The 43,155-nt window shown below is 44.9% G+C and carries 39 protein-coding genes and 3 pseudogenes (1 of these 42 cut by a window edge); 26 read left to right on the top strand and 16 right to left on the bottom strand.

Annotated features, from left to right (window positions below):
• From CH376_RS03830 to CH376_RS03820, 3 genes and pseudogenes are all read right to left on the bottom strand, one after another.
• Positions 1-715, bottom strand: a pseudogene (locus CH376_RS03830) (oxidoreductase); the annotation flags it as partial.
• 6 nt (positions 716-721) lie between these two features.
• Entirely contained in the window at positions 722-1,003 is a 282-nt protein-coding gene (locus CH376_RS03825; RefSeq protein WP_004459036.1) for a hypothetical protein, read from the bottom strand.
• 115 nt (positions 1,004-1,118) lie between these two features.
• Complete coding sequence (locus CH376_RS03820; protein ID WP_100785033.1) at positions 1,119-2,582, bottom strand: cellulose synthase family protein; 1,464 nt, start codon at positions 2,580-2,582, stop codon at positions 1,119-1,121.
• Positions 2,583-2,591: 9 nt separating this feature from the next.
• Here CH376_RS03820 and CH376_RS24405 point away from each other — a divergent pair.
• The 3 genes and pseudogenes from CH376_RS24405 to eat all read left to right on the top strand — a co-directional run bounded on the left by CH376_RS24405 (position 2,592) and on the right by eat (position 5,888).
• Positions 2,592-2,773: pseudogene (locus CH376_RS24405) on the top strand (hypothetical protein).
• Positions 2,774-3,338: 565 nt separating this feature from the next.
• A complete protein-coding gene (locus CH376_RS03810; RefSeq protein WP_100784843.1) occupies positions 3,339-4,073 on the top strand; it encodes a motility protein A in 735 nt (244 codons plus the stop codon).
• A 459-nt stretch (positions 4,074-4,532) separates the two neighbouring features.
• Positions 4,533-5,888 carry an ethanolamine permease gene (gene eat / locus CH376_RS03805; protein WP_100785032.1) on the top strand — a complete coding sequence of 452 codons (1,356 nt, stop codon included), beginning with the start codon at positions 4,533-4,535 and terminating at the stop codon, positions 5,886-5,888.
• Between the two features lie 180 nt (positions 5,889-6,068).
• On the opposite strand, the gene CH376_RS03800 is transcribed toward eat, so the two are convergent.
• The 5 genes from CH376_RS03800 to CH376_RS03780 are packed head-to-tail and all read right to left on the bottom strand — an operon-like array spanning position 6,069 to position 9,147.
• On the bottom strand, positions 6,069-6,404 hold the full coding sequence (locus CH376_RS03800; protein ID WP_100784842.1) for a DUF1292 domain-containing protein: 336 nt from the start codon (positions 6,402-6,404) through the stop codon (positions 6,069-6,071).
• Between the two features lie 11 nt (positions 6,405-6,415).
• The gene (locus CH376_RS03795; RefSeq protein WP_100784841.1) at positions 6,416-6,700 is read right to left on the bottom strand and encodes an HNH endonuclease; all 285 of its coding nucleotides are present in this window, start codon (positions 6,698-6,700) and stop codon (positions 6,416-6,418) included.
• A 9-nt stretch (positions 6,701-6,709) separates the two neighbouring features.
• A complete protein-coding gene (locus CH376_RS03790; protein WP_100784840.1) occupies positions 6,710-7,702 on the bottom strand; it encodes a type I phosphomannose isomerase catalytic subunit in 993 nt (330 codons plus the stop codon).
• 5 nt (positions 7,703-7,707) lie between these two features.
• The gene (locus tag CH376_RS03785; protein WP_100784839.1) at positions 7,708-8,436 is read right to left on the bottom strand and encodes a J domain-containing protein; all 729 of its coding nucleotides are present in this window, start codon (positions 8,434-8,436) and stop codon (positions 7,708-7,710) included.
• Positions 8,437-8,445: 9 nt separating this feature from the next.
• Positions 8,446-9,147 carry an LIC_12936 family protein gene (locus tag CH376_RS03780; RefSeq protein WP_100784838.1) on the bottom strand — a complete coding sequence of 234 codons (702 nt, stop codon included), beginning with the start codon at positions 9,145-9,147 and terminating at the stop codon, positions 8,446-8,448.
• 120 nt (positions 9,148-9,267) lie between these two features.
• Between CH376_RS03780 and CH376_RS03775 the strand changes: the two genes are divergently transcribed.
• Positions 9,268-9,600: an STAS domain-containing protein gene (locus tag CH376_RS03775; protein ID WP_100784837.1), complete on the top strand. Its 333-nt coding sequence runs from the start codon at positions 9,268-9,270 to the stop codon at positions 9,598-9,600.
• Between the two features lie 143 nt (positions 9,601-9,743).
• Here CH376_RS03775 and CH376_RS24720 read toward each other — a convergent pair whose 3' ends face one another.
• Positions 9,744-9,875 carry a hypothetical protein gene (locus CH376_RS24720; protein ID WP_276328257.1) on the bottom strand — a complete coding sequence of 44 codons (132 nt, stop codon included), beginning with the start codon at positions 9,873-9,875 and terminating at the stop codon, positions 9,744-9,746.
• Positions 9,876-9,981: 106 nt separating this feature from the next.
• Complete coding sequence (locus CH376_RS03770; protein WP_100784835.1) at positions 9,982-10,587, bottom strand: LIC10729 family protein; 606 nt, start codon at positions 10,585-10,587, stop codon at positions 9,982-9,984.
• Positions 10,588-10,619: 32 nt separating this feature from the next.
• On the opposite strand from CH376_RS03770, the gene CH376_RS03760 reads away from it, so the two are divergent.
• Positions 10,620-11,576: a bifunctional riboflavin kinase/FAD synthetase gene (locus tag CH376_RS03760; protein ID WP_100784834.1), complete on the top strand. Its 957-nt coding sequence runs from the start codon at positions 10,620-10,622 to the stop codon at positions 11,574-11,576.
• Between the two features lie 300 nt (positions 11,577-11,876).
• Here CH376_RS03760 and CH376_RS03750 read toward each other — a convergent pair whose 3' ends face one another.
• Positions 11,877-12,296, bottom strand: a complete 420-nt coding sequence (locus CH376_RS03750; RefSeq protein ID WP_100785031.1) for a globin — start codon at positions 12,294-12,296, stop codon at positions 11,877-11,879.
• Between the two features lie 447 nt (positions 12,297-12,743).
• Between CH376_RS03750 and CH376_RS03740 the strand changes: the two genes are divergently transcribed.
• From CH376_RS03740 to CH376_RS03730, 3 genes are all read left to right on the top strand, one after another.
• On the top strand, positions 12,744-14,168 hold the full coding sequence (locus CH376_RS03740; protein WP_100784831.1) for an OmpP1/FadL family transporter: 1,425 nt from the start codon (positions 12,744-12,746) through the stop codon (positions 14,166-14,168).
• 587 nt (positions 14,169-14,755) lie between these two features.
• Positions 14,756-16,495: a SpoIIE family protein phosphatase gene (locus CH376_RS03735; RefSeq protein WP_100785030.1), complete on the top strand. Its 1,740-nt coding sequence runs from the start codon at positions 14,756-14,758 to the stop codon at positions 16,493-16,495.
• Between the two features lie 4 nt (positions 16,496-16,499).
• On the top strand, positions 16,500-18,296 hold the full coding sequence (locus CH376_RS03730) for a SpoIIE family protein phosphatase (RefSeq protein WP_100784830.1): 1,797 nt from the start codon (positions 16,500-16,502) through the stop codon (positions 18,294-18,296).
• Positions 18,297-18,475: 179 nt separating this feature from the next.
• Here the strand turns inward: CH376_RS03730 and CH376_RS03725 are convergent, their stop codons facing one another.
• Positions 18,476-19,432: a hypothetical protein gene (locus CH376_RS03725; protein ID WP_100784829.1), complete on the bottom strand. Its 957-nt coding sequence runs from the start codon at positions 19,430-19,432 to the stop codon at positions 18,476-18,478.
• A gap of 18 nt (positions 19,433-19,450) precedes the next feature.
• A complete protein-coding gene (gene fliD, locus CH376_RS03720; RefSeq protein WP_100787926.1) occupies positions 19,451-21,370 on the bottom strand; it encodes a flagellar filament capping protein FliD in 1,920 nt (639 codons plus the stop codon).
• Positions 21,371-21,502: 132 nt separating this feature from the next.
• Between fliD and CH376_RS03715 the strand changes: the two genes are divergently transcribed.
• From CH376_RS03715 to CH376_RS24525, 4 genes and pseudogenes are all read left to right on the top strand, one after another.
• Positions 21,503-22,219 carry an MIP/aquaporin family protein gene (locus CH376_RS03715; protein WP_100785029.1) on the top strand — a complete coding sequence of 239 codons (717 nt, stop codon included), beginning with the start codon at positions 21,503-21,505 and terminating at the stop codon, positions 22,217-22,219.
• A 94-nt stretch (positions 22,220-22,313) separates the two neighbouring features.
• Positions 22,314-22,796, top strand: coding sequence for a GyrI-like domain-containing protein (locus CH376_RS03710; protein WP_100784827.1), 483 nt, complete (start codon positions 22,314-22,316; stop codon positions 22,794-22,796).
• 233 nt (positions 22,797-23,029) lie between these two features.
• Positions 23,030-23,431, top strand: a complete 402-nt coding sequence (locus CH376_RS03700) for a DUF1801 domain-containing protein (RefSeq protein ID WP_100784825.1) — start codon at positions 23,030-23,032, stop codon at positions 23,429-23,431.
• A gap of 97 nt (positions 23,432-23,528) precedes the next feature.
• Positions 23,529-23,912, top strand: a pseudogene (locus CH376_RS24525) (M23 family metallopeptidase); the annotation flags it as partial.
• 222 nt (positions 23,913-24,134) lie between these two features.
• Here CH376_RS24525 and CH376_RS03685 read toward each other — a convergent pair.
• Entirely contained in the window at positions 24,135-24,782 is a 648-nt protein-coding gene (locus CH376_RS03685; protein ID WP_100784823.1) for a nitroreductase family protein, read from the bottom strand.
• Positions 24,783-24,900: 118 nt separating this feature from the next.
• On the bottom strand, positions 24,901-25,344 hold the full coding sequence (locus CH376_RS03680; RefSeq protein WP_100784822.1) for an Rrf2 family transcriptional regulator: 444 nt from the start codon (positions 25,342-25,344) through the stop codon (positions 24,901-24,903).
• A 607-nt stretch (positions 25,345-25,951) separates the two neighbouring features.
• On the opposite strand from CH376_RS03680, the gene ppk1 reads away from it, so the two are divergent.
• The 9 genes from ppk1 to CH376_RS03625 all read left to right on the top strand — a co-directional run bounded on the left by ppk1 (position 25,952) and on the right by CH376_RS03625 (position 39,283).
• Positions 25,952-28,090 carry a polyphosphate kinase 1 gene (ppk1, locus tag CH376_RS03670; protein ID WP_100784820.1) on the top strand — a complete coding sequence of 713 codons (2,139 nt, stop codon included), beginning with the start codon at positions 25,952-25,954 and terminating at the stop codon, positions 28,088-28,090.
• 31 nt (positions 28,091-28,121) lie between these two features.
• Positions 28,122-29,540: an FAD-binding oxidoreductase gene (locus CH376_RS03665; protein WP_100784819.1), complete on the top strand. Its 1,419-nt coding sequence runs from the start codon at positions 28,122-28,124 to the stop codon at positions 29,538-29,540.
• Positions 29,540-31,123 carry a bifunctional GNAT family N-acetyltransferase/carbon-nitrogen hydrolase family protein gene (locus tag CH376_RS03660; protein WP_100784818.1) on the top strand — a complete coding sequence of 528 codons (1,584 nt, stop codon included), beginning with the start codon at positions 29,540-29,542 and terminating at the stop codon, positions 31,121-31,123. Before CH376_RS03665 ends, CH376_RS03660 begins: the two co-directional genes overlap by 1 nt.
• Positions 31,105-31,467, top strand: a complete 363-nt coding sequence (locus CH376_RS03655; RefSeq protein WP_100784817.1) for a transmembrane 220 family protein — start codon at positions 31,105-31,107, stop codon at positions 31,465-31,467. The genes CH376_RS03660 and CH376_RS03655 overlap by 19 nt, the downstream gene beginning before the upstream one ends.
• Positions 31,448-32,077, top strand: coding sequence for a VTT domain-containing protein (locus CH376_RS03650; protein ID WP_100784816.1), 630 nt, complete (start codon positions 31,448-31,450; stop codon positions 32,075-32,077). The genes CH376_RS03655 and CH376_RS03650 overlap by 20 nt, the downstream gene beginning before the upstream one ends.
• Before the next feature lie 356 nt (positions 32,078-32,433).
• Positions 32,434-34,884, top strand: coding sequence for a TonB-dependent receptor family protein (locus tag CH376_RS03645; RefSeq protein ID WP_100784815.1), 2,451 nt, complete (start codon positions 32,434-32,436; stop codon positions 34,882-34,884).
• A gap of 312 nt (positions 34,885-35,196) precedes the next feature.
• Positions 35,197-36,513 (top strand): imelysin LruB, encoded by a 1,317-nt coding sequence (gene lruB / locus CH376_RS03635; protein WP_100784813.1) that lies wholly within the window; start codon positions 35,197-35,199, stop codon positions 36,511-36,513.
• A 35-nt stretch (positions 36,514-36,548) separates the two neighbouring features.
• On the top strand, positions 36,549-38,066 hold the full coding sequence (locus CH376_RS03630; protein ID WP_100784812.1) for a di-heme oxidoreductase family protein: 1,518 nt from the start codon (positions 36,549-36,551) through the stop codon (positions 38,064-38,066).
• On the top strand, positions 38,063-39,283 hold the full coding sequence (locus CH376_RS03625; protein ID WP_100784811.1) for an imelysin family protein: 1,221 nt from the start codon (positions 38,063-38,065) through the stop codon (positions 39,281-39,283). Before CH376_RS03630 ends, CH376_RS03625 begins: the two co-directional genes overlap by 4 nt.
• Positions 39,284-39,370: 87 nt before the next feature.
• On the opposite strand, the gene CH376_RS03620 is transcribed toward CH376_RS03625, so the two are convergent.
• Positions 39,371-40,537 (bottom strand): WD40/YVTN/BNR-like repeat-containing protein, encoded by a 1,167-nt coding sequence (locus tag CH376_RS03620; protein ID WP_243398237.1) that lies wholly within the window; start codon positions 40,535-40,537, stop codon positions 39,371-39,373.
• Positions 40,538-40,809: 272 nt separating this feature from the next.
• On the opposite strand from CH376_RS03620, the gene CH376_RS03615 reads away from it, so the two are divergent.
• The 5 genes from CH376_RS03615 to CH376_RS03595 all read left to right on the top strand — a co-directional run.
• Positions 40,810-41,358: a hypothetical protein gene (locus tag CH376_RS03615; RefSeq protein ID WP_100784810.1), complete on the top strand. Its 549-nt coding sequence runs from the start codon at positions 40,810-40,812 to the stop codon at positions 41,356-41,358.
• Between the two features lie 235 nt (positions 41,359-41,593).
• Entirely contained in the window at positions 41,594-42,016 is a 423-nt protein-coding gene (locus CH376_RS03610; protein WP_100784809.1) for an MAPEG family protein, read from the top strand.
• A gap of 50 nt (positions 42,017-42,066) precedes the next feature.
• Positions 42,067-42,516: a hypothetical protein gene (locus CH376_RS03605; RefSeq protein WP_100784808.1), complete on the top strand. Its 450-nt coding sequence runs from the start codon at positions 42,067-42,069 to the stop codon at positions 42,514-42,516.
• Positions 42,500-42,934, top strand: coding sequence for a PRC-barrel domain-containing protein (locus tag CH376_RS03600; protein ID WP_100784807.1), 435 nt, complete (start codon positions 42,500-42,502; stop codon positions 42,932-42,934). The genes CH376_RS03605 and CH376_RS03600 overlap by 17 nt, the downstream gene beginning before the upstream one ends.
• Positions 42,935-43,043: 109 nt before the next feature.
• Positions 43,044-43,155 carry the 5' end (the start) of a phosphate signaling complex PhoU family protein gene (locus tag CH376_RS03595; protein ID WP_100784806.1) on the top strand. Its footprint extends 602 nt past the window's final position, so 112 of the gene's 714 nt are visible here — the first part of the coding sequence; it begins with the start codon at positions 43,044-43,046; the stop codon falls past the right edge of the window.

Genomic DNA, 43,155 nt, shown 5'->3' with positions numbered 1-43,155 from the left:
TATGTCTTTCGATAAACGGAATCTTCTTAAAGAGCGCGCGGTAAAGATGATAGAGAGTTTCCGGACCGAGATAAAGTGTATTCTCTTTTTGGAATGTTTTCTGAGAGAGCGCTTTTTTTACGAAGTATTGAGGAAAACCCATCGGATATTCGTATTTTCTAAAAGGAACTGGGTTGAGGATGAAATCTTTTATCTCGGCGCCGGAAAACCACGACTTAACATATTCTACAAATTGAATATGCAATTCTTTGAATTCTTCAATTAGAACTTTGCGGAAGTCGACCGATTGTGTTTTCGTATAAGGGGAAAGGACGATCAAAGAGGCATTGAAAATTTTAAATAGGGAAGAAAGAGTAACGTTCGTAAAGTCCAGGGAAACCAGACCGAGTTCGTCCATTCTTTCCAGAGCCTGTTCCAATTTCAGGGAAGGATCGATTTGAACGTCGTTTGAAAGTTGAAAACTGCCGTCTTGAACGATCCTTATCTTTGCGGAATGTTCGCCTTGGATCAGACTCGCAATTCCGTCCACCGGAGAAAGCAAAGTTCCTACGGATTGTTTTAAAAGAGGTTCGCCGGCCCGTACACGAGTGGGGAATTCTTTGAGATAGAGGGCTCCCGGTTCGGGAAAAAGCGTAAAGGGTTCTTCCAGGACGGTCTTACGGGAAAATTTTCCGTGGACCAATCCTGGTTTGAGGGTAAAAGCGGAGGGCTTCAAAACTCTTTAGGTGAGAGTTTTCACCATGTAGATTTCGTCTTTGATCGGAAGTTCTTTCTTAAGATTTTTGATATAAGGAAGAATTTCACCCATTGGCTCATAAAATTCACAGTTCACTTGCATACGACGAGCAACTGTAAAATATTTATAGAGCTTTTCTTCTCCGGATCTCTTGGACCATTTTTTCTTAGTACATTTTACGCGGAGAATGTATTTGTCTGCCTCGGATTCATACTGTCTTACAGTAACGCAGTGTAGGCAATTGGCGCAGTAAACTTTCTCACTCATCGGGGTTCCTATAATAGTAGCGGTATTTTGTCAATTTTTCAGAAAAAAGTGCGAAGTCAAGCAGAAGCTCCGACAGAAACGGCAGGATAGAGATTCCTATCCTGCTATGAGGCGATTAGGCTTGAGCCGGAAGTTCTTCCGCGGATTTTTCTTTGGAAGCGCCCAAATTCCAGAGCGCCTCTTTTAGGGAAAGATATCCTACGTAGAAGAATCCGATCGCGTAAATGACCAAGAAACCCACGATCTGGGGTTTTCCGAGCATAAAGGAAAGGATTACGGTTCCCAAGCAATAAAAGCCCATTAAAAATTCCAGAACGACGTGAAAGTCAAGTGGGACCGTGTATTTCAGTCTTTCTTTCAATACGTCGGTGCTCTTCTCGATTTTGAGTTTTGGAGTGCGTTTGAAAGAAGATTGAATTCCAAGGATGGCTTCCAACCAAGCTCTGGTATTTACGATTGCGATTCCGGTTCCGATCATGATCAGAATCGGGAGATAAACCATTCTTCTCTTCCAGTCTTTGTGAAGCGTTTTTTGAGAATACGCGTAGAAGATCATCGGGCCGATCGATCCGACCGAAAGAATCGCGGCAGTTCCCATAAGAATTTCTATCGGGAGGTCGTAGAAGCTAAATCCGGACCAATAGTCCATCAGAAGCAACGGTGCGCTGAAGAGAATGTTGATCACCATCAAAGGGTGAACCGAATAATTGATTAAGTGTACGATTGCCTCGGACTTGATTCTCCAAGGAAGATCCGCGCGGAGAATTCTTGGAAGAAGTTTTACCGCAGTTTGAATGGAGCCCTTGCACCAACGGAATTGTTGGGACTTGTAAGCGGAGATCATCGCTGGAATTTCAGCTTTACATTCGATATCCTTAAAATAACGGAATTTCCAGCCTTTCATTTCAGCGCGGTAAGAAAGATCGAAATCTTCGGTAAGAGTATCGTGCTCCCATCCTCCGGAATCGATGATACAATCCTTTTTCCAGATTCCCGCGGTTCCGTTGAAGTTCATCCAAAGATGAGAACCGTTCCGGGCGACTTGCTCGATCATAAAGTGACCGTCGATTCCAAAAGATTGCGCCTTGGTAAGAACGTTGTAGTCCGCGTTGACATGTCCCCAGCGAACCTGAACCATCCCGATCTGAGGATCATCGAAGTAAGGAACGGTTTTGATCAAAAAGTCGGGATCGGGCATAAAGTCGGCGTCGAAGATAGCGATGTATTGACCGCGAGCCACTTTCATTCCCGCTTCGAGCGCTCCCGCTTTGTAACCGGTGCGCTCCGCTCCGGATCTATGAAGGTGATGAATGTCGAATCCGAGTGATTTGTAGTGGGCGATGAGTTTTCTGGATTTTTCAACCGTCTCGTCCGTAGAATCATCGAGAAGTTGAATCTCCAATTTATCTTTTGGATATTTGAGTGCGACCGTGGTTTCCAAAAGGCGATCCACAACGTAGAATTCGTTGAAGATCGGAAGCTGAACCGTAACGACCGGAAGATTCGGATCGTTTACGTCGAGAATCTTATCCGGTTCGGATTCGCAGTATGCATGGTTCTTTTTATAGAGATATACCATGATATAGGTATGAATCCCAAAGAAAAAGAGAGCGACTATGTCGATCCCATAAATGGCCAAAAACAGTACAGTTACGACGGTCAGCATGATTAGCCAGGAAAAATTCCCCCGGTTAAAAGTCAAAGGGTTTTGCAGTGCATCAATTTTTTAGTTTTTTAAAATACGAGGTCATTTTTTGTTCCGGGGACTAATGTAGGAACTCCCAAAGCCGATATTTGGGAATGGATGGACAACAGCCTCCCTGGTTGAAGTTCCTCCACTGCGAATTTTCATTTTGAAACGGACGGGGGACGAAAGTTGCACCGTCCCCTTTTTTTTGTGAGAGTTCCCACACCTTTTTCTCAACCAAGCCGCCTTCTCTTGATCGTTGCCCTTCCCAATTTTTGCGGGAACTCCCTATTTTAGAATTCTTGCATTCCTCTTCTTGCGATCCGGAAATCCAATCCTGCAAAAGTATGAGTTCCTACTTTTAGAGTTTTGAATGTAGGAACTCATACTTTCTAAAAAATCTTCGGTTTTAGAAAAAGGCCCCGCGCAAAGGATCGAGGCGGAATCCATTCCTTTCTCTTTTGGGCTTTCTTTCTTTTTCAATTTAATCTTTAGGAATGGATTGGAGCTGAGAGCCTGGTGTTCGGGCCTTCCAGGTAGGAACTCCTTCGTTTCAAAAAAAGGCGGCCCGAACATGCGCCCGAATTCATTTTCCTATGAGACAGAATCTTCTTGTAAAAACGTCGCTTTGCGGGAACTCTTGCGGAAATGAATCCTACGCTCGTTGGCCTCTCCGTTGCATTCTTATCCGTCCTGATAGCGATTCTTCTGGAAGGCGCGCACTTCCTCTCTTTTCTAAAAATTTCCGCGCTCCTCTTGATCATCGGCGGAACGGCCGGGGCGACTTTTGCGAGTTTTTCTCTCGAGCAGATGAAGGATCTCATCTTGAATCTCCAAGCGGCCGTCTTTCCAAGACGCAAACTTCCCCTCGGAGAACTCTTTCTGGATTTTGCCGAACGAGCCCGCAAGAACGGCCTCCTTTCTCTCGAAGACAATCTCAAATCGATTCAAGATCCTTTTCTTCAGAGAGGAATTCAACTCATCGTCGACGGAACCGATCCTCGGGCGGTCGAAGAAATTCTCTTTGAATCCGCGATCGCAATGGAAGACAAGGAATCAAATTCCGCAAAGATCCTGGAAACCGCGGGAGGCTTTTCTCCTACGGTCGGAATCATCGGAACCGTCATGGGACTCGTCGGAGTTCTTGAAAATTTAGGCGCGGGAACTCGCGCTCTCGGAGAAGGAATCGCCACCGCCTTCATCGCGACCTTCTACGGAATCGCTTTCGCCAACCTCATCTTCTTTCCCCTCGCCAATCGGATCAAAGCCTGGTCGAAAGAACAATCCGATCGCAGACAAGCGATTATCCGAGGTGTGATCGCTCTCCAGAGCGGGGACAACCGCCGGATTCTCATGGAAAGAATGATGCCTTTTATCGGTTGAGCATTTTAGGATTTTCTAAAATACTTTCTGAAAAGTAGGAACTCATACTTTTTTTTCTCTTTGCGTTGATCTTCACTTCATTTTCAATTCTTCCGACAAAGTAAACCTTTTTCAAAAAAGGTCGTAGACGGACTTCAAGTCTCTTCGTTTAAAATCACGGCGGAATTTTTATTTTCCGAACGTTGGGAGTTCCCGCATTCTTTTCCCGGGTTTCAAAACGAGGTTTTGATTTTTTTATTTCTCTCGAAAAAAAGATCCGGATATTTTTTTGAAAAACAAATCTCTCGCCCCTCTTTTGAAATGAGTTCCGTTTTTCCGAAAGAAACTTCGATTCTTCTTAGCAAAGAGATCCAAAAGCGAACGCGCTCGATCCTTTCAGAAAGAATTCTTTATAAAAATCGAATTTCAATTCCTAAAAACTTCTTTTCTTTTTCAAAAGAAGGAATCGATTCTTCCTTCATGTCTTCATCTTTGCAAAAGGTTTTGGGTCCTCTTCACCTCTGGGGAATTTCGGTCGGTCTCGTCATTTCAGGCGATTACTTTGGATGGAATCTGGGCTGGGCCCATTCCCACTTCTGGGAATTTTTGACTGTGGTCACGATCGTCGCCGTATTTTATTCCACCTTCTCACTTTGTTTTACGGAACTCGCGACTTCGATTCCTCACGCGGGAGGACCTTCCGCTTATGCGCACGTTGCACTCGGTCCAATCGGAGGTTTGATCGCCGGTTTTTTTACTCTTGTAGAATTCGTATTGGCTCCTCCTGCAATCGCTTCGGCGCTTGGAGGTTACTTTCATTTTCTCTTTCCCTTCGTCGGAGAAGCATGGGCGGCGAACGGATTTTTTCTTCTCCTCATCGGAGTCAATCTCTTAGGAATCAAACAAACCGCGAGGTTTGAACTTTTCGTCACTCTGACCGCAGTGTTCGGACTTCTTTTTTATTTTATCCTCGTCTTTCCTCATTTCGATTTAGCAAAGCTCGCGAAGATTTCTTCCTTTTCCTTTTGGAATCTCTTTCCGGCTCTTCCTTATGCGATCTGGTTTTTTCTCGCAGTGGAAGGAGTTGCGATGGCGGCGGAAGAAGTGAAAGATCCTGAACGAGACATTCCGCGAGGTTATCTTTCTGGAATCGGAACCCTTGTTCTTCTGGCGTTCGGCGTTCTATTCGGAACCGCGGGGGTCGTCTCCACGGACGAGGTTTCGAAATTGGATTATCCGCTTTCCTTTACATTAGGAAATCTTTATGGACCTTCTTCTTGGACCACTCTACTCTTTACGGGAATCGGACTCTTCGGTCTGATCGCGTCCTTGCTCGGAATCATCCTGGGATATTCGAGACAGATCTACGCTCTTTCAAAAGAGGGCTTTCTTCCGAAGATTCTTTCTCGCCTCAATTCGACCACGAAGGCGCCGAGCTTTGCGATTCTCGGCGGCGGTCTTGTAGGAATCGTTTCCCTTCAATTCGGAAACACGGGGGAATTGATCACCCTCTCCGCCTTCGGTGCTTGCGGAATGTACTGCGTGAGTATGATTTCTTTTTTTGTCTTGAGAATTCAAAATCCGAACGCGCGTAAAACCTATCGTGCTCCTTTTTATCCGATTCTTCCGGCGTTTTCTCTTCTTTTGAGTTTTGTTTGCTTTGGTACATTAGCGATTTTTAATTCTTTTTTGTTTTTTATCCTTTTCGGCGGATTTTCTCTCGCTTCGCTTCTGTTTCTCGGAAGCAAAGGTTTCAATCTGAAAAAGATTCCTCATTCTTCCCTCTCGCCCGAAGAGGAAGAAGCCCCGCTCTCTCGAGGAGATACGGATTTTTAGAGGAGTTCCCGCAACTTCGGGAAATCAAACACGAACTCCCATCTTTTTACGATGGGGATTTTCTCGAAATTGCATCTCGAACAACTTCAGGTCCGTTTTCAATCTTTTTACTAAAAAACCGACTCGCCGGAAAAAGAATATGCAGTTTTTATGATAGATTAGAGTTAAAGAATAGAATCGTCAAACGATGTCTGCGTTCAATTCCGCGAGAATGTCTTCGAGTTCGCGTTTATCTTTAACTTCGATCAAACAATCCTCTCCGAATTCGTCGGACTCGAGACGAACCGCGAAGTAGCCGGCGTCGTCTTCCCCTCTCAAAAAACTCATATCCAAATTGACCAGATCGAAGTCTTCTTCCAAAACAGGAGTTAAAAGAAGATATTGATTCTCGTCGATCTCGAGCGCCTCGGCGATGATGAAAGAATGAGAATTCCCTTCTTCGTCCAAAAGCTGAACAGTCTCCTGACCGGATTCTTCGTGTTCCTGAAACTCGTCGTCTTGAGAAAGGTCAGCCACGTTTTACAACCTCAGTTCCCGGAATCGAATTCGAAAGGGAGTTTATTTTTTTTTGCAATATTACATTCTTTGCATGCGGGAACCAGATTTGCCTTGATCGACTTTCCGCCTTTTGCAAGAGGAATCAGATGGTCCATAGTCAATTCCTCGGGAGGAAATTTTTTTCCGCAGTAGTGGCAGATTCCGTCCGCCTTTTTCTTTTTCCACCAAGGCGTTTTACGAAGTTCTTTAGCGATTTTTCTCTGTTTGGAAAGTTCTTCCTCGCTGATCCAAACGATCGGTTCTTCGGGGTCCATTCAAAAAACCTAATCTTTGTAGATTCCCCAATCGGAACCGGGACCGGAGATCGAAAGTTTTGCAAAGGCTCCGAGATTGACCGCGGAAATACCCTCTTCCAATCCGGAGGCCGTCAGAAACGCCGTATCTCCCTCCGATAATTCTTCCCCTTCGATTCGGACGTTTCCCTTGAGAACGATTAGGATTTGGAAAACCGATTCTTTGTATAAGCTCGGAATTCTAAACGTCTTTCCTTCTCCGGAAATCTCCAGGGTTTCCATTAAGAATTTATCGTTTGCCGTTAGACGAAACCTCTTTCCGTCCTCCCAGGGTTTCGACGATGGTTTGAGAATATCGTCCTCGGAAGGACCTCCGTAGTCCAGAACGTCCAAGGCTTTTTTGAGATGAAGTTCCCTCGGCCTTCCATAGTCGTAAACTCTGTAAGTGGAATCGGAGGATTGTTGCACTTCCATCAAAAGGATTCCGGCGCCGATCGCGTGGATCCTTCCGGGATTGAGGAGAAAAGAATCTCCTTCCTTCACGACGATTTCTCTGAGAATTTCCTCGGCGCGGTTCGTTTCCACAAGGCTTCGAAATTCTTCTCTGCTTGTAATATTAGAAAAACCGCATACGAGTTTGGAACCCGGTTCCGCTTGTAAAACGGTCCAGGCTTCTTTTTTTCCAGCGCTCTGGGGATCGTATTTTTCCGCGTAGGCGTCGTCGGGATGGACTTGCACCGAAAGTTTTTCTTTTGCGTCTATGAGTTTGATGAGAAGAGGAAAGGATTTTCCTCGGAACGGTTTTCCTAAGATTGAGTCCGTGTTTTCTTGATATGCTTCTCGAAACGATTTTCCTTTTAAGGAGCCGTTGCTGATGACGGAAACTTCGTTTCCGTAGTCCGAAATTTCCCAGGATTCTCCGATGTTTCCTTCGGGGATCGATCGTCCCGGATAATTTCCGAGTTTTCTTCCCCCCCAAATTCTTTCCTTATAGATCGGATAAAATCGGATCACCTTTTGCATAGAACCTATTTTTTTCTCCCTTCCAGGAGTTCAATTTTTACTTTCAGACGATTCTTCTTAAAATGAACAAAACCGTCCGGTTTGAGTCCGGTAAGATCGAGTTCGTAGACTTTTCCGGGAAGAAGTTTCCCCGCTTCCGCTTCCAAATTCAGATTTCGAAAACTTTTGTATGTCCCCTTGCCTCCGCAGGAATCGCAGAACACGTTAGACCCTCTGCAATCCGGACAAAGAACCCGAACCACCAAAGGAATTTTCGCGAAGATAGGAACGTTGAGTTCTTCGGTAGTTAAGAGAATTCTAATATCGTAAAAGATTCCAGAATATTTTTTTCTTTCCCGGTTCCGCATTCCCGCTCGAAGAAGTCCCTTCCTTGCGAGTTCGACCGCCTGACCGGCGTATAAAATTCTCGAAGCCGGAATTTCTCTAGGACGATGTGGAACTTCTTCGCTTCCGTTCTTCCCTTCGTTCGCGGACCGAAAACGAAATAAGATTTCGGGATGCCTTGAGAGATATTGAAGATCGTATTCTTTTCTTCGAGTCGGATGCGTGAGAATTTGGTAAGAATGCGCGAATTTCTGAAAGAGATCGGAGGAACCGGTTTCTCTGTTATCGGGATGAAAGATCTTAGCCAATTCACGATAACGTGTTTTGACCTTTTCTACGGAAGCAAGAGGGGATAATCCCAAATTTCTATAGTGATCCGGAAAATGATTTTGAAGTCCCGGATCACTCATGAAAGAAGTTCAATCCTTTGGAAGATTCTCCTGATACGGTCCGCCGTTCTCCACTTCTCGAAGAGTGGTCTCCACGTCTTCCGCGCTCGTCTTGATATTTCCTTCCACATATTTATCGATTCTGCGAATGATTTCCAAAAGATTGGTTCTGTAAATACGGACAAGTTTTACTCTTTGCGCGGGTTCCCGGATCGTAGCGACATTATACACCCTTTCCTTGGTTCCGGAGTCCGTTTTTTTCTTTACTACCAATTCGATCGCATCCGAACCTTCGGCGCCCACCTTGTCGTTTTTAAGAATGCTGATTTCCTCGTCTTGAGGTCTCATCTTGGAAATTAATGATTTCCTACTCCAGAAAACGATCGATTCCAATTTAATCGGCGTATTCTGCGCTCCTGCGCCTGAAACCTTCAGAACAAAACGAAGATCGAGCATATAACGATTTCTGGTTTGAGGAATTTGATCCTCATACGCCGGAATAAATTGACTGTAAAGGTTGTCTTGGATCTGTTTTCTTCGATTTAAGAAGGCAAGACGACTTTCGATCCTCTTGTGGAACTCGGCGATGTCCTTTCCTAAAACTTCAAGGTCCTTAACTTGTCCGGGTTCGTACGGAAGAATTTTAACTTTACCGTCCGGTTCGAATTCTTGCCCGAAAATCCCGGTAAAGGCGCAAATTAAAATGAGGAAATAAAATAATGTTGCTTTCATGTCAGTTTCCGGACGCCGTCCTTTTATAGTTTCGGAGGTTCTCGGATTTTCCCTATAATTTTATCAAAAATAGATTGAACTTATCGTCAAATTCTAGGAAAAGGGAAGGAAAGGATCGGTATGGAAATCAATCACAGAAAGTCAGGAGAAACAAATATAGTTAGTCTTTCAGGCAGTCTGGACATATACACCTCCATCGATCTCAAGACGTTTTTCGAAACGAACGTAAATAAAGAAAATAAAAACGTAGTCGTAAATCTTGAAAAACTCAATTACATCGATTCTTCCGGAATCGGAATGTTGATCAAACAGCTCAATTTCGTTCAAGACCTCAACGGATCTTTTTTCATCGCGAACATGAAACCCGCGATCGAAAAAGTTTTCAAAGTTGCCGGACTTACTTCTTATTTTAAGACAATCAGTCCCGCAGAATTCACTTCCAATTTCCCTTAATTGCCAAAGACCGCGACTTTCACGCTCCGCAAACTTCCGCGTGTGAGTTCCTACATTTCAGAAATCAAAAAATTCCTCGAATAACCGAGGGAGTTCCCGCATTTTTTCGATTCGAACCTTCCTTTTTCAAAAGCGAGTAGTTCCTACTTTTTGAGAACAAAGCGGAAGTTCTGCAATCGGAGTTCCGCGGGAACTCCGAAGGAAACATTCCGCTTGGTGATCGTCGAAGTTTCAAGACTTTCCCTTTGTGTGAGTTCCCACATTTCAGAAATCAAAAAATTCCTCGAATAACCGAGGGAGTTCCCGCATTTTCCAAAATACAATCCTTGTGAACGGCGGTTCCTCCTTGCGAACGATCGGAAAAGGACGCCGTGCTACCATCTACGGAGCGTGATAGCGGTAGAAGACGTCCCAGATTCCCCAGAAACGACCGAGTTCGCCCGCGTTAGGAACGAGACGGAAGTCCATTCTTCCCTCGATCAATTCTCCGGGATCCACTCGAAAGCGAACCGGAAACTGCGAAGAATACGTGGAAGAATTTCCCGGAAACGCGATCGTAGCTTTGAGAACCCCGTTCACAAAAATTCTAAGATCGCGGGGTTTGAGACCTTTCGGTCTTTCGGTGTATGTGAACTGCGTTAGATCCAATTGAACGTAGAGGGGTTCGTTTCGAAAAGGATCCGCCGTGAGATAAAAACGAAGCCCTTCTTCCGGAATCATTCTACAGAGTCCGTTTTGGAGTTTGCCCGTTCCAGCGCCCGGAGCAAAATCGGAACGGTCGCGGACCAACTGAAGACCGTTGTGAATCGCCCAAGTGGAAAGTTCGGCGTAGGTTCGAAAGTCTTCGGTTTGAAGAGGAGCGCCCTCTTCTCCCTGATGATCGAAGTTGATGAATTTTTTAAATTTCGGATTTTCTTCCGGCTGGAGAAACCCCGTACTGGTAAAAATTAAACAGAGAGAAAAGAATACAAATCGGTAGAAAATCATCTACTCATAGTATCGACAGGACCGGGAAGAATTTGATCACAATCCATACACTTGAAGGAGCGGGAAAATCGATTCATTCTCCTTGCGTAGTCACATTGGGAAATTTTGACGGAATTCATCTGGGTCATCAAGCCCTGATCGACCGAGTCCTGAAGGTTTCCCGGGAAAGCGGATTCTCCTCCTGCGTCGTCACCTACGATCCGAACCCCGCGATCGTATTGGGAAAAAACCCGGAAATGAAGAGTCTGATGACTCTAAAGGACAAAGAAGAATGGATCCGCAAACAAGGGATCGATTTTTTGATCGTGCTTCCTTTCAATCAGGAACTCGCCGAAATGAGCGCCGAAACTTTCCTGGAAGAAATTCTCCTGAAACAATTAAAAACAAAAAAGATCGTGATCGGATACAATCATTGTTTCGGAAAGGGAAGAAGGGGAAACTACGAACTTCTTAAAGAATATGCAGAAAATCTAAACTACACGGTTGAACGCGTCGATCCGGTCTATTTGGGAGAAATCAAACTTTCGAGTTCTTATGTGCGAGGATTGATCGGAGAAGGAAACGTAAGGGACGCGAAAAATTGCCTGAACCGTTTTTATTCCGTGACCGGGATCGTGGTCGGCGGACACAAACGAGGAAGGGCGATCGGGTTTCCGACCGCGAACGTAAAACCGGAGGCAAACATTCTTCTCCCCGGCGTGGGAGTTTACGCGGGTTATACGAACGTCGAAGGAAAAGAATATCCGTCGATGATCAACGTGGGACGAAACCCGACCTTCGGCGAAAACCCTCTCACGGTGGAATCGAATATTTTCGATTTTGAAAAAGAGATCTACGACCTGACGATCCGAATCACGTTTACGGATCGCCTCCGGGACGAAGTCAAATTTTCGGGAGTGGAAAATCTGATCTCCCAATTGAAAAAAGACGAAGCAAACGCGAGAGAAATTCTCAAATCCAAAAACGCCGAAAATACGGTCTACCTCTGATTTTTTCGGGCGGCTCCGTCTTCGACGGACCGGGCTCTCCTCTTCAGTCAATCCATTCAATTTTTCGAATATACAAATAACGGAAAGTACCAAATGGATTGACTCCGAGTCGATCCCTGCCGCGTTTTTCAAAAAGGATTTTCCAGTGATAGCGAAAAACGGACTTTAAGTCCGTATCAAACGGTTTTTTACGGAATGGATACTTTGTAGGAACGAACGATTCTTTCGAAAACGGGAAAGGAAGAAAAGAACCGCTCAATATTCAAAAAGAGAAAGGATTATCGAATCAAGGAATCTTTTTTAACTCCACTGAAGCGTTTCCGTAAAGGAAAGATAGGTGATATTGAAGACTTCCGACCAAGTCTCCTCAATTTCCGGAGTATGCCAGGGACCCAGCCACTCCGCCAAACCGAAGATCCAGGCTTTTTCCAGATGTAGGATGTCCTCCGGACGTCCGCAGATCTTCAGACATTCGGAACCGAAATTCCGAATGGCCTTCGTAAATAAAAAATCATGACTGGAAGAAGTAACCACTTCACGGGCGGAACCCATAAAAGAACGGACGTCGTCAATCTTGAGGACCGTGAAGATATTTTCATATTTCGGATGATTGAATTTTAAAAAGGCGAAGATGAGTTCCGCAAATTTCACCTTATCCAAGTTGATAAGCTCAAAGGATTCGTTGAGACTCTGTGCCTGGTTTTTTGTCAAAGGATTCATCGTTTTATTACCATTCTCTTTTTTGAATTCGAACTTCAATGATATACGAATTCAAGAAAGTGACATCTTAGTTTATAAAATGGCTCAAATCGAAATATAAGAACGTGCTAACGATCTGAAACTCAACGTTCTAAAAATGGGAAGGAAGAATGGAAGTCCGAAGGAAAGAAATTCTTTCTAAGCGCGTTTTTGAATTTGGGCGGAATCTCGCTCGGATTCCAGTCTTCGGCTCCCCGCTCGCAGCCAGGTTCAAAATCCCCCGTTCGTAAAAGTAGGAACTCCTTCTTTTACGAATGAAACGGTGAATCCAATATCTTAAACAAAATGAGAAGCTCTTCCACAACATTCTCATTAAAATCTCAAATAACAGATTTATATCCAATATCACGGTTGTAGTCCATTCTCTTTCGAAAATCCTTTGAATGACTCTTTTCTCAGGAGATAGAAATGGTTTTCAACAATGGCAACAGAGCGCGGTTCCTTTTCGCGAATATTTTCTTAATTCTTATCTTGTTCGCGGACTCGACAATTTGGGCGGTCGACGGTTTGACTCGGAACGCAATCAACGCGAGATACGAAGCGTTGGCGGGCGCTAACACCGCCTTAGGCGGTTCACCCGTGGACGTCGCCCTCAATCCGGCAAACCTTTCTTTGACAAAGGGGAAAAAGATAGAATTTGGTCTTGGAAATTCTACGATCTACAATCGTTATCAAGACCAATTTTTGGACTCCAACCCGAGTTACGTTTACAACAACGATAAAAAAAGCCAGGTCAACGCACCCGCGCCTTACGTCGCTCTGAAACTTCCTGTTACGGACAACATAGATTACGGGGTCGCGCTTTACATTCCCGGAGGCGCAATCGGAGGAGTTGAAAAAATTACGAGAAACACTCCGAACGGACAATCGCTCAACGAATGGAGCGGAACCAACCTTCCGGGACCGATCGGAGATTCAAAACAAATCAAAGAATCAAACTCAAATCAGTTTGCGGTCGTAAAACTCGTGAACGGTCTTTCTTTTAAGATCGGGAATCTTTCCCTCGGTGCAAGTGTGGAAGCGATCTACGGAACACAAAAGTTGAATCAAAAATACTACGATATCACCGGAACCGTCGAAGTTCCAGGACAAGGATATTATTACGAAAGCAGCAAGAAGGCGTTTACAATCGGCGGAGTCGTCGGCGCCAACTACGCGGTCAACGATCGATTTAGGATCGCCTATTCTTATCAAGCCCATTCTTCCGTTCCTCTGAACGGCCACTATCAGATCGGATTGAACGATCCGAATTATTACAGAAAAACGGGAGTCTCCTACAATTTCGATCTTCCCGAAAAACATTCATTAGGCTTTTCTTATGGACCTGAAAACATAAAAATCGCCGTAGACTTGATCTATACGAATTACGGTTCTTATCTCAAAAAAGCGAATCAAAAACTCGAAGACCCTTGGCTTCCTACCCCTTTCGGAAATTTAGCGGACGCGGACGCACATCTCAATTTCAGAAACCAGGGCGGAGTTCTGGTCGGATTCGAACACAAACTTTCGGATTCCTGGATATACAGACTCGGCTATTCTTACAATTCTCTTGCGATCAAAAGCAACGGGTTAGGCGGAACCACGGGAGGATTTTTCTCCGTCTATCACGTGTTCGCCGGCGGAATCAGTTATCTTTTCGACAAATGGAGTTTGGATCTTGGAGTCAGCTACAACGGTCCTAAAAATCACGTAACCGGAGCCAAAGGAACGGACTGGGACTTTTCTCATTCGATCAAAACCGGTCCGACTTCCTTTAACAACGCCGGTTATTCTTACGGCGCTGAATCGACGATTCTGGCAGTAAATATCGGAGCGACTAAGTCCTTCGATTAAAATCCATCTCCCTTTGATCTTCAAATCCGTCGAAATCAAGGGGAGCGCCGTTTTTCTCTTCAGAATTCCCCTCAACCGACTTTCGCTTTTTCACGCGGTTTTCGTGAAAATTTTAATCTTTCGATCAGAAATTATTTATTTCCAATTTTCAAAAATATTTTAGGATGGGAAACCGTTGCGTTTCCGCTTGGATGAAACGGATTCTATCCTTCACAAAACTTAGGATCGATAATCCATTAGAATTTCGTGAAACCTTTTTTTGATTTTGATCCGAACTTTCAGTTTCCGAATTTTGTAAATGCGGAAACCGATCCGATTCCACCCTCTTACAATATTTTTTTTTGCATCTTGCATTCAAAAAGAACGGTATTTTTATAAGAACCTTTCCCAAAACTGGGACAGGTTCTTGCAGCTTGATCTTTCTGAAAAAATGAAATAAAGTTTCGGAGCAAGCTGTAAATAAATATTTTATAGTTTCAAATTCCTCGTCAAAACCAATAATAGGATTGGAATTCCGCCTCTTTTCCGCCGGTGGTCCGGGCGATCTTTTATCCTGGCATTTCGAGGTTATTACAGATTTCTTTCGTATGAATTATTATCTTTATTTTCCAATGATTGCCCTATTTGCGAATACGATCTTTATCGCCTTCGTTTATGCAAGACGCACGGGAAATCCGATCATCCGCTCCTACCTGATCTATACAACCGCGCTCAACGCCTGGCTTTTCACTTATATTTTCACTTGGTCTTATCTTCCCGAATCGTGGATGACATGGTCCTTCAAAATTCTCGCGATCACTTGGCTTCCGGTGGGAGCCCTTTATTTAGAATTCGTTTATACGTTTTTAAATCGTTCCCCCGGACCGTTTCTCTGGTTCTTTCGCATCGGCGTTCCAGTCTCTTATCTTCTTACGCTTACGACCGATCAAGTGGTAAAGGGCAGCATTCATTATTACTGGGGTTATGAGAACGAACCCGGACCGGTTTATCATGTCGTAATTCTTGCGTTCGTCGCGCTCCCCGCTTTTATCGGCTTGGGAATTCTCGCTAAATCTTTTTTCTCCTCGCACAAAAATCAGAGAAAACAAATAGGACTCGCCATCTTCGGCTCCACTATCGCTATGTGCCTCAGCTTCTATTCTGAGATCATCCAAGTGGACGAACAAGGTAGAATTCTTTCCGTCCCTTGGACGCCGATGGCGATCGTAATTCAATCTTTTCTAATATTCATCGCCATCACAAAATACGGCTTTTTAAGAATCAACATAGAAGGACTCGCAGTCGAACTTTTCAAGGACATTCACGACGGAATGATCTTGGTCAAACAGGATCGTTCCCTTTTCTTCATGAACGAATCCGCGATTCGTATATTAGGAATTTCAAATACTCTTCCTTCTCATTTTTATCCTTCCGATTACTTCAGAGGTTATCAGGAGAATCCGAACCATCTTTCCAAAGAATACCAGCCGATCTTCAATCCCAACTGCAAAGGGGTGGAACTAACGAGATCCAATATAGAATTAACGGGAAACGAAAGGGGTTACCTTTTCATTTTGCGGGACATCACTGAAAAAATAGAATCTCGGGAGAAAATCGAATCGATCTATACCGCTCTGAGTAAAGATTTAGAAATCGCAAAGATCGCCCAGACTTCGGCGATCTCCACTAAATTTCCGGAAAGCACCCGATACAAATTCCATTCTCATTTTCAACCTTTCGAATTGGTGGGCGGGGATTTTTTCAGGGCGCTCGAACGTTCGGACGGAAAGCTGGACGTTTTTTTCGCGGATGTTTCGGGTCACGGGATCTCTTCGGCGATGGTAGCAGGAATGCTTTCCATTTCCTTTCAGCTCGTTTCGGAAGCGAATCCGGAACCGAAACAAGCGCTTGAAAGAATCCAAAATCTGCTCCTCGGCGCGGTTTTAAGCCATCATATCTCGGCGGTTTATCTCTCGTTCGATCCATATACAAAAATATTAAAATATTCTTATGCAGGACATCATCCGATTCTGATCTTCCGCGAAGGAGAAATTCTTTCTCTGGACGGTTCGGGAAGAATTCTTCTTATCACTCCCGAAACGGACTTATCGAACTACTCCTTTCAATTAAAGAAGGGTGATATTCTTTTTTTACATTCGGATTGTCTTTTTGAGGTGAGAAATATGGAAGGGGAGATCCTCGGATATGAAGAATTTTTCGAAAGACTCCGCGAAATTCCGGTGCAGACTCCTTCTCAAATTCTTAAAACGTCCATAGATCATTCCCTTGAATTCGGACGGGGTAAACTGACCGACGATCTCGCGATTCTGATACTGGAGATTTTTTAATCCGATGAATCCATACGTTCTCATTCCCTTTGCGGCTTTGATGATCAACGGATGTTTGTTCGCGTATGTGAGCGCGCTCAAAGGCAAATCCAGAACCGTAAATCTTTATCTTAGATTTTCCTTTTTCTTATCCATCTGGCATATCGCGCTCATTCTCTACTGGTCCTTTTTGCCCGGAAACTTACCTGAAATTATTTTTAAAATTTCATCTTTCTCCTGGATCTTTATCGGTTGTCTCTTCTTCGAGTTTGCAGTAGAGTTCGCCGCCGCCTCTTTCCGTTTTTTGATCTATTTTTTTCGCGGTCTTTCCTTGATCTCCTTTATCATAGCGATTAGCACCGATTTGGTGATTTCCGGAAGCACAAGAGCTTACTGGGGAGACGTGATCGTCACCGGTCCTCTCTATCTTGCGGTCAGCACGATCGTCATAGGCGCCCCGACCTTGTTCGGTTCGTTGCTTCTGATCGTTAGGAGTTTGCGTTCCTCCAATTCTTTTTTTAAAAAACAATCCAGACTCGTCGCGTACGGAACCATCGCCACCTTCGTCTTCAGTTTTCTCACTACCATTCTTCCAAGATTTATAAACCCTTCTCTTACGTTTCCTCCGATGAGCGGAAGCGCAGCGGTGATTCAGTCGATCTGCATCTTTATCGCGATTCACAAATACGGATTTATGGATTTGAAGCTGGAGCATATCGCGCTCAGACTCTATTCCGAAATCAGGGAAGGTGTGGTTCTTTTGTCCTCCAAGGGAACCCTTCTCTTTACTAATCTTTCGGCCAGAAAGATGTTGAATCTTCCGGAAGGTTTGGGTATGGGGATGAAGCTCAACCTTTGCGATTATCTAGAAGATTTTCCTTCGGATTCCTATTTTGAAAGAAAAGAATTTATCAACCTAAGGGTGAACGGCGAAAAAAATCCGATCGGTTTTCAGGAAGATTTTTTTCACGCTCCGGAAAATAAATATCTGGAAGTCTCTTCTTCTCCGATTCCTCTTTCCGGCAAAAACGGAGGAAAGGTTTATATCCTCCGGGACATCACAGAAAAAAAAGAGTCCTTGGAAAAAATTAGAAAATTGTTATATAGATTGGACCTGGATTTGGATCTGGCTCGGGATATTCAAGAGATGATCACGACCAGAGATTTCCCGGATTCTCCGAATTACAAAATTCATTCTTATTTTCAGCCGTATGTGAAAGTGGGCGGGGATATTTTTAACGTAAAAAAGGAAAAAGACGAAAGTCTTCACATCCTTTTCGGAGACGTTTCCGGTCACGGAATCTCGGCGGCGATGGTGGCCGCCATGACCTCCATTGCGTTCGGCGCGGCGACCGGAAGAAGCACCCTTACGGATCAGAATCTTCTGTTTATGCACCATCTTCTAAAAGATACGATCACGTTGCACTTTCTTTCCTCCGTTTACATGAGATATGTTCCTTCCATTAGAAGATTGGAATACAGCTACGGCGGTCATCACCCGGGCCTTTTGATCCGCAACGGAGAATGCAGTTTTATCGAGGGCTCAGGCGGAATTCTTTTTGCGATCGCTTCCCCTAAAATTCATAGATACGAATTGAATCTGATTCCGGGAGATCGGATCCTTTTTTACTCGGACGGTTTATTCGAAGTGAGAAACGGTGAAGGTAATATCTTAGGCAGACTTCAATTTTTGGACGCGGTTAAATCCTTGGTGAGCGACGACACGAGTTCTATGATCCGTTCCATTCTATCCTACTCCAGTTCCTACGGCGGCGGAGAAATGTCGGACGACGTTACGATCTTTTGTCTTGAAGTTTTTTAAACGGAATTCCGTTACACAGAAGCGAAAGCGATTGTAGCGGAATCAACCGATTGCGCTTCGATTCATTCGATTTCTTCTCTGCGGATTTTCAATCGGTTGATTGGAGCGGAAAGCGCGGTCCGTCCTTGGGCGAAGCCGAGGACGGATTCGCCCAAACTTTTCCGTAGAGTTCCTTTCCGTTAGGAAATTTTTTCTTGAATCAGTTTTAAAAACGGAAGGAACTCGTCCAAGGTTCCGGGAAGTTCATACTCGATCAAATCTCCGGCGCGGATGATGTCTTTCTCTTCCAACGCGACGGCGACCGAAGCGAGAATCTCGTTTAACTCGCCGGTTTTTTCTTCAAATCCGATTCCTTCGACTGAAATTTCGGAAAGATCCAAATCCGGTTTTCTAAATTTCAAAGTGATAAACGAAGTAAGAAGCACGTTGATCTGAGATATGGATTGTGTCAGCAGTTCGGTCGCAACTTCGTCCTTCCCTGATTGATAGGCTTCGTTTACTTTTACGAAACTTTCTTTGAGCCCGCCGACGTTGCCGATAAACGTATTCAAAATTTCTTTTAGAGTTGGTAGATCCAAATCCAACACTTGGGTTCTCGCAACGAGATCCATGATAAAAAGTTTAAGATCTCTTAAATTTTCCAAAAAGGATTCGATGGATTCGGTGCTGTCCAAACTCGTGCAATGCGAGGATATTTCGGAAACGATCTGAGACACGGTGTTTCCGGTCCCCATCGGTTTGATCTGATCCAACTTGAGATGAAGTAGATTGGATGCGGAATTTAACACGGATTGAATCCACTTTACTCCGTCCGATAATTCCTTGGATTCCTTTTCGGTCAAAGAATCTCTTCCGAACAACGTTGATCCCACTTTGTCGACGTAAAGGTCCAACTCGGTAAGAGTGGAAACCAGAAAGTCCATCTCTTCTCCGATAAAAAATTCCATCTTGTTTGTGGAATCGATTCCTCGATCCTGCATTTCGGAAGGCTGAAACTCCACCCCGTCCACGGTGCAGCCGAGAAGATATTTTCCTTTGGACTCGACCCACTTTGTGATCTCTCCAAAAACTTCGCCTAATTTCTTTTCGTTCTCAAGAGAACTATCTAAGAGATGTTCGTTGATATAAATTTCCATTTCACCCTCCTGCTTGAATCACTCGCTTTTAGCGCCTCTGAGATTGTTGTTCAGATACGCTCCCACGGCCTTGTTTTTACCGACTCCCTGTTCCATATAAAGAAACTTGGATTTCAGTTTTTTCTCGTAACTCACGAGATGATTTTCATATTCCTTGATCTTCTTATTGTTATCCGTGACTTGCTCTTCGAGCATCTTTACCTTTCCGGAAACGAGTCCTCCCGCATATTGCGTGTAAGGTTTTACGTGTTCCAAAAGATCGACTGCGACTCCGGTATCCATTCTCGCGTCGGAATTGGTATCGATCGCGAAAAGGTTTCGTACCGCGTCAGGATTTTCGGCGAGTTTGCTTTTGAGTTTCTCTTCGTCGAGAATCAAAAACCCGTCTTGTATATCCGCCCATTTGCTTCCGACGTTTCCCGTCGAAATTCCGATGTCGCTTAACATTCGGACGGGGTTCTCGCCCGTAACCGGATAAGAAGAACTCGCTACCGTTTTCATTCCGGCGATGAGACGAAGGACCGTATGTTCTCCCGATAAAAGGCCGGTTTTGGTTTTTCCTTCCCAGAAGGTTTGTCCGATTTCTCCGCCGTCCTCTTTTCCGTCGTTTACTTGCGCGTTCTTGTCCACCGCCGTGGATTCTTTAGAAAACTTTAATACGGTATTGTATGCGGCTACGAATTCCTTGATCATCTCGAGTCCCTTATCGGAATCTGTTTTGATGTCGATGCTCACGGGTGATTCCGTTTTTTTGAGGAGATTCATCGAAACTCCGTCGAGGACGTCCGTTAAACCTTCGTTCTTCGGACGATTGACTTCGATTCCGTCGACTAAGAATACGGCGTCCTTTGCTTCGGTGATTTCCTTCGCGGGCTTCGCGCCTCTAAATTCTCCGGGAACGACTATATGAAAATTTTCTAAAACAACCGTCTTTCCGCTGGAGTTCGCAAAAAGAATCTTGTGTGCCTTCATTCCCGACGGAAAACTCTTGAGATTGAGAACGATCTTTCCTTCCTCTTTGGAAGCGGTTTCCAAGACCATCTTCTCCTTATCGTTTTCTTTATAAAGAATTCCTAATTCTACTTTGTCTTCGGAGGCAAGTTGGGTAGGTGTGATGAGTTCGATCTTCGTATTCTTCTTTAATTCCGAGGTCGGAATTCCGAATTGAAAAGATCCTACGCTGGCAACTTCGATCCATTTTTTTCCATTCTCTTCTTTGAAAGTCGGTTTTGCGTCGGCGGCGACTCCGTATTTTTTGGATTGAAATACGAGAATCTGATCCGCCTCCGGAAGAAGATTGATTTCTTTCGTAGGGTCGGCAGGGTTCGTCGCGCCCACAAGACCGGACGCTTGAAGAACTCCGTTCGCATCTTCAAACTTGAGTTTGCGCTCTTTTCCCGAAAGGCCGGCGGTCAACGTGAGAACGTAGTTGTCTCCGTCCACTTTTACAAGTCCGGTGTTCACAAGTCCAGCCGCGGATACTTTGATCGCGGCCGCGAGATCTCGGATCGTTCCTCCGGAGAATTCGATTTCCTTTTCGGAATCTCCGGAAAAAATTTTAAAACTTCCCGCCGGAATCTGTTTGTTCGCGTCCGTTTTGTCTCCGGAAACTTGATGAAAGGTCGCGAGTTCCTTGATTTCTATTTTGCGTTTTCCGGCGCTCGCGGAACGAGACGCGTCTCCGCTTACGACGCCTTCCGGTTCGGAAACGATATTCTTCATTGCGAACGGAGCGGTAAAAGAGATGAGTGCTCTGGTTTTATTCTGGAGGTCGGTGGTCACGATTTTCAAATCGTTCCACGCTTTTACTTGAGCTTTGTTAAACGAATTCTGTTGCTCAAGTCGGCGAATCGGTTTTCCTTCCAATTCCACCAGTTTTTTTACGATCAAATTCGTGTCTTGACCGGAGCTAAGTCCTGGAATCGTAAATGCGGGCATCTTGTCCTCCTAAGTTTTACATCGGTCGAATCGGAAAAAAGATAAGGGAAAATGAAAAAATTGAGGGCTCCAAAAACCAATTGCCGATCTTAGAAATCCGTGGATTTTGGTCCCGATTTTCGTGGGGGAATTATGACATCGCCTTTTTTGGGAGAATTTTTAGGAACTTTCGTTCTGATCCTTTTGGGAAACGGAGTCGTCGCAGGCGTTTTACTCGAACACAGTAAATCCAAAGACAGCGGTTGGATCGTGATCACCGCGGGTTGGGCCTTTGCCGTGATGCTCGGAATTTTTACTTCGAACGCCTTCGGAAGTCCCGACGCTCATCTCAATCCTGCGGTGACGCTCGCGTTCGCAATCAAGTCAGGAGATTATTCAAAAATTCTAATATACCTTCCCGCTCAGATCGCCGGCGCTTTTTTAGGAGCCGTATTCAACTTTTTGCATTATCTTCCTCACTGGAAAGAAACGAAGGATAAGGGAAAAATTCTCGCGGTCTTTTCGACCGAGCCCGCGATCTCTCACACCGCTTCCAATTTTTTCAGCGAATTCTTAGGAACTTTTTTATTGATTTTAGGAATCGTGTCCATCTTCTCTCCGACGATGCAAGGTTTGACCACCCACTTCGGAGCATTTTTAGTCGGGATTCTTGTATGGAGCATCGGGCTTTCGATGGGAGGAACCACGGGCTACGCGATCAATCCGGCCAGAGACTTCGGACCGAGGCTCGCACATTTCCTTCTTCCGATTCCGGGAAAAGGTTCTTCGAATTGGAAATACGCATGGCTTCCCGTGGCTGCGCCTTTGAGCGGGGCCGCTCTCGCGGGATTTGTGCTCGGATTGTTTTAAGTCGGTTTCAAACGTTTTTCTCAAAATTACTTTATGGGAACAAAGAAATACGGGAAGTCTCGTCTTTTGAGGTCAATCAGGATTCAACCTTTCAATGAAATCAAGATTAGAAACGATTCTCGGAAAATTACTGATCGGAAAACGAATGACCATGTCGTTGACCCAAAATAAAACGGCGGACCTTTGGCAAAGTTTTATGCCGAGAAAGAATGAAATCAAAAACTCCATAGGAACCGATTTATATTCGATACAAATCTATGATTCTTCCTACTTTGCAAACTTTGATCCGAATAAAGAATTCGTAAAATGGGCCGCGATGGAAGTTCAAGATACAGATTGGATTCCTTCCGAAATGGAAACCATTACGATTCCCAAAGGTCTTTACTCGGTTTTTCTGCATAAAGGCGGAGCAAGCGAAGGTCACAAAACGTTTCAATATATCTTTGAAACTTGGCTGCCGAATTCGGATTACGTCTTAGACGAAAGACCTCATTTTGAAAAGCTGGGAGACAAGTATAAGAATGGAGATCCCGATTCGGAGGAAGAATTTTGGATTCCGATCCGATACAAACGATAGAATCGGACGTCGTTCGACATGGGTTTCCGATACATTTTTTTTCGAACTACGACTTCGGAAGTATAACTGATAAAAAAATTCTTCTTCTCTTTTTGAAAAAACGAAAAGTGAAAAAGATCCGGCTTGAATACCGTGATATTTTTGACTCAGAAATTTAAGTTTTGGTGGGACAGTAGTATGATATCTGTCAACCGAGTTCGTCAGTGTTGCACTTTTCAACACCGCAAAAGAACATGAAGAATTTTGAATCCTTTTTTACAAAACTCACGGAGGAAGAAAAAGAAATCGTCTCGACTCTTCGAGAGTTTGTGTTCGAGTCGATTCCGGAAGTAAAAGAGAAGATTTCATACAACGTGCCCTATTATTTTCTCAACACAAGGATCTGTTTTATTTGGCCCTCTTCCGTTCCTCTCGGTCCGAAATCGGGTGTGGAATTCGGTTTTTGCAAGGGAAATCTTCTTTCCGATCCTCGGAAATTACTCTTTGCCGGCGAAAGAAAGATCGTAAGATCGATCTCTTACGGTTCAAAAGAAGAAATCGACTCGAAGGCTTTGCGAAATTTTCTTTTGGAAGCGGTGATCTTGGACGAGCCGACAGGGCAAAGCTCCAAGAGAAAACGTCGAGGGTTTATCTAAAATTTCTTTCTAAGAAAGAATTCTTTTTTATATGCTCATCAAAGTAGGAAGAACCAATGTATTCGGAGATAAGATTTGAATTCGTCTTTTTTACAAAGAACTCAAAGAAGGAGTCGTCTATTGGAATCCTTCGAACATTCTTCCGGCGGGAAAATCGTTCTTTGAAGAGGATTTTAAAATCTGTTCGGAACTTTCAAAAAACAAACTTTCCGAATGCGACGAAACGTTCCATCCTGAGAAGAGACCGATCATCGCATTAGAAATTCGTAAACCGGGAAAACGGGATTTAAAAATCGAGGTCTGCAATCCGGATTCGGTTTGCAAAAGAATCGACTGGATTCTTCAACCGGAATAGAAGGTTTCGATCCGGTATTTTGGTTGGAACATTCTTCCCGGAATCTCCGGTAAATATAAGATTCAAGTGATCGACGATCTCGAAATTCTTAAAACCTGGATCATCGAAAAACAAATTTCTCCCTGATTCTCTCGCAAAATTCTTCGGGTTTTTTTGTAAACTTTATGAAATAAGACCTTCCTCTTTTTGGGATCACTTTTCGGCAAGAATCTGGATATCAAAGAAACTCCTCCGAAAATCTCTTTTCACCTAAAACCTAAAGCAGAGACTCCTAAATCTCGAAGGATAAATCTAAAATCACATTCTAAAACCGGAATATTTTGTATTTTGAATATTCTAATTCACTTTTTACGAAACGGGAACTCCCGAATACTCGATCACAAAATTTTTCTTGGCCCTTCTTACCTTAATCGCCTTTACGAGCGAGTCTTTTTCCGAATCTCTGTAACCCAAAGTTAGAATCGACGTCGATCTCAGACCTTTCTCTTTTAGATGCAGCAGTTCATCCAACGCTTTGGAGTTGAATCCTTCCATCGGGGTTGCGTCCACGTCTTCAACCGCCGCGGCGACGATTCCGGTTCCAAACGCGATATATGTCTGTCTCGCGGCCCAGTTGTAGCTTGTTTCCGGACTCTGGGATTTAAACCAGTTCGACATGGAATTCTTAAATCCTTCCAAAGATTCCACGGGAAGATTTCTGGTCTCGGAGATGAGTCGGATGTAATCCCGGATTTTTTCTTCGCTTACCTGCTCCCACGCGGCGAACACGAGGAGATGCGAAGATTCTTCGATTTGGGGTTGGTTGTTTGCGATCGGTCGGATTTGGCGTTTTAATTCTTCATCCTCGATTACAAGGACGTTGTAAGGTTGCAGTCCGAATCCGGAAGCAGTAAGTCGAATTGCCTCTAAGATTCTTTCCACTTTTTCCCGAGGGACTTTTTCTCCCGTCATTCTCTTTGTTGCGTAACGCCATTTGAGTTTCTCCAGTAATTCCATGTCCAAATTCTCCTTTTGATTTTCCTTCCATTTCCGTTTCTTGAAACTCTTCTTGTTGTCCTGTTACAAACACTTTAACAAGTTGGGCCTGAAAAAAGGAAAGAAGAAAACAATTTTATCAGCTCGTAAGAGACATTTTTTTCAGACATTCGCCTCGAACCTGTTTCATTACGTCGGCGAGTGAGAATTCTCCGAGTTTGGCTTCGAGGGCGGTTTGCGCCTGAGCAAAGATACATTCTAGGGCCGGGAGAATTCCCATTCCTACGGAACAATCTTGTTTGGGATGATCGTGAACGTTAAAAAGACAATCGGAATCCTCAATCGCGCGGTAGATATCGGAAAGTAGAATCTCCGTCGCCGGCTTGGCAAGACTCGCTCCGGGAACCCCTTGTCTCGTCAAAACAAGTCCCGCTTTTCTGAGCTTTCCCGTGAGAGTCCGGACGATCGCCGGGTTGGTTCCTACGGACTGCGCTATCGTGTCGGAAGTCGTATCTCCCCCGTTTCCATTTTCCAGGAATGTGAGAATATGAATTGCAACTGCGTAACGACTGGGAATTGCCAAGTTTTTCTTCCTTACTCTGTATTCATTGTTTTAGACGAGTCCCTGCCAAGAAGAATTCGGCTTTTCTTTAGAATTAAATCTTTTCGGTCTTTTAGAAAAGTCTCCGGAAATGCGGGAACTCCCTTTTTTCGAAAGAATCGGATTCTTCCCTGAAAGTCTTGAAAAAGTAGGAACTCATACTTTTCGAAATTAAGATCCGATCCGACTTCTCAAAAAGTGCGGGAACTCCTCATCCTTAAAGATACGGAGGGAAAGGCGCTTCAGAATCGATCCGGACTTAAAAAAGAATGGATGTGTGAGTTCCTACAAAGGAGGATTTTTTCTTGTAAAAAAATGATTTTCTGATAAGGAAAACTTTCCCGAACTTTCCGCCCCCCACCCCACCACCCTAAATCCGGGCGGGGCGCGCGGCTTTTCACGAAAGATCGTCGTTTTTCCGACAAGGAGTTCCTATAGAACCCTCGTCGAAAAAGAAGGGGGTTACGAAGCTGTCATCGAAATCCTTCCAAGAATCATTGACTCCCCGCAAAGGAGGTTTAAACAGGAATAGAATCCCTCGTTCGATCTTCTTTCTCCGGGGGCTTCCCAGAATTTTCAGGATATCCAAGTGTCAAAGCCAAGAATACAAGAACAGGCTCCTACAAAGACGAGCGAAAACGGTTCTTCCAACGGGAATCTACCGGAAATCCATCTCGGCAACCCGAACATATTTTTCGACCGGGAACTTTCCTGGGTCGACTTCAACCGACGCGTTTTGGAAGAAGCGAACGATCCTGAAAATCCGCTCTTAGAAAGACTGAAATTCCTGAGCATCACCGAAACCAATCTCGACGAGTTCTATATGGTTCGAGTCGCCGGACTTCGCAACCTCGTAAAAGAAGGGAACGACGAAAGAAGTCTCAACGGAGACAGCGCTTCCGAAATTCTCTCGGACCTTTCTGACAAAGTCCGAGCCTTCGTCAGAGAACAGTATGAAACGTTCTCCAATACATTAGAAGAATTGAAAGTAGCCGGAATCCACGTGATTCTCAATCCGGAAGAATTGACTATCGACGAAATCAAACAGATCCAAAGTTACTACAAAGAAGACGTGTCTCCGATCTTAACTCCTCTCGCGATCGATACCTCTCACCCGTTTCCGCATATTCTCAACAAGTCCCTGAACCTCGCGATGGTTCTCAGCACCGACGACGAAAAGACCGGCGGCAAAAAGGATCTCTTCGCGGTGGTGCAAGTGCCTTCGGTACTTCCCCGATTCTTACATCTGAAAACCAAAGGCGACGAAAGAAGATTTTTTCCCCTGGAAGAGATCATCAAACTCCACGTAGACGATCTTTTTTACGGAATGACGGTGAAGGAAATTTATCCTTTCCGAATTATCCGGGACGCGGACATCTCCATCGACGAGGAAAAATCGGTAAAAGATTTATTGATCACGATGAAGGACGAACTCCGCAACAGGATCTGGGGCGACGCAGTTCGTATGGACATCCACCAAGGAACCTCTCCTTTTATCAAGAACACGCTCCGCGAACTCCTCGAACTTCAGGATCACGAAGTTTTCGACGTAGCTTCCCTTTTGAACATCAACGACGCGATGTTCTTCTACGGTTTGGATCATACGTCCAAACTCAAATATCCTTTCTTTCAACAGAAGACGACTCTGAAGTTCGACACTCCCGAAAAAATCTTCGAAGCGATGAAAAAGAAAGACCGACTTCTTCATCATCCGTATCAATCCTTTTCCGCGATCGAAGATCTTTTAAGAATTTCATCCGAAGATCCGAAAGTCCTCGGAATCAAAATGACCTTATATCGTACGAGCGGGGATTCTCCCATTATACAATATCTCGGACAAGCCGCGGAGAATGGAAAACAAGTGACGGTCCTCGTGGAACTCAAGGCCCGTTTCGACGAAGAAAGAAACATCAAATGGGCGCAGAAGCTCGAAGCGCGCGGGGTGCACGTAGTCTACGGCGTTGTCGGATTAAAAATTCATTGTAAGATGCTTCTCGTGGTTCGAAAAGAGGACGATCACATGGTGCGTTATGTGCATCTTGGAACGGGGAACTACAATTCGACTACTTCCAAGTATTACACGGACCTCAGTTTTTTTACGGTCAACAAACAGATCACCGAGGACGTCTCGACCATCTTCAATACGATTACGAGTTACGCGAAGATGCCGACCTTAAATCTTCTTTCGGCGTCTCCGCACAATCTCAAATCCACATTTATTACGATGATAGAAAAGGAAACGGAGAATGCGCTCGCGGGAAAACCGGCGAGAATCGTCTTCAAGATGAATTCTCTCGTAGATCCGCACATCATACTTTCCTTATATAAGGCCAGTCAAGCCGGAGTCAAAGTGGATCTTATCATCCGAGGAATCTGCTGTCTCAAACCGGGCCTCAAAGGTATTTCCGAAAATATCACCGTCCTTTCGATCGTGGGAAGATTTTTGGAACACACAAGAATCTACTACTTTTATTCCGGCGGAACGGAATCCACCTTTCTTGCTTCCGCCGATTGTATGCCGAGAAACTTTGAAAGAAGAATCGAAGTCCTTTTTCCGATTTTGGAACCCAAGAACAAGGATAGAATCAAAAAGATCTTGGAAGTACAATTGAAAGACAACGTCAAAGCGAGATTTCTCCATCCGGACGGACACTATAAAAAGAGAACCTTGGACAAAGACGAAAAATTGGTCGATTCTCAAATCGAAAGAATGAACTTCACCGAATAATTAAGAAAACAGAATATACTAAATCAGAATCATGAGTACGACTTCCACAATCAACAAATCGGAATTAAAATCCCTCATCGGACCGGGAAAGGTATTTTTTAGAAACGACCCGGACTTCGACGAAGCAACTTTTCTTTCTTTCGGAACCGACCGCACCAAGGTTCACAGTCCCGATTTCGAAATCCTCGCCTTTCCCACAAACACGGAAGAAGTTGCAAAAATCGTAAAGTACGCTTTTGAAAACGGCATCGCCGTCGTCCCTTCCGGCGGAAGAACCGGTTACGCCGGCGGAGCGATCGCAAAGAATCAAGAACTCGTACTTTCCCTTTCCAAGATGGATAAGGTTCTGGACTTCGATCCGTTTTTCGGAAGTATCAAAGTTCAAGCGGGAATGATCACAAAAAATCTTCACAAAGAATCGGAAGAAAGAGGATTCTACTTTCCGGTGGACTTCGCTTCGACGGGTTCCTCCCATATCGGAGGAAACATCGCGACTAACGCAGGCGGCGTGAGGGTCGTTCACTACGGACTCGTCCGTCAATGGGTTTTGGGACTTACGGTCGTTACCGGAACCGGTCAAATTTTAGAATTCAACGGCGAAGTCCTGAAGAACAACACCGGATACGACCTGAAACAGCTTTTCATCGGCTCCGAAGGAACGTTAGGCGTCATCACGGAAGCGACCCTCAAGCTCACGACAAAACCGCTGGACAACCGGGTGCTTCTCGTGGCGGTTCCCGATTTTGTTTCCATTCTTTCCCTTTTCAAAGAAACTCACCAGGTCAAAGTGCCTCTTCTCGCTTTCGAATTCTTCACCGAATATTGTTTGGGAAAAGTCAAAGCCCATTTGGGGGTTCCCGATCCATTTTCGGCTCCGAGCCCGTATTACGTCTTGATGGAATTCGAAATCGCGGACGAAAACGACGACGAAAAGTTATTCGGCTTTCTGGAAACGATCACGGAAAAAGAACTGATCAGCGACGGAAGCCTAGCCCAAAATTCCAAACAATCAGAAACTTTCTGGAAATACAGGGAAGGCATCAGCGAAAGTATTTCGATCGATTATACCGTTCATAAAAACGACATTTCTCTTCCGCTTCGCAACATGGAACCTTTCCTCGTCGAAATGGAAGCGCTTTTAAAGGACGAATATCCCGGTTTTGAAATCGCCCTCTTCGGCCACGTGGGGGACGGAAATCTTCACCTAAACATCGTTAAACCGAAAGATATTTCCAACGAAGAATTCTTCAAAAGATGCAAAAGTGTGGATCCGGACATGTTTCGTTTATTACAAAAATATCATGGATCAATCAGCGCGGAACACGGGATCGGACTTTTGAAAAAGGACTTCCTTCATTTTTCCAGAACGGAAGCCGAAATTCTTCTGATGAAAGAAATCAAAAAATCCATGGATCCCAAAAACATAATGAACCCGGGTAAAGTGTTCTGATGATTTCCACAAACGGAACCGGCGGCAAGAAGCCGAGAAAAAAGAAGAAGAAGATTCAATCCGATCATAGGATCGTTATCCGAACTCTTACCTTGGACGATTACGAAGACGTTAAAGAAATCATGGACATCGTTTTTCCCGAATTCGACGGAGCCTGGAAAAGAAATCAATACGAATCTCAGATCACAAAATTTCCCGAAGGCCAAATCTGTATCGAAGACAACGGCAAAGTTGTTGGCGCGGCGATCAGTCAGATTATCAAGTGGTCCGATTACGGAGACAATCACACTTACGAAGAAATCGTAGGAAAGGGAGATCTCAAAAATCACGACGAGGATGGAGATTCCCTCTACGGAGTGGATATCTTCGTTCACCCCGAGTATCGAGGTCTTCGTCTCGGTCGAAGATTGTATGACGCGAGAAAGGAACTCTGCGAAAAACTCAACCTCAAACGAATCGTAGTCGGCGCGTGGATGCCGGGTTATGAAAACTACGAAGACACAATGACTCCCGCGCAATACATCGAAAAGGTGAGAGACAAGGAAATCTACGATCCGGTCTTATCCTTTCAATTGGCGAACGGCTTTCACGTAAGAAAACTCAAACGAGGCTACTTCGGAAATACGAAGGGTTTCAGTTCTTACGCGGTTCTATTAGAATGGTTGAATATATATTACGAGAAGGAAGAGACAACTCTGATCGGCGGACAAAAAACCGTGGTTCGAGTCGGAGTCGTTCAACTTCAAATGCGACCCGTTACCGGCATCGAAGAATTGATGAAACAAGTGGAATTTTTTGTGGACACGGTCGCGGGATACAACGTGGACTTCGTTCTTTTTCCGGAATTCTTCAACGCGTCTCTTCTCGCAAAATACAACGATCGAAGCCCTTCCGATGCGATGCGGGCGCTTTCGAGCCACACAGAGAGCATCATTGAAAGAATGGTGGAGCTTGCAGTTTCATACAACGTGAACATCATTTCCGGAAGTATGCCGGAATACAGGGATGAAACCCTGCATAACGTTTCTTATCTATGCAGAAGGGACGGAACCTACGAAGAACAATACAAGCTCCACGTAACGCCGGACGAGGATTTCTATTGGGGAGTAAAAGGCGGATACAATCTTTCGGTATTCAACACGGACTCGTGTAAGATCGGAATTCTTATCTGTTTCGACGTGGAATTTCCGGAGCTTCCTAGAATTCTTGCGGAACAGGGAATGGACATTCTTTTTGTTCCGTTTTATACGGACACGAAAAACGGTTATAACAGAGTCAGACACTGCGCGATGGCGAGAGCGATCGAAAACGAATGTTACGTAGTGATTTCCGGTTCGGTCGGAGCGCTTCCTCATGTGGAAAACATGGATATTCAGTACGCGCAGTCCGCGGTTTTTACGCCTTCCGACTTCGCCTTTCCTCACGATTGTGTCGCTGCGGAATCGGTTCCGAACACTGAAATGACTCTGATCGCAGACTTGGATCTGGATCTTTTAAAAGAACTCCGCAAAAAAGGTTCGGTGAGAAATCTGACCAATCGAAGAAAGGATTTATACGAACTCAAATGGATTCACGAATCATGAAAGCATTTTCTATTTCAATCATTCTTCTTTGGATTTTGTTCGCAGCCCTGCAGTGGAACGATCCGGATCCTTGGCTGTGGATGCCGATTTATCTCAGCGTAGTCGGACTATATGCAGGATTTATAATGTATCCGGAAAAGACAAAAATCTGGCTGAGAACTTCCTTGATTCTTTCGGCTGCATTTTCCGCCGGAACCGTTCTTGCCGCGATGCAGATTCAAAATCTTTCCTTTGACGACGAAGTCACAAGAGAGACGGGAGGTTTGATTCTTTCCGCGATCGCTTCCCGCGTCCCGTCTTATCTCATAAGGAAGAAAGAATCGAGTGCAATTCCTAAAGGATGAGATTTTTTCGTATCACGAAAAAAGAAATTTTTACTCCGGTCTGATTTTTCTTTCCACCGTTTTGATCGCGGTGACACTTTTGATCTTGGCGACATCCGGGATTCTTAAATTCGAAATCCCAGGTTTGGGCGCGGTGCAGAAACTCGTTCTTTATGTGGGAAATGAAATTCGGAAGCCGAGTCTGATTGGCGTCTTTTTCACGACTCTTTTCGGAGGGCTGTTTTTCTTTTATCTTCCCATCGAATTCTTATATATCCGCGCGACGTATTCCAAACTCGACGGAGGCGATCTCATCGCGCTTCATATACTCGGACTTTTGATTTCTTTTTCGATCAATTATTTCCTCGGAAGAATCGCTGCGCGTGCTTGTATCAAATTGATCAGCCCGAAAAAATTTTATAGAATGAAAGGATTTTTAAACCGCTATGGCGTTTTGGCGATTTTTGCATTCAACGCTCTTCCTTTGCCGGCGCCGATCTTGAGCGCGATTCTCGGCGTGATTCGTTACAAAAAGAAAATCTTTTATCCCGTTTTCCTCGCGGGACAACTTTCTCAGTCGGTTGTGATTCTTTTTTTCGTTCGTTTTGTTTTTTCCGGTAAGATTTTCTGAGGGAGTTCCTACGTTCTTTGTTAAGACAAATCATTTGGTGAAAGGAAAACGAAGGAGTTCCTACGTTCTTTGTTAAGACAAATCATTTGGTGAAAGGGAAACGAAGGAGTTCCCACGTTCTTTGTTAAGACAAATCATTTGGTGAAAGGGAAAACGAAGGAGTTCCTACATTCTTTGTTAAGACAAATCATCTGGTGAAAGGGAAAACGCGGGAGTTCCTACATTTACCCCTCTCATTCCCTAAGTTCTAATTTCTAAGAATTTTTCTTGGATGTTCCTTCTTTTCTTTCCATTCTCCCTTGACTCTAAACCCAGCACCCAAATATTGAGAATCATTTTCAAAATCGAAATCGACGATGCACAAAAAATCAATTCTGTCTGTCTCAATTCTACTCTTTTTCCTCTTTTCCTGGGGAGTTCCCGCGCAATCCCAGGAAATTTCGGAAAACAAAGAAAAACCGGCTCCGGCCCCTGCACCGGAGGAAGCTGAAAAGGAAAAATGGTCCCGAGGAACCATTTCCGTAATCGGAAAAAGAAAAAACGATCTCAAACGAATTCCCGGCTCCGCAACCGTAATCGAAAAAGAATTTCTCGATCAGACCCGCCCCGTGGATTCAATGGAAGTCCTCCGAAGAGTCCCCGGAGCTTCGATCCGTTATCAAGATACTGGATTGATCTTGAACATCGGTTTTCGAGGAGTCAATAGCGACCTGGGAAGAAAAGTCCTCATACTCGAAGACGGAATCTTCACCTCTCTCAATCCTTATTCCGCTCCGGAACAATACTATACGCCTAACATCGATCGTATGGAAAGAATCGAAGTAGTCAAAGGATCGGGAGCGATTCTCTTCGGACCGTCGACTATCGGCGGTGTTGTCAACTTCATCACCAAACGTCCTCCCAAAGATCCGGTTCTTTCCGTTTCCATGCAGGGAGGATCTTACGGATTCTTCTCTTCTCAAATTTCCTACGGCGGAACTTTCGGAAACACGGGGATCGATATTATGGTCCTTCGCAAACAAGGGAACGGCTTCCGAGATCACCAAGACTTTCGTCTTCATGAGGTTTCCTTTAAGTCGGTCACCGATCTGAACGAGAAACACGCTCTCACTACAAAATTCGTCGGGACCGTCCAAGACGCAAACATGACTTATCTCGGTTTGACGACGGCTCAATTCTGGAACAATTCTTCTTCGAATTTTGCGGAACAGGATAATCGAAAACTTCAGAGATATTCCGGAGACATCGGTCACGAATGGAAGATCACCGATAATTCCAAACTTGTCACGAAAGTTTACGCGGCTTATACGGAAAGAAACTGGGCGAGACAAAACTACGTTCGTAATACGGGTTCTTATTTCGGCTCTCTTCCGGGTAACGTTATCAAAGCCTATGATACGGAGCCTTTCGTCAACAGACCGGGCGACACGGTTTATATGTTGGACAGCGTCGGACACAGGGACCGCGCCTATCGTTTCGTCGGGGCGGAATCCCGTTACCAACAAGACTATCAATTTTTCGGAATTAAGAATCAGTTGGACGCGGGTCTTCGTTATCACTATGAAACAGCGGATATCAAATACATAGACGGACCATCTACGCCGGATTATGCGATCTTCGGAAACGGATTGGGAAATCCCGCGACAGGGACCGCGTCTTCCGAATATTCTCTGGCAAAGTCGGGACAACTCCGGGATCACGAAGTCAACAATACGAAGTCGGTCGCGGGTTTCGCGCAAAACAGTTTTAAATTTTACGATAAGTTTTCGGTGATTCCCGGAGTTCGTTACGAGACGTTTACTCAAAACAGAACGATTCTTCGTCAGCAAGCCCTCGATCCGGTTACGAACCAACCGGATCCGAATTCTCCTCCTCAGGAAGTGGATAAGGGAAGCAGACATACGTATCACGTTCTCATCCCGGGTTTGGGTCTTACCTACGATATCAAAAAGGATCTCACTTGGTTCGCAGGCGCGCACAAAGGATTCTCCCCTCCGCGCTATCAGGATGCGCTGAACAATTCTGGCGTGATCAATAAAATAGATCCCGAGTATTCCTATAACTATGAAACCGGAATCAGAGGGGATATTACAAATTACTTAAATGCCCAAGTGACCTACTTCGATCTGAATTACGTAAATCAGATCATCATCACTTCTTCCACATCCGGAAACGATTCTGCGTCCTCCGCTAAAAACGGAGGGAGAACATATAGCCGCGGTTTGGAAACGAATATCACCTTTGATCCGGCGAAGATCTTCGACGCAAACTTCAAACTTCCTATCGAACTCATCTATACAAGAGCCGACGCGAAGATGAATCAATATTCCATCGATACTTCCAAAGTGACCGCGAACCAATCCCTCTTGGATTTTATAGTCACTCAAAGGGACAAGAACGGAAATTACGTTCCTTACGTTTCGAGGGACACGGCTACGATTTCCTTTGGCTACATTCATCCTAAGGGTTTTTATGCAAGAGCGGAATATCAGTATTTTTCGGCTCAATTCCACGACGACACAAACACTCGGACGGTTTATTGGGCGGATTCGATCACGGATCCTCTCGGCAAAAAAGTATTACAGTATTTGAATATTTCTTCGGACAGTTCCGGTGAAACGGGGGTCATTCCAGCCTACGCTCTCGTAAACGCGAACATCGGATATAAGGATCCGATCAAACGTTGGAGCGTTTTTGTGACCGGTAAAAACCTCGGAGACGTCCGCTACATCTCCGGTCGACTTCCGGAAGGAATCCAAGTCGGACCTTTCCGCCAAATCAACGTCGGAGTCAGCTTTGAACTCTAATCCAATCAGAATGGAATCGCTTTCGCACGCGGATTCCGCTTTGCGAACTCGGAGTATGAGTTCCTACTTTTCTTCGAAAAAACGCCCCTTGGAAGGCCGGATTTCGATTTTAAAAAGCGGGAACTCCCCTTTTTACGGATTTTTTTGCGGGAGTTCCCGCAATTTCAATCCAACAGAAGATTTTCGATTGACCAAAAATATGATTTTGAGAATTAGTATCAATATCATAACAACCAGTTCATCGAAAATTCCCCGGTTGTCGGCGAAAGTCGGCTTCCGGGACCTTTTTTCAAAGACATTTAGGAAACTCTCATGTATCTAAAAAAGACATCGCTTCTTTCCATTCTCCTTATCTTGGTTTCTTTTCTATTTCTGAATTGCAAACCGGATAAGAATAACAACGATTCCACGATTCTTGCGGGAATCGTCGCCTTAGGATCCGTTCCGACCGCCACAAAGGCCCAAGTCGTAGACCGTTATCTTCAATTGGGTTACCAATCTTACGATCAAAGTTACAAGGACGCAGTCGCCCTCCAAACCGCGGTAAATACTTTCGCAGCGACCGCGACTCCAACGGCCGCGGATCATACGAACTTAAAGAATCTCTTCGTCATCGCACGAGCCTCATATCTCGTGACCGAAGCGTTCCGTTTTTCATCCGGTCCCATCGACAATTCGGACGTAATAGGCTGCGGTGCGGCTACGGACGGATCCGGAGCCTTGGAATGCGAAGGGCTTCTCAACGCTTGGCCTCTGGATGAATCCGCAATCGACAACTATATCGGCGGCGCAGGAGCTACGACTTATACAGCAATCTTAGCCGTAAACGGGGACGCAACTGCAACAGCCGCAACCGAAGGAAACGATGAAAAGGTAGTAACCGTAGGCTGGCACGCCGTAGAATATCTTCTCTGGGGACAGGATCTCTCCAACGGCGGAATCAATCAAGTTTCCGGTCAACGCCCCGTGAGTGATTTTGCAAATGCAACCGCAGGCGGAGCAAGAAGAAAGGCTTACATGAAAGCGATCACCGACGCGATGGTCCTTCAATTGAAACTCATCCGGGATCAATTCTCCGATGGAACCACTTATTCCAATCTCATGAAATCCAGTCCAAACACGGCGATCACGAACATCTTCCAAGGACTCGGCAAGTTTATCGCGGGAGAATGGGGTGGACAAAGACTTACCGGAACATTCGACGGACAACAAGAAGAAGAACATTCTTGTTTTAGCGATACCACCAAAGCCGACTTCTATTACGACGCGCAAGGAGTTCTGAATCTTTGGAACGGATCCTTTCAAATCAAAAAAGGAACCGTGATTTCCACAGGCCCCGGTTTGAGTACGCTTTTCGGAACGTTCACCGCTCCTCCGATCGCTTCCCAAGTCACCGCTTCGAGAGACGCGTTCTGTCTCAATCTTCCGGAGCAAACATCCGATCCGAACTATACGACAAGCTGTCCTACCGGATCGTTGACGGGACGTTACGATCAGATCATCCGCAACACGGACTCGGAGTACAATATCCTTTTTAATACTCAGAAATTGATCGGTGACACTCTGAAAAAAACGATCACGGACGCAGCAAAGGCGGTCGGGGTTTCGATCACGGACTTCTCCATTTAAGTTAGAAAATAAAATATAAAAAAAGATGAATCGTTATGAAAAACAAAATCACAAAAAGGAAGGAAGAATTTTCTTCCTTCAAGGTTTCAACATATTCTAATATACGAATGGGATTCCTCCTGGGAATCCTTTTCGTTTTATTCTCGCAGTGCGGGATTTTAGATCATAAGAAAAAGAACGACGATCTAGAATTGGCAACCATTCTTCTTGTCCTTCAGAATCTGGATCCGGGCGAACAATACTCCGGCGGATTTACGACGACGTTCGATAGCACCGTAAACGCGTTCGATTTGGTCGCGGCCAATCTTCGAGACAACGGGAACATCGACTTTCAGGGCGGGAATTCTTTTTTCAATCGTCTTTGGGTGCAAGGCGGGAACTCCGCATCCGACGGTTTAGGCCCCGTATTCAACAGCACCTCTTGCAACGGTTGTCACGTTAAAGACGGAAGAGGAACTCCACCCGCAAGCGGAAGTAGTAATTTCTCCACGATGCTAATTCGAGTCAGTAAGAATGGAAAGGATCCGATCACGGGCGGTCCCGTCGGACTCGACAACTACGGACTTCAGATCAACGACCACGGAGTCGCCGGACCTCCTTTAGTTCCCGCAGAAGCGACTACAACGGTAACGTTCGCGGAAGAACCCGGAACCTTTCCGGACGGAGAAGCATATTCTCTCAGAAGACCGACGTTTACGATTTCCGCTTGGGCGTTCGGAACTCCAGCCGTAGTCAATCAATCTCCCCGCACTTCTCCGATGATTCCCGGCCTCGGACTTTTGGAAGCGATCCCCGAATCTACGATTCTTTCCTTCGCGGATCCGAACGATTTGGATGGAGACGGTATATCAGGAAAACCGAATACTGTATGGGACGCAAAACTTCAAAAGAAAGTTCTTGGAAGATTCGGTTGGAAGGCGAACGAGCCGAACTTACCGCAACAAAACCAAGGAGCGTTTTTAGGAGATATAGGAATCACAAGTCCGCTCTTTCCTACGCAAAATTGCACCGCCGCACAGGCAAACTGTCTCGCGTCCACACCGGGCAACAACGGGACTGCGGAAGGAACCGAAATTTCCAAAAAGACCGCAGACCTCGTCACATTATACACAAGACTCGTAAGCGTTCCCGGAAGAAGAAACTGGACGAATGCGGACGTGGTTCGCGGCAAAGAACTCTTTACACAAGTAGGCTGCAACTCCTGTCACAAGCCGTATATCTTTACGGGCGCCATAGACGGATTTCCGGAAGTTTCCTTTCAGCATATCAAACCTTATACGGATCTTCTTCTTCACGACATGGGAACCGATCTTGCCGACAATCGCGAAGACTTCGAAGCGACCGGAACCGAATGGAGAACCCCTCCGCTTTGGGGAACGGGTCTCGTGCAAAAGGTAAACGGTCACAACAACCTTCTTCACGACGGAAGAGCAAGAGGCCACAAGGAAGCGATCCTCTGGCACGGAGGCGAAGCCCTCAATTCCAAAAATAAATTCGTCGCCCTTCCGAAAGCCGACCGAGACAAGCTGATTCTTTTCCTGGAGTCTTTATGAGAATTTTAGAATTTTCTAATTCATCCAAAAAGAGCGCTCTTATCGCAAAGAAGATCAAAATTCTTCTTACGGCTTTTTTTGTGGTTTTTCCGGGAATTCGCTGCGAAGAAATAGGAAAGATCTCCGGCGCCGAAACATTGTTAGTCGCCCTTTTCGCAAACGCAAGTACGGGAGAATTTCTGAACTATTCCGCGAACCAAGTGGCGCTTCCGCAATTCAGCAAACTTCTGGCCGCATCGAATCAGTTGAAGACAAGCGCGGCGACGTATCAGACGACCGCCGGAACCGGGACGGGCCAAACGGATTTAGCAGATCTTCAAAACAAATGGTTAGCCGCAAGAAAACTGTTTAAGCAAGCGGAGATCTTTTACATCAACCGTTCCTATCTTCCGTCCACATACTTTCACAAACTGGACGGATACATTTTGGGAGAAACCAATCGACCCGTTTCCACCGATCTCGACACAGCAGCCGCAACAAGTCCCTCTTCGAGTACGGTGGACGGATATCCGCTTACAAGAAAAGGATTCGCCGCTTTAGAATATTTTATCTTCGACAACGGAGCAAACGTTCATACGTTAGCCGCAATCGATACCGCAAACGGGGGAAGCGCGGGAAGAAGAGCTTATATCGCTTCCCTCGCAAGTGTGATCCAACTCGATTGCCAGAGACTCTACAACTCATGGAATTCTTCCTTTGCAAACGAGCTCGCGACCGGATCCAATTCTTTTGTAGGAATCAAAGACGCGGTCGATTCGTTTATCAACGGGATCGTTCAATTGGAATATACGAACCAGGACATCCGTATCGGAGTTCCCGCGGGACTCACTCTTGCAGGCGCGACCCAATATCCCGCAAAGCTGGAATCGATCTACAGCGATTCTTCTTATCGAGATCTTTTATCTTCGGTGGAAGGTCTCGAACTCGTTTACGCGGGAAACGCGGGAGATCCGGATTCCAGATCGCTCAGTTATCTCGTAAAACTTCAGAACAGTTCCTTGGACACAAGGGTCAGAAACAAAATCGCGACCCTCAAAAACAATCTTCAAAGTAGAATCAACGCCTCCGCCACTCTCAAAGCGGATTTGACCGGAAATTTGACCTTTGTCGACGAACAGGTTTACGATCTTTTCAAAGATTTGAGAAACACGTTTGCGACCGAAGTCATCGGAATCCTCGGCGCGAACGCCCTTCCTTCCAACGCGGACGGAGATTAGAATTTTAGAATATTCTGATACACAGGCCGATCAAAAAATCAAAAGGGACAAACTTTGTTTGTTCCTTTTTTTAAGAATCTGATGGTTTTAGAGGGAATACATAAGACAGGCCGGATTTACGACCGCGTTCGAATAGGAATACTTTCTTAATTTCAATCCGGGATCCGCTTCTTCATAGGTCGCAAACTCGTCGTTCGAACCGAAAAGTTTCGTTTTATAGGCTATAAAAATCTTCCCCGCGCCCGCGTCAAACGTGCCGTCCAATCCTCCGCTCGCGAACGGAAGCGGAATTAAGGTCCAGTTGGCGCCTCCGTCCGTAGTTTTATAAAATTTGTAGGATTGATACGGACCATACAACGCATAACCGTTGTTCGTATTTAAAAATTTCACGACCTGAAAGGAACCGCCGGTCAGATTGTGAACAACGGAAGTCCAAGTAAGTCCCCCATCTGCGGTCCGCAACAAAGGATTCGAAGTTGAAAAAACCCATCCGTTCAAAGAATCCAAAAAGGCGATCCTTGCGTACATAGAAACGGACCCATTCGTTTGTGTAAAAGTCCGACCCGCATCGTTCGAATAAAAAATTCTATAAGCTCCCAATTGGCCTTGGTTCGTCCCGATAAGAATCACTTCCTGGGATGATTTCAGATAAACGTTGGAAACGGAATAGAACTGAGAAGATAGATTCGTCTGATCCCAAGCGTTTCCTCCATCCGTCGTCCGTTCCATATAAGAATTGTAATTTGTATAATCGGAAGTCCTCGCCGAAGAAAATCGTATTCCAGAATTTACATCCGCAAATTGAACCCAGTGATAATCGCCGTTGCCGACGACGCCCCAAAAGTTGGAAGCAAAAGGAAACGGGGACCAGCTTTGTCCCGAGTCATTCGTCTTATATACGACCGTCTTATGATTCGCGGCATAATAGTCGGATTCGGTTCTTAAAAAATACTGGGCTTGGTATCCGCCCTGAACCAAAGGTTTGAGCGTTCTGCTCGAGAAACTTTTCCCGTCGACGCTGAAAGAAAGAGTCACTTCTTCGCTTGAATCCTGGTCGTAATTGCTCGTTCTCTGATAGATCGCCGCGACGGCGCCGGAAGGAAATACTTTCACTTCGTTCGGAGTCGCCGGCTCGACGACGTTGTTCGCCGGCAAAGCACAAAGGGTCACGCCCAACATAAATTGAAGGCCGCTGTTATCCTGTTTTTCTTTGCAGGAAAAGAAACAAAAACAAATCAGAATACAGAGCGACAAGGACGTATTCTTTTTTACTGAGAAAAAGATCGGAAAACGTTTCCGATCGCATTTTGTAATCAAAACATCGAACATTTGAATCGACCCGCAAGGAATATTATAAATTTTGAAAATACCAGTCCCTTGAAAATCATATCCTTATCAAAGACTATTCAAGTCAAATTTAACGGAGAAACGGGAAACTTTTCGCATTTCCCGGACTTCCCGTCCGACATTTTCTTTACAGAACGGTTTGCGATTTTAAAATCGAATTTACATTTCGGAATTCTTCCATGAACCTTTCCAAGAACGCGTTAGTTTTCATTCTTTGTCTTTGGATTCCGTTTCTTTGTATGAGCCAAGTTCATTACCAAACAATCACCCTTGAGGAATTGGTCCGAAGTTCTCCGTATATATTTTCGGTCCGGGCCGCCGATCCTTCCTTTTCTATAACCAAAATTAAGGTTCATTCCAAACTCCTAAAGGAACTCGGAATTCAGGAAAAGCTCAGAAATAAAGTCCCCGATTTCGAAAGAAGAATCGCCCACTACGAAGTTCGCGAAATTCTAAAAGGACAATCGGATCAAAAGACGATTTCGGTCCTTCCGGCGAATTTTCTCAATTCTCTCGAACTCCATATTCTTTATTATGGAACCGGACTTTCTGTTTCTCCCATTTATCTTTCTTACAATCCTTCTCGGGAGATAAACGAGGAGAATCAAGATTTTATCATATTCTTACGCCCTTCCTCCCGATTCGAAACGTTTGAATGGACCGCGGTTGGAAGCCTTGAATCTCTCGATCGTAAAAAGGAAATTTTGGAACTGATTCAAAAAAAATAAAATCCCGTTCCTTCGATCGGACAAAAAGATTGGAACCGCGTTTTCAATTCCGCCCGGGTTCGTATATTTCTTTCATGATACGTTTATCTTTTCGTTACGAACGTCTTTTTATTTTTAGAATTCGATTCGACGTAGAGCGAGATCCCGAAAGAAGAAGTTTCCGATCTGAAAATCCGGCTTGCCATCGGAACGAAGATTGATTCCATTCTCCGAAAAAACAAAGAGTGGAGAAAAAATGAATCCTGCAATCATCGCGTTGATCGGCTTTGCTACTTGGACCATCCTTCTGGGAGTCGGAGTGATCAGCATTCGCACGTTTAAGGTTTTAAAAGGGGAAAAAAAATCGAACGAGTTCCCTTCGGGAATGGAACACGGAAGCGGCTTCTATTGGAGACTCAACAGAGCCCACGTTAACTGCGTGGAAAATCTTCCGATCTTCGCAACCTTGGTTTTGATCGGAGCCTTCGTCGGAGTTTTAGATTCCACGTTCGCACTGGTTTGTCAGATCATCTTAGGCGCGAGGCTCGTACAATCCTTAGCACATCTCAGCTCGGGTTCCGAGATGGCGGTAAACGTTCGTTTCACCGGTTTTGTGACTCAATACGGAAGTTTCATCTGTTTGATCTGGCAGATTCTTCATAAATCGGGAACTTTATAGAAAACAAAAAGAATTGGATTCTTTAGAATTCTCCTGAATTCTGGAATCCGATGATTCTATTTACGGATAAAGAAAAAGAACTCAAAGACTCGAAAAGTTTTTGGAGTTTCCTCGGAAAAAACGTTCTCTCCAAATCCGGAGAGAACTCCGGAAGATTGATCGACGTCAAAATTCTTTCGGGAAATCTTTCGGGCATCGTCGTTCTCAAAGGACTTCGAAAAATCTACTTTTCAAAAGAATATCTCAAATCCGATTCCAAAGAGAGAATCCTCTTAAAGATCGATCCTCCGAGCAATCTCCTCGGTAAAAGAGTCTACGACAAAAACGCAAGACTTCTCGGATCCGTAGTTGCAATTCAAGTTTCTCCCGGAACTTCCAAACTGATCCGCTTCTGGGTCCGGAAATTTCCATTCTCCCCTAAGATCGAATTTTATCCGGAAGACATCGAAACCTCCATTAAGAATATCTTATTAAAGAAAGACTATGTCAAACGAAAGTAATACGATCACCTCCGACGATATTCTCGGAAAGGAAGCTCTGGATCCGGAAGGCCAGATTCTCGGGGTCGTGGTCAAACTTCATATCGATCGGGCGGAAAAAAGAATCATCGGAATTACGATCGACCAAGGTTTTATGAAACCCGATCTTTTTGTGGGAATCGACTTCGTTCGCACTTTAGGAGTGGACGCGATCCTTCTGAATACGATCCCTTTTGAAAAATACAAAGGACTCAAGGTTCTGGACAGCGACGGTTCCGAAGCGGGAATCGTGGAAGAAGTGATTTCCAAAAACGGTAAGCTGGAATTTCTACTCGTGAAAACATCCCTCAACCCTCTTTCGAAAGAGAGAAAAAAGATCCCCGCGGCGAAGATCCAGGAAATCGGAGACAAGATTTTACTCAAAAGAAAATCTTCTTGACCAAAACCGGTTTTTAAGAAGGATTCGGAGTACCTGAACTTTTGTACACTTTTTGTGATAAATTTGATTTGGAACTTTGTTATCAAATCCACAGGTCTTAATAAATCCTATGACTTCCAAGTTTGACTTCCTCCGCAAAAATCTCTACAGCATGGCGGAGCTTTGTCTCGAACAAGTACTTCTCCTCGACGACGCTCTGGAGGCAGACGATTCCGAACTTG

The sequence above is a fragment of the Leptospira adleri genome (genome assembly GCF_002811985.1).
Lineage (GTDB): Bacteria > Spirochaetota > Leptospiria > Leptospirales > Leptospiraceae > Leptospira > Leptospira adleri.
The sequence above is the reverse complement of the archived record's forward strand: the minus strand, read 5'-3'. Positions and strand labels throughout refer to the sequence as shown.

What these genes read in the sequence shown, in the direction of transcription:
- CH376_RS03740 (WP_100784831.1), top strand. Translation starts at nt 12,744, where the DNA reads ATGGTTTTCAACAATGGCAACAGAGCGCGGTTCCTTTTCGCGAATATT.
- CH376_RS03625 (WP_100784811.1), top strand. Translation starts at nt 38,063, where the DNA reads ATGAGAATTTTAGAATTTTCTAATTCATCCAAAAAGAGCGCTCTTATC.
- CH376_RS03810 (WP_100784843.1), top strand. Translation starts at nt 3,339, where the DNA reads ATGAATCCTACGCTCGTTGGCCTCTCCGTTGCATTCTTATCCGTCCTG.
- CH376_RS03750 (WP_100785031.1), bottom strand. Translation starts at nt 12,296, where the DNA reads ATGAATCCTTTGACAAAAAACCAGGCACAGAGTCTCAACGAATCCTTT.
- CH376_RS03685 (WP_100784823.1), bottom strand. Translation starts at nt 24,782, where the DNA reads ATGGAATTACTGGAGAAACTCAAATGGCGTTACGCAACAAAGAGAATG.
- CH376_RS03645 (WP_100784815.1), top strand. Translation starts at nt 32,434, where the DNA reads ATGCACAAAAAATCAATTCTGTCTGTCTCAATTCTACTCTTTTTCCTC.
- CH376_RS03775 (WP_100784837.1), top strand. Translation starts at nt 9,268, where the DNA reads ATGGAAATCAATCACAGAAAGTCAGGAGAAACAAATATAGTTAGTCTT.
- CH376_RS03730 (WP_100784830.1), top strand. Translation starts at nt 16,500, where the DNA reads ATGAATCCATACGTTCTCATTCCCTTTGCGGCTTTGATGATCAACGGA.
- CH376_RS03660 (WP_100784818.1), top strand. Translation starts at nt 29,540, where the DNA reads ATGATTTCCACAAACGGAACCGGCGGCAAGAAGCCGAGAAAAAAGAAG.
- CH376_RS03605 (WP_100784808.1), top strand. Translation starts at nt 42,067, where the DNA reads ATGATTCTATTTACGGATAAAGAAAAAGAACTCAAAGACTCGAAAAGT.
- CH376_RS03825 (WP_004459036.1), bottom strand. Translation starts at nt 1,003, where the DNA reads ATGAGTGAGAAAGTTTACTGCGCCAATTGCCTACACTGCGTTACTGTA.
- CH376_RS03630 (WP_100784812.1), top strand. Translation starts at nt 36,549, where the DNA reads ATGAAAAACAAAATCACAAAAAGGAAGGAAGAATTTTCTTCCTTCAAG.
- fliD (WP_100787926.1), bottom strand. Translation starts at nt 21,370, where the DNA reads ATGCCCGCATTTACGATTCCAGGACTTAGCTCCGGTCAAGACACGAAT.
- CH376_RS03770 (WP_100784835.1), bottom strand. Translation starts at nt 10,587, where the DNA reads ATGATTTTCTACCGATTTGTATTCTTTTCTCTCTGTTTAATTTTTACC.
- CH376_RS03665 (WP_100784819.1), top strand. Translation starts at nt 28,122, where the DNA reads ATGAGTACGACTTCCACAATCAACAAATCGGAATTAAAATCCCTCATC.
- CH376_RS03735 (WP_100785030.1), top strand. Translation starts at nt 14,756, where the DNA reads ATGAATTATTATCTTTATTTTCCAATGATTGCCCTATTTGCGAATACG.
- CH376_RS03790 (WP_100784840.1), bottom strand. Translation starts at nt 7,702, where the DNA reads ATGCAAAAGGTGATCCGATTTTATCCGATCTATAAGGAAAGAATTTGG.
- CH376_RS03615 (WP_100784810.1), top strand. Translation starts at nt 40,810, where the DNA reads ATGAACCTTTCCAAGAACGCGTTAGTTTTCATTCTTTGTCTTTGGATT.
- CH376_RS03715 (WP_100785029.1), top strand. Translation starts at nt 21,503, where the DNA reads ATGACATCGCCTTTTTTGGGAGAATTTTTAGGAACTTTCGTTCTGATC.
- CH376_RS03820 (WP_100785033.1), bottom strand. Translation starts at nt 2,582, where the DNA reads ATGGTATATCTCTATAAAAAGAACCATGCATACTGCGAATCCGAACCG.
- CH376_RS03700 (WP_100784825.1), top strand. Translation starts at nt 23,030, where the DNA reads ATGAAGAATTTTGAATCCTTTTTTACAAAACTCACGGAGGAAGAAAAA.
- CH376_RS03795 (WP_100784841.1), bottom strand. Translation starts at nt 6,700, where the DNA reads ATGGACCCCGAAGAACCGATCGTTTGGATCAGCGAGGAAGAACTTTCC.
- CH376_RS03785 (WP_100784839.1), bottom strand. Translation starts at nt 8,436, where the DNA reads ATGAGTGATCCGGGACTTCAAAATCATTTTCCGGATCACTATAGAAAT.
- CH376_RS03710 (WP_100784827.1), top strand. Translation starts at nt 22,314, where the DNA reads ATGAAATCAAGATTAGAAACGATTCTCGGAAAATTACTGATCGGAAAA.
- eat (WP_100785032.1), top strand. Translation starts at nt 4,533, where the DNA reads ATGTCTTCATCTTTGCAAAAGGTTTTGGGTCCTCTTCACCTCTGGGGA.
- CH376_RS03610 (WP_100784809.1), top strand. Translation starts at nt 41,594, where the DNA reads ATGAATCCTGCAATCATCGCGTTGATCGGCTTTGCTACTTGGACCATC.
- CH376_RS03655 (WP_100784817.1), top strand. Translation starts at nt 31,105, where the DNA reads ATGGATTCACGAATCATGAAAGCATTTTCTATTTCAATCATTCTTCTT.
- CH376_RS03725 (WP_100784829.1), bottom strand. Translation starts at nt 19,432, where the DNA reads ATGGAAATTTATATCAACGAACATCTCTTAGATAGTTCTCTTGAGAAC.
- lruB (WP_100784813.1), top strand. Translation starts at nt 35,197, where the DNA reads ATGTATCTAAAAAAGACATCGCTTCTTTCCATTCTCCTTATCTTGGTT.
- CH376_RS03780 (WP_100784838.1), bottom strand. Translation starts at nt 9,147, where the DNA reads ATGAAAGCAACATTATTTTATTTCCTCATTTTAATTTGCGCCTTTACC.
- CH376_RS03600 (WP_100784807.1), top strand. Translation starts at nt 42,500, where the DNA reads ATGTCAAACGAAAGTAATACGATCACCTCCGACGATATTCTCGGAAAG.